Annotated in this window: 38 protein-coding genes (1 of these 38 running past the window's edge); 22 read left to right on the top strand and 16 right to left on the bottom strand. The window is 59.9% G+C overall.

What is annotated here, in order from left to right; all coding sequences use genetic code 11:
• Positions 1-1,340, bottom strand: the 5' portion of a protein-coding gene (locus GSQ82_RS05835) for a TonB-dependent receptor (protein WP_158791099.1). It extends 1,909 nt beyond the left edge of the window; only the first 1,340 of its 3,249 coding nucleotides appear in the window; it begins with the start codon at positions 1,338-1,340; its stop codon lies beyond the left edge, outside the window.
• Between the two features lie 449 nt (positions 1,341-1,789).
• On the opposite strand from GSQ82_RS05835, the gene GSQ82_RS05840 reads away from it, so the two are divergent.
• From GSQ82_RS05840 to GSQ82_RS05875, 8 genes are all read left to right on the top strand, one after another.
• Positions 1,790-3,139, top strand: a complete 1,350-nt coding sequence (locus GSQ82_RS05840) for a Gfo/Idh/MocA family protein (protein ID WP_158791101.1) — start codon at positions 1,790-1,792, stop codon at positions 3,137-3,139.
• Between the two features lie 80 nt (positions 3,140-3,219).
• The gene (locus GSQ82_RS05845) at positions 3,220-3,393 is read left to right on the top strand and encodes a hypothetical protein (RefSeq protein ID WP_158791103.1); all 174 of its coding nucleotides are present in this window, start codon (positions 3,220-3,222) and stop codon (positions 3,391-3,393) included.
• 202 nt (positions 3,394-3,595) lie between these two features.
• Positions 3,596-4,285, top strand: a complete 690-nt coding sequence (locus tag GSQ82_RS05850; RefSeq protein ID WP_158791105.1) for a hypothetical protein — start codon at positions 3,596-3,598, stop codon at positions 4,283-4,285.
• 123 nt (positions 4,286-4,408) lie between these two features.
• Positions 4,409-5,119 (top strand): SOS response-associated peptidase, encoded by a 711-nt coding sequence (locus tag GSQ82_RS05855; protein WP_158791107.1) that lies wholly within the window; start codon positions 4,409-4,411, stop codon positions 5,117-5,119.
• A gap of 104 nt (positions 5,120-5,223) precedes the next feature.
• Entirely contained in the window at positions 5,224-5,520 is a 297-nt protein-coding gene (locus GSQ82_RS05860; protein ID WP_158791109.1) for a YXWGXW repeat-containing protein, read from the top strand.
• A 64-nt stretch (positions 5,521-5,584) separates the two neighbouring features.
• Positions 5,585-6,166, top strand: a complete 582-nt coding sequence (locus GSQ82_RS05865; RefSeq protein ID WP_158791111.1) for an HAD family hydrolase — start codon at positions 5,585-5,587, stop codon at positions 6,164-6,166.
• Between the two features lie 50 nt (positions 6,167-6,216).
• Positions 6,217-10,629 carry a DEAD/DEAH box helicase gene (locus tag GSQ82_RS05870; RefSeq protein ID WP_158791113.1) on the top strand — a complete coding sequence of 1,471 codons (4,413 nt, stop codon included), beginning with the start codon at positions 6,217-6,219 and terminating at the stop codon, positions 10,627-10,629.
• A 2-nt stretch (positions 10,630-10,631) separates the two neighbouring features.
• Positions 10,632-10,802 carry a DUF5522 domain-containing protein gene (locus GSQ82_RS05875; protein WP_158791114.1) on the top strand — a complete coding sequence of 57 codons (171 nt, stop codon included), beginning with the start codon at positions 10,632-10,634 and terminating at the stop codon, positions 10,800-10,802.
• Between the two features lie 5 nt (positions 10,803-10,807).
• On the opposite strand, the gene GSQ82_RS05880 is transcribed toward GSQ82_RS05875, so the two are convergent.
• From GSQ82_RS05880 to GSQ82_RS05895, 4 genes are all read right to left on the bottom strand, one after another.
• Complete coding sequence (locus GSQ82_RS05880; RefSeq protein WP_158791116.1) at positions 10,808-11,734, bottom strand: tetratricopeptide repeat protein; 927 nt, start codon at positions 11,732-11,734, stop codon at positions 10,808-10,810.
• A gap of 90 nt (positions 11,735-11,824) precedes the next feature.
• Positions 11,825-13,966 (bottom strand): VWA domain-containing protein, encoded by a 2,142-nt coding sequence (locus tag GSQ82_RS05885; RefSeq protein ID WP_158791118.1) that lies wholly within the window; start codon positions 13,964-13,966, stop codon positions 11,825-11,827.
• Positions 13,967-14,012: 46 nt separating this feature from the next.
• Positions 14,013-17,504 carry a carboxypeptidase-like regulatory domain-containing protein gene (locus GSQ82_RS05890; protein WP_254061445.1) on the bottom strand — a complete coding sequence of 1,164 codons (3,492 nt, stop codon included), beginning with the start codon at positions 17,502-17,504 and terminating at the stop codon, positions 14,013-14,015.
• Positions 17,505-17,595: 91 nt separating this feature from the next.
• Entirely contained in the window at positions 17,596-18,447 is an 852-nt protein-coding gene (locus GSQ82_RS05895; RefSeq protein WP_158791120.1) for a hypothetical protein, read from the bottom strand.
• A 110-nt stretch (positions 18,448-18,557) separates the two neighbouring features.
• Here GSQ82_RS05895 and GSQ82_RS05900 point away from each other — a divergent pair, with 110 nt between their 5' ends.
• On the top strand, positions 18,558-19,283 hold the full coding sequence (locus GSQ82_RS05900) for a VIT1/CCC1 transporter family protein (RefSeq protein ID WP_158791122.1): 726 nt from the start codon (positions 18,558-18,560) through the stop codon (positions 19,281-19,283).
• A 174-nt stretch (positions 19,284-19,457) separates the two neighbouring features.
• Positions 19,458-20,840 carry an ergothioneine biosynthesis protein EgtB gene (gene egtB / locus GSQ82_RS05905; RefSeq protein ID WP_158791124.1) on the top strand — a complete coding sequence of 461 codons (1,383 nt, stop codon included), beginning with the start codon at positions 19,458-19,460 and terminating at the stop codon, positions 20,838-20,840.
• Positions 20,841-20,855: 15 nt separating this feature from the next.
• Here the strand turns inward: egtB and GSQ82_RS05910 are convergent, their stop codons facing one another.
• Both GSQ82_RS05910 and GSQ82_RS05915 read right to left on the bottom strand, forming a co-directional pair.
• Entirely contained in the window at positions 20,856-21,743 is an 888-nt protein-coding gene (locus tag GSQ82_RS05910; protein WP_254061446.1) for a Nif3-like dinuclear metal center hexameric protein, read from the bottom strand.
• Between the two features lie 135 nt (positions 21,744-21,878).
• Entirely contained in the window at positions 21,879-22,460 is a 582-nt protein-coding gene (locus GSQ82_RS05915) for a DUF4136 domain-containing protein (protein WP_158791126.1), read from the bottom strand.
• A gap of 421 nt (positions 22,461-22,881) precedes the next feature.
• Here GSQ82_RS05915 and egtD point away from each other — a divergent pair, with 421 nt between their 5' ends.
• The 3 genes from egtD (at position 22,882) to GSQ82_RS05930 (ending at position 24,946) form a co-directional block, all read left to right on the top strand.
• Positions 22,882-23,904 carry an L-histidine N(alpha)-methyltransferase gene (gene egtD, locus GSQ82_RS05920; RefSeq protein ID WP_158791128.1) on the top strand — a complete coding sequence of 341 codons (1,023 nt, stop codon included), beginning with the start codon at positions 22,882-22,884 and terminating at the stop codon, positions 23,902-23,904.
• A 204-nt stretch (positions 23,905-24,108) separates the two neighbouring features.
• The gene (locus tag GSQ82_RS05925; RefSeq protein ID WP_256370050.1) at positions 24,109-24,456 is read left to right on the top strand and encodes a helix-turn-helix transcriptional regulator; all 348 of its coding nucleotides are present in this window, start codon (positions 24,109-24,111) and stop codon (positions 24,454-24,456) included.
• On the top strand, positions 24,437-24,946 hold the full coding sequence (locus GSQ82_RS05930) for an SRPBCC domain-containing protein (RefSeq protein WP_158791130.1): 510 nt from the start codon (positions 24,437-24,439) through the stop codon (positions 24,944-24,946). Before GSQ82_RS05925 ends, GSQ82_RS05930 begins: the two co-directional genes overlap by 20 nt.
• Before the next feature lie 554 nt (positions 24,947-25,500).
• Here the strand turns inward: GSQ82_RS05930 and GSQ82_RS05935 are convergent.
• Entirely contained in the window at positions 25,501-26,565 is a 1,065-nt protein-coding gene (locus GSQ82_RS05935; RefSeq protein WP_158791132.1) for a rod shape-determining protein, read from the bottom strand.
• A gap of 189 nt (positions 26,566-26,754) precedes the next feature.
• Here GSQ82_RS05935 and ald point away from each other — a divergent pair, with 189 nt between their 5' ends.
• The 3 genes from ald to GSQ82_RS05950 all read left to right on the top strand — a co-directional run bounded on the left by ald (position 26,755) and on the right by GSQ82_RS05950 (position 31,913).
• Positions 26,755-27,867, top strand: coding sequence for an alanine dehydrogenase (ald, locus tag GSQ82_RS05940; RefSeq protein ID WP_158791134.1), 1,113 nt, complete (start codon positions 26,755-26,757; stop codon positions 27,865-27,867).
• A gap of 75 nt (positions 27,868-27,942) precedes the next feature.
• Entirely contained in the window at positions 27,943-30,537 is a 2,595-nt protein-coding gene (locus tag GSQ82_RS05945; RefSeq protein ID WP_158791136.1) for an ATP-binding protein, read from the top strand.
• On the top strand, positions 30,534-31,913 hold the full coding sequence (locus GSQ82_RS05950; RefSeq protein ID WP_158791138.1) for a sigma-54 dependent transcriptional regulator: 1,380 nt from the start codon (positions 30,534-30,536) through the stop codon (positions 31,911-31,913). The genes GSQ82_RS05945 and GSQ82_RS05950 overlap by 4 nt, the downstream gene beginning before the upstream one ends.
• On the opposite strand, the gene GSQ82_RS05955 is transcribed toward GSQ82_RS05950, so the two are convergent.
• The 3 genes from GSQ82_RS05955 to GSQ82_RS05965 form a co-directional block, all read right to left on the bottom strand.
• Positions 31,897-33,204, bottom strand: a complete 1,308-nt coding sequence (locus tag GSQ82_RS05955) for a hypothetical protein (RefSeq protein WP_158791140.1) — start codon at positions 33,202-33,204, stop codon at positions 31,897-31,899. The two genes, GSQ82_RS05950 and GSQ82_RS05955, sit on opposite strands and share 17 nt — an antisense overlap.
• Positions 33,205-33,263: 59 nt before the next feature.
• Positions 33,264-34,307 (bottom strand): GTPase Era, encoded by a 1,044-nt coding sequence (era, locus tag GSQ82_RS05960; RefSeq protein WP_158791142.1) that lies wholly within the window; start codon positions 34,305-34,307, stop codon positions 33,264-33,266.
• Between the two features lie 77 nt (positions 34,308-34,384).
• Positions 34,385-35,041 (bottom strand): cytochrome P460 family protein, encoded by a 657-nt coding sequence (locus GSQ82_RS05965; RefSeq protein WP_158791144.1) that lies wholly within the window; start codon positions 35,039-35,041, stop codon positions 34,385-34,387.
• A gap of 163 nt (positions 35,042-35,204) precedes the next feature.
• On the opposite strand from GSQ82_RS05965, the gene mreC reads away from it, so the two are divergent.
• The 6 genes from mreC (at position 35,205) to GSQ82_RS05995 (ending at position 46,129) form a co-directional block, all read left to right on the top strand.
• Positions 35,205-36,518 carry a rod shape-determining protein MreC gene (mreC, locus tag GSQ82_RS05970; protein WP_158791146.1) on the top strand — a complete coding sequence of 438 codons (1,314 nt, stop codon included), beginning with the start codon at positions 35,205-35,207 and terminating at the stop codon, positions 36,516-36,518.
• A 26-nt stretch (positions 36,519-36,544) separates the two neighbouring features.
• Positions 36,545-37,069, top strand: a complete 525-nt coding sequence (mreD, locus tag GSQ82_RS05975; RefSeq protein ID WP_158791148.1) for a rod shape-determining protein MreD — start codon at positions 36,545-36,547, stop codon at positions 37,067-37,069.
• A 98-nt stretch (positions 37,070-37,167) separates the two neighbouring features.
• Complete coding sequence (gene mrdA / locus GSQ82_RS05980; protein WP_158791150.1) at positions 37,168-39,135, top strand: penicillin-binding protein 2; 1,968 nt, start codon at positions 37,168-37,170, stop codon at positions 39,133-39,135.
• 97 nt (positions 39,136-39,232) lie between these two features.
• Positions 39,233-40,333: a rod shape-determining protein RodA gene (gene rodA, locus GSQ82_RS05985; RefSeq protein WP_158791152.1), complete on the top strand. Its 1,101-nt coding sequence runs from the start codon at positions 39,233-39,235 to the stop codon at positions 40,331-40,333.
• Positions 40,334-41,082: 749 nt separating this feature from the next.
• Complete coding sequence (locus tag GSQ82_RS05990; RefSeq protein WP_158791154.1) at positions 41,083-44,826, top strand: Rne/Rng family ribonuclease; 3,744 nt, start codon at positions 41,083-41,085, stop codon at positions 44,824-44,826.
• A 307-nt stretch (positions 44,827-45,133) separates the two neighbouring features.
• Entirely contained in the window at positions 45,134-46,129 is a 996-nt protein-coding gene (locus tag GSQ82_RS05995; RefSeq protein WP_158791156.1) for an outer membrane beta-barrel protein, read from the top strand.
• A gap of 373 nt (positions 46,130-46,502) precedes the next feature.
• On the opposite strand, the gene GSQ82_RS06000 is transcribed toward GSQ82_RS05995, so the two are convergent.
• The 5 genes from GSQ82_RS06000 to GSQ82_RS06020 form a co-directional block, all read right to left on the bottom strand.
• Complete coding sequence (locus tag GSQ82_RS06000) at positions 46,503-46,892, bottom strand: hypothetical protein (RefSeq protein ID WP_158791158.1); 390 nt, start codon at positions 46,890-46,892, stop codon at positions 46,503-46,505.
• A gap of 71 nt (positions 46,893-46,963) precedes the next feature.
• Positions 46,964-48,586, bottom strand: a complete 1,623-nt coding sequence (locus GSQ82_RS06005; RefSeq protein WP_254061448.1) for a glycosyltransferase family 2 protein — start codon at positions 48,584-48,586, stop codon at positions 46,964-46,966.
• A gap of 215 nt (positions 48,587-48,801) precedes the next feature.
• The gene (locus GSQ82_RS06010) at positions 48,802-49,740 is read right to left on the bottom strand and encodes a radical SAM protein (RefSeq protein WP_254061449.1); all 939 of its coding nucleotides are present in this window, start codon (positions 49,738-49,740) and stop codon (positions 48,802-48,804) included.
• Positions 49,737-49,901: a hypothetical protein gene (locus GSQ82_RS06015; RefSeq protein ID WP_158791162.1), complete on the bottom strand. Its 165-nt coding sequence runs from the start codon at positions 49,899-49,901 to the stop codon at positions 49,737-49,739. Before GSQ82_RS06015 ends, GSQ82_RS06010 begins: the two co-directional genes overlap by 4 nt.
• A gap of 300 nt (positions 49,902-50,201) precedes the next feature.
• Positions 50,202-51,077, bottom strand: a complete 876-nt coding sequence (locus GSQ82_RS06020) for a reverse transcriptase domain-containing protein (protein ID WP_216847022.1) — start codon at positions 51,075-51,077, stop codon at positions 50,202-50,204.
• Positions 51,078-51,152 lie beyond the last annotated feature (75 nt).

Here is a 51,152-nt window from a genome sequence, read left to right on the forward strand (position 1 = left end):
AAGGTCTGGAGAAAGTAGTTCGTGCCCAGCGTCACCACGTTCAACAGATGGCTGGTGAAGATGGAGGTCTGCACGACGGAGAAGTTGTGAATGTGCATCGGCGCGGTCTGGAAGAACGGAGCGTAGTCGGAGTTCGTGATCGCGGTTTGTCTGCCGGTGGTGCCGAGATAGCGAATCGACAGCGTCTCCTTATCCGTAAAGCGATGGTCGAGCTTGATGACGCCGTTGTAGCTGTTGTAGTTCGAGGGCGCGTCAGCGAAGTAGTTTCCTGTAGTGGCGCCTGCGCCGTTGGCTACCGCGGGGTACACGTTCTTGTAGAGGGCCACGGTGACTGGGTTTGGCGCGAGGTTGTACTTCTGCAGGAAGGTGGTTCCTGCTGAGATCCACGCATCATTCAGCACGGTGTCGGAGATGGCGTTGTTCGCCTTCGCAAGCTGGATCTCACCGGCGAGGAAGAGGAAGGTGTGGTCTTTCCAGATGGGGCCGCCGAGGGTGAAGCCGAACTGGTTGTTGCGGATGACCGGCTTGCGGCTATCGACAGGCGCGACGGGCGAGATGGAGGCGAAGAATTCGTTGCGGTTGAAGTAGAAGAGGTCTCCGTGAATCTGGTTGGTCCCGGACTTCAACACCATGTTCTGTGTGGCTCCTGCGTTGCGCCCCTGGTCTGCTTCGCCGGCGGCCTGCATCGAGAACTGGTCGATAGCCTCGATGGGAATCAGACCTCCGGGGATGCCTTCGATACCGCCTTGGTTGGAGGCAACGATGCCAAGATAGGCGTCCACGTTGTCGGCGCCGTCGACCTGGAAGTTGATGCTGGCCGTGCGCGAGCCGTTGACGGAGTTGTTGAGATTGACGCCGGGAGCGAACTTCACCATCTGCGTGAAGTCGCGGCCGTTCATGGGCATATCCTGCACGGACTTCGAGTCGATGACGGTAACGAGCGCGCTGGAGGTGGTGTCGGTCTGCACGCCGCTCGCGCTCACATCCACGATGGTGTTGTCCGCGCCTACGCTGAGCTCGACCTTAAGGTTCGCCACCTTGGAGACCTCGACGTGGATGTCGTCGATCTTCTTGGTCTGGAAGCCGCCGAAGATGGCGGTGAGCTGATAAGTGCCAACGGGAAGCTCTGGAAAGTTGAACTCGCCGGCCTTATTCGACTTGTCAGAGAGAACCTGTCCTGTCGCCGGATTGGTGAGTTGAAGGGCAGCGTCTGCGATGACCGCTCCCTGCGTGTCCGTCACGATGCCCGAGACTGTTCCGTGAATCGATTGGGCGAAAGAGGAGATGCCGGCGAAGAGGAAGATGACGAGAGGAAGGCACTTTTTCCAGTGGCAGGTCATGAACACGGACTCCTATGAGTACTGATGAAACTGTTTTCAGGACGTAGAGATCCTGGAACCCGCAGAGCGCGGATTTTTGTTGGAAGACTAGCTGGGGAGAAAGGCTAGACAGTGTTCCAAAACAGAAAATGAGTAATGATTTTTAGAAAGTACTGTGAACGCCCGGTTACGTCAACAAAAAAATATCACCCTTTAGATATCACCGGATTGCACCAATGCATGGGAGAAATTACCGGCGAAAGTCGCGTATCGCGTATAGAAATGCTTCGAGATCGCGGTGAACGAAATGCTCTGTACGGAGGCACGCGCTTTGTTCACTTGTGCGGAGCGATCGTGCATCGAAGCATGGATCTATGGAGACGTAATATTCTCTCGATAGGGAACACTCAACTGTCGTCATCATGGGCCAAGTAGAACAAGGCGGATCGTCTCCGCAGATAGAGAGCAGAATGAACTCACTGAATCGAAGGAATTTTCTCAAGGCCGCGAGCGCGACTGCGGCAGGCTCGTTTGTCGGATCCGCTTTGCCGATGTTTGCCGCTGCACAGGAGCCCGCGCGCGCCATCGCCAAAAACGACCATCTGCAGATTGGGTTGATTGGTGCGGGAATTCAGGGACAGGGAGATACGAAGGTTGCGCTGCAGGTTCCGGGCGTCAAGCTGCTCGCCGTTGCGGACTGCTATCAGGGCAGGCTCGATCACAGCAAGGAGCTGTGGGGCAACGATCTTTTTACGACGCGCAACTACAGCGAGATTTTGGCGCGCAAGGATATCGATGCGGTGATCATCGCGACGCCCGATCACTGGCACAGGCAGGCCGCCGTGGACGCGATGCACGCAGGCAAGGACGTCTACTGCGAGAAGCCGATGATCCATCTCTACTCCGATGGGCCGGAGATTATTGAGACAGCTCGGACGACGAATCGCGTCATTCAGGTCGGCAGCCAGCGCGTCAGTTCGGTGGTGTATGCGAAGGCAAAGGAGCTGCTCGCGTCGGGCGCGATCGGTCAGCTCAACACTGTAACGGCGCGCTGGGATCGCAACTCGTCGATGGGCGCGTGGAACTACACGGTGCCCCTGGATGCGAACACGGAGACCTGCGACTGGCCGCGCTTTCTGGGCACCGCACCGAAGATTCCGTTCAACGCGGAGCAGTTCTTCCAGTGGCGCAAGTGGAAGGCCTACGGCAGCGGCGTGGCGGGCGATCTGTTCGTTCACCTCTTCAGCGGAACGCACTTCATCACCGGATCGAAGGGACCGACACGCGCCATGGCGACCGGCGGACTGCGCTTCTGGAAGGATGGCCGCGACGTACCTGACGTGCTGCTCGCGCTCTTCGATTATCCCGAGGGCTTCAACCTTAGTCTGCGTGTGAACTTCGTCGACGGCGGCGATGAGAGCGAAGGCTTCATCTTTACCGGCTCCGAAGGAACGATGGAGATCGCTGGCAACACCGTCAGCGTCAGCCGCACGCCGCGCCCAAGCGCTCCCGGATACGCGATCGGCACCTACACCGATGCCATGCAGAAGCGCCTTCTGGACGCGTATCACGACAAATATCCCAACAGCCACCAGCCTGCGGAGACTTCGATGAACTTCGAGAAGTTCATTGCGCCATCCGGCTATAGCGACAGCTACGACCACTTCAACAACTTCTTCCAGTCGGTCCGGAGCCGCAAGCCGGTGGAAGAAGACGCGGTGTTTGGCTTCCGTGCCGCGGGGGCCGCGCTGCTCAGCAATCTCAGCTACGAGCGCGGCGCAGTCGTCGGATGGGACCCCGTCAACATGAAGCTGACTTAGCGCCGCAGCAGGCGAAACAACTTCCTCTACGCGTTCGACCTCCAGGGTGGTAGGATTCTGCCACACCTGGAGGTGCTGCCATGAAATTCATCTGTCTCGAAGGAAAGTGCATCAACCCGAGCGCCATTGAGATTGCACGTCCCGGCAAAACCCCGACCGGCGGCGACATCAGCATCATCTCCTTCAAAAATGGAGACACGCTGGAGGTCGGCATGTCTACGTCGGCGCTGGCGTGCATGTTGAATAAGTACTGAGCAGGCTTCGCTACAGCGAAGGAGTTCTCCGTCATCCTGTCTGTGCAGGACGGCAGGGCCTGCCCGTGTCCCCAAAAGACTATGCATTCCAGTCTCCGCGATGAGGTATTTCGTCAGAAGCTGGTTACAACTATCGGGCCATTAAGTAGCTTTCTAGTAACTGCTACTGTCTCCTCACTGCGCTATTCGAGCAGGAGGCCACATGACACTTATTCAAAGTATCTCGCTGGCGTGTACCCTCGCCTCTGCAACATTTTCTGCCGCCTCTGACGTCTCAAAGACGATTCTTCCTGATAACGTAATGCTCTGCCAGCCGAGTGCTGGCTGTACGAATCAGACTCTCTTCGGCCGAACTTACAAGGTCATCGCCACGCCTCGCTATGTTGTGATGGTCTCGGTCTCCACAGAGGGCGAATACACCCGGGCCGACGTGAGCATCGCTAATAACACCGGCCTGCCGCTGAGCCTTACTCCTGATGACTTTCGCGTCGAGGTGGTCTCGCCGAAGCCGAGGGTTCTGCTCTACATCCCTCCCGCGCAGTTGAAAGACATTCCTCCGCCGCCGTCCGTTCCGGCAGCCGCACAGACGGAAGAGGCTCCGAAGCCTGAGGGCACGGCTTCCACGGCTGAAGCATCCTCCGCACCGGTAGCGCCCAACTCCGCAACCCCTGATATCGATGCGCTCTACGCCGCTGCGAAGAAGAAAGCAGCTCTCCGCGAAGCCGCCGACAAAGCTGCCGCACAACAGAACCTAGCTGCGGTCGAGATTCAGCCTAACGCGGTGACTCGCGGCCGCGTCTACTTCGAGCGCGACAAGCATGCGCATCAGATCAACGTCGTCCTGCCTATCGCAGGTGTCGTCTTTGAGTTTCCCTACGCCGCGAAGCCTTGACGTCGGGGCAGGGAGACGGCCTCCTCCTCCGGCTCCCTGCGCATTGCTCCCACTGCCGGAAGTTGTCGTTCAGGAGTCGCAGAATCAATGCATTAGCTCGCGTACGCTAGTACAATCGGAGCTATGAGTGGACGTTACCTCCGCCGATCCGACAAGCAGCGTTTGGCCGAAACATTCGGCATCAAGGGGGATCTCAGCCACCTCACCATCGCACCCACCGACTACAACATCGCTCCTAACAGCACGCAGCCCGTGATTCGTTGCAACCGTAAGACCGGCGAACGCGAGATGGTTCTGATGCGGTGGGGACTGGTCCCGCAGTTTGCTAAGTCGCTCAGCGACTTTGAAGGCGCAACAACCATCAACGCACGTGCCGAAACTCTCACCGGCAAAGCCATGTGGCGCATCCCCTTCGAGAGCCGACGCTGCATCATTCCTGCAGATGGTTTTTACGAGTGGAAGAAACTCGAAGACATGACAGGCACACAGAGCCGTCGCATCTCCAAGCCATACGCCTTCACGATGAAGGACCCGCAAAACTCTCCCTTCGCCTTCGCCGGCATATGGTCCGCGTGGAAAGATCCGAGCGGTTCGTGGCTTCAGAGCTTCGCCATCGTGACGACGACGGCCAACGAACTCGTCGAACCCATTCACAACCGCATGCCTGTCATCCTTCAGCCGCAAGACTACGATCGCTGGTTCACCCGTAGCCGCACTCAGTTGAACGAGAGCAGCGTCCCCACAAGTGAACTGCCTCTCGACCTGCTTCGTCCCTACCCGGCTGATGCCATGCAGTCCGTTCCGCACAACCCACTGGATCCCAATCCTTTGTAGCCAGCGAACAGGCCACAACTCCGACGAAGATTCGTCTTCTCCACAACAACTTACTGTCTGAAAATAACGTCCTAACGGTGAGTAGTTATAAGGAGATTTGTACGATGAAGAAAGTCCTCTTCTCTGGCGTATGTGTTCTGCTTTTGACCGCAGGCATCGCGCAAGCGCAGGTTGTCGTCCGTGTTGGACCACCCGCGCGGCCTTATGAACGGATTCCGCCGCCACCGCCCGAGCATCGCGACTGGGCATGGCACGGCGGATATCATCGCTGGGATGGAGCCCGGTATGTCTGGGTTCCCGGAAGCTATGTCGCGCCTCCGCGTCCGCATGCCCATTGGGTCGATGGCCACTGGGACCACAGGGGTGGCGGCTACGTCTGGACCGAAGGCCGCTGGCGCTAACCTTACCTTCGAACCCCAACCTTGGCGGATCATCTCAAATGGTCCGCCAAGGTATCATCGTTCCATGAACGCTGAAGCCCGCGCCAAAAAAATCAAAGTCCTCATCTTCGACGTAGACGGCGTCCTCACCGACGGCCAGATCTTCGTCATCCCCAACGCAGAGGGTCACGGCATCGAAGCCAAAGGCTTCGCCGCACACGATGGACTCGGCATCTCGCTTGGCCGTCTCGGTGGACTGCGCATCGGCATCATCACCAAGCGCAACTCCCAGACCGTGGCCATCCGCGCCAACGACCTCAAGCTTGAGTTCATCTATCAAGGCCAGGCGCACAAGATGCACGCGATCAATGAGATCCTCGCGAAGACCGGTCACAGCATCGATGAACTCGCCTACGTCGGCGATGACATCATCGATCTTCCAGTGATGCGTCAGTGCGGTCTAGCCATTGCGACTGCGAACGCACGCCAGCAGGTAAAGGCTGTCGCGCACTATGTCACGCCTAATGCGGGCGGCTTCGGCGGCGGCCGCGATGCCATCGACTTCATCCTCACCGCGCAGGGTTCGCTCGAAAAGGTGATCGAGCAGTACCTCGACGAATCCAGCGAAGCAGCGGCCTCCTCCGACGTGGGCCAAGGCAACATGTAGAAAAGAAACAGCGAAGAAACATCGAACAAAACTCGCGCTACAATCAGCAAATGCCGCTGGAGATTCCACCCTCACTCGCCTGGGCGCATCCTGTCACGGCCGAGTGGTTTCTCACCAAATTCGGCAGTCCCACCGAGCCGCAGACCCACGGCTGGCCCTGCATCCTCGCGGGCGAAGCAACACTCATCTCCGCCCCCACCGGCAGCGGCAAAACCCTCGCTGCCTTTCTCGTCTGCATCGACCAGCTACTCCGCGAGTCGCTCTCCGGCCAACTTGCACCCTGCACGCAGGTCGTCTACGTCAGCCCCCTCAAGGCCCTCTCCAATGACGTTCAGAAAAATCTCGACGGCCCGCTCGCCGAGATCCAGCAGCTTGCCATGCAGCGCGGCTATCTCTGCCCTCAGATCCGCACCGGCGTCCGCACGGGCGACACCTTGCCAAAAGAACGCGCCGCCATGCTCCGTCATCCGCCCCACATCCTCGTCACTACGCCGGAGTCGCTCTACATCCTCCTCACCGCGGGCAAGAGCAGGGAACACCTTCGCCGCGTTCGCACCGTCATCGTCGACGAGATTCACGCCGTCGCCGACGACAAGCGCGGTGCCCACCTCGCTCTCTCGCTCGAACGCCTGGACGCGCTCGTAACCGGCGCAAACCGGCTCAGCCCCGGAGCCTTCCTCACCGGCCTTGCCACTCCTCCGCAACGCATCGGCCTCTCTGCCACGCAAAACCCCATCGAACTCGTCGCCGACTTCCTCACCGGCATCCACGAAGATCGCCCGCCCGCTACCATCGTGCAAGTAGGCCAACGCCGAGAGCTCGACATCGCCATCGAAGTTCCCAGCGATGAACTTAGCTCTGTCACCACCAACGGCATGTGGTCGGAGATATTCGATAAGCTCGCGGTCCACGCGGAGAATCACCGCTCCACGCTGGTCTTCGTCAACACGCGCCGCCTCGTCGAAAAGATCTCCTTCGAACTAGCCTCGCGCCTCGGCACGGAGCATGTCGCCGCCCATCACGGCTCGCTCTCCCGCACCCTCCGCCTCGACGCGGAGCAGCGACTGAAGAACGGCGAGATCAAGATCCTCATCGCGACCGCATCACTCGAACTGGGAATCGACATCGGCGACATCGACCTCGTATGCCAGATCAGCACCACGCGCGCCGTCGCCGTGGCCATGCAGCGCGTAGGCCGCGCGGGCCACTGGCGCGGAGCCATCCCCAAAGGTCGTCTCTTCGCCACCACCCGCGACGACCTGATAGAGCAGGCAGCGCTCATACGCAAAATGCGCGCCGGCGAACTCGATCAGTTACAAATTCCTCCGCAGCCTGCCGACGTCCTCATGCAACAGATCGTGGCCTGCTGTGGTGCGGAGCCGTGGGAGGAAGAAGCTCTCTTCAACACGCTCCGCCGCGCCTATCCGTATCGAAACCTCACCCGCGAAGCCTTCAACGACCTCCTCACGCTTCTCAGCGAGGGCATCGAATCCACGCGCGGACGCTACGGCGCTTACCTTCTCCGCGACGGTGTCCAGCATCATCTCCATCCTCGCCGTGGCGCTCGCATGATCGCCATCTCGAACGGTGGCGCCATCCCCGACGTCGCCCTTTATAACGTCATCCTCCAGCCGGAGGGCGTTCAGATCGCTACACTTGACGAGCACTTCGCAGTCGATTCGAGCCCCGGCGACGTCATCCTCCTCGGCAACTCCAGCTGGCGCATCCAGCGTGTCGAGGCCGTCGGCAGAGTCCTCGTCGAAGACGCCCACGGCGCACCGCCCAGCCTGCCCTTCTGGGAGGGCGAAGCTCCACAACGCACCGCAGTTCTTTGCGACGGAGTAAGCGAGCTCCGCGAACAGATCTCCACCCTCACCCCGAACGTCACGCCCGGCTACATCTCCCCGGCGCAGCCAGAGGTCGCCTCTGCCGCCGCGTGGCTCATGGAGCAGTGCGGAGTCTGCGCAAGCGGAGCGCAGCAACTGATCGCCTACATCGTCACCGGCCGCGGCGTTCTTGGAGCCGTGCCATCCAAGACCACCATCATCGCCGAGCGCTTCTTCGACGACGGTGGCGGCATGCAGCTTATCCTTCACGCTCCCTTCGGAGGCCGCGTCAACAAAGCCTTCGGTCTCGCGTTGCGCAAACGCTTCTGCCGTGGCTTCAACTTTGAACTCCAGGCCGCCGCCACCGACAACGGCATCAACATCTCCCTCGCCGAACAGCACAGCTTCCCGCTCGCCGACGTCTTTCAGTTCCTCACCGAACACACCGCAAAGGAGTTGCTCGAACAAGCCGCGATCGCTTCACCCATCTTCAAGAATCGCTGGCGCTGGGCCGCGGGCCGCAGTCTTCAACTCCTTCGCTTCTCCAAGGGAAAGCGCATCGCACCGCAGATCCAGCGCACCCGTTCCGAAGATCTCATGGCGTCCGTCTTCCCTCAGGCCGCAGCCTGCTTCGAGACCATCGTCGGCGACATTCAGATCCCCGATCACCCGCTCGTCAACGAGGTCATGCAGGATGTTCTGCAGGAGGCGATGGACCTCGAAGGCCTCATCGAACTTCTGCGTGGAATAAAAGACGGCACCATCCGCTGCCTCGCCGTCGACACGCCTACACCCTCAGTCTTCGCCCACGAACTCCTCAACGCAAATCCCTACGCCTTCCTCGACGAGGCTGGTCTCGAGGAGCGCCGCGCCCGCGCAACCTCGCTGGGCCGCAATCTTCCCGAAGCCCCCGGAAGACTCGATCAAGCCGCCATTGATGCCATCCGTCGCGAGATCTGGCCCAACCTCCGCGACGAGCACGAACTCCACGACCTTCTCCACTCCTTGATTGCGCTTCCTTTACACACTTTAGATGAAAGCGAAACCCGCCACTGGCCTGCCTTTTACGAACGCCTCGTCCAAACTGGACGTGCCCAAACCATTGACTGTGGCGGATCTCCCAGTTGGGTGGCAACCGAACGCCTTCCCCATGTCGTCGCACTCTGGTCCGGTTTTACTAATGAAACAAATACAGTTACAAAAGAAGAAGCCGTACAGAAGTATGTTCAGGGATGGTTACAAATCATCGGGCCCACAACGGCCAAAGCCCTTGCGAGCAACCTGAACCTCGACGCCGCCTCAGTCTTTCAGGCATTCCTCGCCATGGAGATGCAGGGCCTGCTCATGCGCGGCACCTTCGAATACCCCGCGCTAGAGACATCAACGAATACAGACTCCGAACACGAAATAGAGTGGTGCGAACGCCGCATCCTGCAACGCATCCACCGCCGCACCGTGGCCACGCTCCGCAAGCAGATCGAACCCGTCACGCCTGCCGTCTACATGCGCTGGCTCCTCGGCTGGCAGCACCTCGCGCCCCAGACACAGCTCTCCGGCGAAGAAGGGGTCTTCGAGGCACTTCGCCAACTCGAAGGCTTCGAAGCTCCAGCTGTCGAGTGGGAGCGAACCATCCTGCCTGCCCGCGTGGCCAACTACGACTCACGCTGGCTCGACGCCCTCTGCCTCTCCGGCGCCGTCGGCTGGGGCCGCATCTCGCCTCATCCGGCATGGTCCGCCGGCGATGGAGCCGCACCGCGCCGCGTCATCCCCACCAACGCCGCGCCCATCACCTTCTACATCCGCGAGACCGCCGACTGGCTCCCTCACGCCCTCGCGCAGCAGTGCGTCGAAGAAGAGAAGTTGGCCGCCGCTCTCAGTCCCGAGGCGCTTCAGCTTCGCCATCTTCTCCAGCAGCGCGGAGCATGTTTCGCCAACGACATTCAGCGCATCGCCAGCCTCACCCGTCAGCAGACGCAGCAAGCGCTTTGGGAGCTAGCCACCGCAGGCCTCGCCGCCGCCGATGGATTCGACCAGCTCCGCGCCTGTATGGATCCTCGCCGCCGATCCACCACCACAGAAAATCCAGGCAAGCGTGTCCTTCGCAACTCCGCCGGGCGCTGGTCTCTGCTCTGCGAAGAGGTTCACGCTGCCTCAACCGCAATCGAACAAGCCCGTCGCACCGACGCTGCCATCGAATCCTTCGCCCGCCAGTTACTCGCTCGTTACGGAGTCCTCTTCCGCGATCTTCTCGCCCGCGAGTCCAACGCCCCCAGGTGGCGCGATCTTCTCGGCATCCTTCGTCGACTCGAAGCCCGTGGCGAAGTCCGCGGCGGGCGCTTCCTCTCCGGCTTCGGCGGCGAGCAGTACGCACTCCCCGAAGCCGTCGAATCTCTCCGCGCTGCCCGCACCCGCGAGTGCTCCGCCATCATCTCCGTCGCTGCAGCCGACGCCATCAACCTCGCTGGTATCGTCGTCCCGGGCGACCGCGTCCCCGCAGTTCCGGGCAAGCAGGTTCTCTATCGCAACGGCAAACTCTATACAGATGAAGCTGACGCCACCACAGACGTGCTCGACGCAGACCTCGCCTCCGCAGTGATCCCCACCGTCTCAAGCGCCCAAGGTCTAAGATTGTTCTAGCCATGCAGGACGCCGCCAAACCCGCAGCCGCACCGCTGTCCGACGAGACGGTGCCGGAGTTGCAGCCTGAAGACTTCTACTATGAAGGACCGTATATGGTCTTCACAGCGGCCTACCACCTCAAGCGTGGATACTGCTGCAACTCCGATTGTCGTCACTGCCCCTACAAGTAGCCGCTTTAGTTCAGCTGTGCAGGTCCACTCGGTGTCATTGGCGGCAGGGAAGGCGCTTCTCCAACTGACGCCCTTACACTCCGCAACGCATGAGCGTTCTGTATCAGGGTAAGCACACGTGGATCTTTGCGATACTTCGCTAACACTTCATCCGTTCCCATCTCGTGTTGAATATCAAATCCGCCTTCGCTTGCCAGCGTCAGAAAGTGCAGCATATTGATCTCGTCGCCGCGATGAGCGTAGAGCCGTGCCATCTCGAAGCAGTAGTGGGCATGGTCCTCCGGCGAGAGCATCCGTGCGGCGATCCCCGTCAGCTCGTGATGCTCCGACATATCCGGGTCCAGCGTCAGCGCAACGTCGAACTCATGCCGCGCCCGGTCAAACTGTTTCTCTTCAAAGAGAGCAGTCCCCATATTGGCATGGAAGGTCGCAGACTTCTTCTGCAGTTTAATGGCGTGATTATAGTCGGAGATCGCCGTTCCAAACTGGTGGTCGAGATACTCCACAGCGCCCAGATTATTCCACGCCTCTGCATCCTTCTTCTTCAGACGAATAGCCTTCTGGAAGTAGACGCGCGCTACCTCTGTTCGACCTAACTCCAGGTTGGTGACGCCCAGCTTATTCAGCAGCGCCGGCGCTGACCCTCCACGCTGTAGCGCGTAGATGTAGTAGTTCAGGGCATCTTCAGGAAATCGCCTGGCGCGCAACACATCGCCGACCAGCTCTAGCCTCTCCGGCGTAGCTGTCGCAGGATCGGGAAGATGCGGTTGAATGGCAAGCCAGTCAATGCTCTGATGATTCATGTCCTTGACGTACTGAGCAGACGGCACATTCTTAGCCGTGCCCGCTGACGATTGAGCCATCAACATAGGCGCAGCCAGGAGCAGACTGGAGAGAAGATACGAGCGGAAGGAGCGGATAGGCGTACTCATGGGCGTACCTCACGAGATTCGGCACTATCATCTTCCCCGCTTCTGGCGCTGTCAATAGCCACTACGCGACAGAAACATAAGGCCAGTCCGTTACGGCGTTGGCATCGCCGGAGTGCCGGGCGGAGCCACCACCGGAGCTGCCCCCGGACGCACCACCATCGCCATCCGCGGAAAGCTGAAGCTCCCCCCCGCGTCATCGATCACGTTCACCTGGCAGATGTAAGTGCCCGGCTTCAGCTGCGTTAGCGGCACGTCAAACTGAAAAGCCACCGCCCCGCGCTCAGGAATATTGATCGCCCCAGCCTCTACCAGCGGCGTCTCGTACACCTTCACGCCTCCGCTCAGAAACTCAATGCTGGTCAACACGCGCACCGGGCCGCCCTCGCGCCGCGTCAGTCCAGGCGAACTCGCAGGCTCCGGCGCATCCTTCTGCTTCGCCGGATCGTACACCTCGTACAGAAAAAACAGGTGCTGATCCTGCCGAAATACATGCGGCACATTCGGAATCCACTCCACGCCATCCCTCACCAGTGGGTTCGACACCTTCTTCGCCGTGGTCGGCACACGCTGACTCGACAGCACGATCGAACTCAGCTTCAGCGCCGTCTTCTTCATATCCGGCACCTGCAGGTCCGTCTCGAAGCTGCCCATCGCGCCCGTCTGGTTCTCGCGCACCACAAACTTCAGATGGTACTTGCCCGGCGCCAGCGTAAATCCCGTTGAGTATTGAATATTCTTTCGTTGCACCTGCTGCGACGCATCCAGCGCCAGCTTCACCGTGTCGCGAACGTTGCCAACGACAATCCCCTCGGCGTTCTTCACCTGCCCCATCACGTCGATGTTGGCCTTGTCCCGATCGCCATTCTTCACGCTATGAATCTGCGAACCCGGCACGATCAGCGACACTGGAACGAAGAACTTATTGTCCGCCAACCGGAAGTAGAGCGCCTGCAGATACACCGCAACATCGGTGGCCGGAAGATCGCTCCGCATCTGGTCCGTCAAAGCCTCCTCGCGATCTTCCGTCTTCTGGTGTTGAAAATCCGCCGGTGCGTAGTATCCCGATCGGTAGTCGATCTTCGCATCCGGCCGGTTCAGCTTCACCGTCAGATGCCGGAAGCTTCCATCCCGTCGCGTGTCGGTCGAACGAAACCCGAGAATGTAATAAGCCTCGGTGTCGTGCTGCACCTGCTGAAACGCCGGCGCAAAATCGTTCGAGTCAAAGAACGCCTTGCCCCCCGTATCGGACGAGAGCGTACCCAGCACCTCCTGCGAGGCGAAATTCGCGTCCAGCTGGCTCTGCATCGCGCCTCCGCTATACGCCGAGGTCCCGCGCAAACTCCCCTGCGAAGCAGTTCCCACCGCAGGCAGCGCCTCCAGCCCACGCGAGTCCACGCTGTAGATCGCCATATTCGCCTTTACCGCTTCGTTAGTCGCCGCGCGCATACTCGCCTGGTTTTCGATACCCTGCCGCGTAAGCCCACCCGAGAAGTACAGCAGACTCTTCCGCTGATCCACGTGCTCCAGGCTCTTCGCAATCGTGCGGATCGCATACAGCTCGCGGTCCGTATTCAATGCGTTGTACTCACTGTCGTCGGCAGTAAAACTCGATCCATCATCGGACGTTCCGCTGGAGACTCCGCCCTCATTTCCGTTGGCAAAACCCGTGCCTTCCGTCCCGTTGAACTTGTCCAGCCCCCTCAACAAAGCAGCCTTGTCGGAGGTAAAGTCCTGGTCCATGCTCAAACTGGTATCCATACTCACCAGCGCCACCAGATCAGCCGGCTGCATCTTTTTGTTCACGAAGTCCTGCGCTGCCTCGACGGCACGGTCTATATCCTCCGGCTGCATACTGCTCAGGTCGAAGAAGATCACAATCAATCGGTGATCCCGCAACGCCTTGGGATCTTCCGCAAAGTTGCCGTTTACGAGATCTGCAATTGTAGCCTTCCCTGTTACAGTTGACCTCTCCCGCAGCACCGCCGCCTCATCCACATTCTGGTAGTCGAAGCTGGCGATCTTCTGCGGCTTGCCGTTCTCTAAGATCGTAAAGTCGCTGGCCTTCAGTCCCTTCACGACCTCGCCCGTCTTCTTGTCCCGCACCACGACGTTCGTCAGCACAATGTCGGTCTGCACCTTCATCGTGAAGGTGCCATCATTCGCCTGCTGCTGGGCAAAGCCCGGCGATCCCGCCATCCACGCCACCAGAGCCGCCGTAATCAATCGCCGCATAGTCCCTCGTACTTCCAAGCCCCATAACATAAATCTCAAAAGTTCTCTAGAATCTGTATCGCGCAAACACGGTAAGCGCCCGCATCGTCGACGCCCCCGTTACTTGCCCGAACGTAGGTGAGTTCAGCGTCGTGTTGATGCCGGTGAACGACACGATATTCAGCGCATTCGCCGCAGTCACCCTCGCCTCAAACGATCGCGTATCCCCCAACTGCACCGTGCGCGAGAGCGACGCATCTACCACCTTCGTCCCCGGCCCTTCGATTGAGTTACGCGATGCCGTCCCAAACTGTCCCGCAGCAGGCGTAGTGAACGCCGCCGGATTGAACCACTGGCCAAGCGTCTTCGCTCCTCCGATCGGCACGCCGAAGTTGCGATTCGGCCGCAGCGTATTGCCCGTGCCCGTCGCGGCCTCCTGCGTCGTCAACTGATACTGCGGAGTAAAGTAGTTTCCCGTCCGAAACGTAAAGTCACCGGATAACGAAAATCCGTCCAGCGCCTTCGACCAGAATCCTCCACGCGAAAGAAACATCCGGTTCGGCCCGAACGGCAGCTCAAACACCCAGTTTCCCGTCACCTTCTGCCGAATGTCGAACGAGCTGTTCGACTCCTCGGCGTTCAGGTTTAAATCGTTCTGCGCCACTGTCTGCCCGCTTCCACCTACCGACGAAGCATTGTCGATCGAGTGCCCGTACTGATACGTCGCTGCCAACGAGATGCCTTTCGTCATACGCTTCCGTGCATTCACGCGCAGTGCTTCAAACCGTGAATACCCAATCGAGTCTTCATACGCGAACGCCTGCGCATCCGAGTTCAAAAGCCCAGTCGCCGTGCGGTTTGGCGCGCGCACCATATCCAGGTTGCCGCCCTTTGAGCCGTTGTAGCCGATGTTCAGCACAATCTGCCACGGCACCGTCTTCTGAATATCCACATCCCAGATCTGCACATGGCCAAGACGGTAGTTGAGGTTCGCCGCATAGTTGTTCTGCACCGTTGCGTTCGAGCAGTTGAACGCCCCACTCAGCGTAAACGCCCCCGCCGTACCGCAACCCTGCTGTCCGGCGATGTTCGTCTGCGTCACCGCAAACGGCTGCTGATTCGCCAGATAATTCGCAATCGTCGCGTACTGCCCCGTGTTGTAGTTGATCCCGTAGCTCCCGCGCACCACCGTGTCCTTCGCGAACTTCAGCTTCGGGCGATACGCAAATCCCATCCGCGGCGCATACATCGCTCGATCCGGGTTCACCAGCGATCGCGGAAATCCTCCGTTGAACTCTCCCTGCTGTCCCGGCTGTACTGGCTGCACCGCGCTGAAGTCCGCGTTGTGATCGAGGTTCACCAGATGATTATCCTTCTCCACGTAAGGCGAAAAATACTCATAACGCAGCCCGTAGTTCAATGTCAGGTTCGCCGTCGCTCTCCAGTCATCCTGCGCATACCAGTCGAAGATATTCGCTCGCAGATACGTCTTGCTCAACCCAGCCTGCACCGCTGCCTGTTGCGGCATGCCCAGCAGGAAGTCCGCAAACGCCGACCCGCTCGCCGGACAGGTCGAGGCGGACGTTGAAACACAACTCGCTGTCGCCGGATTCTGCGTCGCATATCCCGTAAAGCTGAACGCCCCCAGCGGCGTAATCGAAGCCGAGCCCAGCAGCGAAGGCAGGTTCACGCCCAGCGTGTCCGCATGCACCCTGCGAATGTCCACTCCATACCGCATGTTGTGCTTCTTAAAACTCCAGCTTACAAAGTCGCTGAACGAGATCGTCTGATTGACCGCATCGCTCGGCGAAGTATTCGACAGCCCCGTAAACGCAGTCGATCCGCCGAACGTCACCGACGGCACGCCAAAGTAGAAGGGATTGCTCTGGATCGTGCTATCGCCCACCAGCACACCGGCCTGCGACGCTGGATTCGTCAGCCCATTCGTAAAGTAGTTCTCCGTCACGGAGTGTAATCGGTTCCAGTTGATCGACGCATTGTTGGTCACACGCCCGTAGCCGATCGTGTACCCCGCCGTGACGCCGTATCCATCCGTCTCCATAGTCCCGCCCAGCGGCAGAAAGATATTGCGCTGATCCTTCGCGGTATGCGAGTAGCTGCCGTTGAAGTTGATGTTCTGGCGCAGCGTCTTCGGTGCATTCGCCTGCTGCCGCCGCGAGCCTCTGCCAAATGTATTCGCCTGCCCAAAGTTCCGTACAAATCGCAGCGCAGCCGTGGTCGAGTTCTGGCCGCCGTTCGTCACCGTCTGGTAGTTATTCTGCAGCCCTGCTCCAGGAACATTCGGCGCAGGATAAAAGTTCAGCAGCGCCTGTGCCTGCGGTGAGATCGGCACCGTCGCATTCTTCAAATTATTTCCCGGAATCGGCAGCCCTGTATTCGGGTCATACAGCGTCTGCCCCAGCGAAGAAAAATCGCCGCCCCGCTCCGCCAGCGTAGGCACCGTGCCGTTGTAGATGTACGGCGTGATATTCCGCACGCCCGTAAGATTGAAGAAGATGAACTGCTTCGGATTCGGCTTCGTAAGCCCTGGAATATACGGCGACCCCGTAAAGCTCACTCCGAACTTGTTCGACATCGACGACGGCTTCACCACCGCCGCGCCCGGCTCACCCAACGCCGCCGCAATCGAGTACGGCGCAGCGTTCAACGCCCCATTCCCGCCCTCATAGAAGATCGCTCCATGCGGCTGCGTAGGATTGAACCCGCGAAACCCGCCGCCGCCTCCACCGCCACCGCGGCCACCACCGCCTCCGCCTCGTCCACCACCGCCGCCCGGTCCGCCAAAGCCGCCTCCACCCATCATGCCGCCAAGCATCCCCGCAACGTTGCTCGCCATATCACCCACGGCCCCGCCCTGCCTCTGCGCCTGTGCGACGGCATCCTGAATCCGCTGCCGGATATCGTCCTCGCTATAACCCGCCAGCCCATTCGTCTGTCCCGCCGCGCCGGACACCGTCACCGAATCCGCCCCAGCCGCATCACTATTCGCGATCCCCGCAAGCGAAGGCAGCTGCGCACCCGCATTGCCTCCACCTGCACTCGCATCCGCCGCCTCCAACCCGCCCTCGCCGGTCACACTCAAAGCCTGTATCCCACGCGTAATCCCCGCACTCGTCGCCGCCGTCTGCCGCGCCTCCTGCTGCTGCACCCTCGAAGCCAGTTGCAGTCCAAATTCCGCCACCTGCACAGGCTTGCCGCCGTTCGCCCCCGCTGCGTTGATCAGAACCTCCTTCGTCTCCGTCCCAAACGCAGCAAGCTCCGCCCTCACCACGTAACGCCCATTACGCGGAATCGCCATCGCAAACGCGCCGTTCACATCTGTCGTCGTCGCGTACTTCTTTCCCGTCAACGTATTGCTCGCGGTCACCGCAACTCCCGGCAGAGGCACTACTCCTGCCTTCACGGTCCCCGTAATCGTTCCGCCGCTGGCCTCGCTCGCAGCCGCAGCCTGCACTGCAGGAGCATCCGGCGCAGCCTGTCCCCACGCACTCCCGGCCATCATCAAGCCGAACATCGTTCCTGTAAACAATCGCCGCACGCACCCTCACTCAAGTTAGAAGACAGTCAACTCTGTTCGACAAAAATCAAGCAGTTCGACAAGCAGACAAATCAAATTTGCAAATCGAAGTTTACGGCTGCGGAGCAGTAGAAGACGGTGCAGCACTTCCACCTGCATCCGCGCCCGCTCGCCTTCGTCCCCGCCGCATCGACGCATCCATCACACTCAACTCCGTAGGCACAAACGTCCCACTCTTCAACCCACCGCGGCCCGCCACCGAATCCCCAACCTTAACATCCGCAAGCGTGATGCTCTCTCCGCCCGTCGCGCCGCCGCCACTCGCAGGCACATCGCCTGAACCATTCACAAGCGCCGCCATGCCGCGCCCTTCGCGTTTGAACGACGTCTGCTCGTCCACGCCAATCACCTGGCTCACCCCATCAGGCCGCATCACCGTCAGCTTCAGCGCATCCATATCGATCGCGGTAATCTTTCCCGCGATGTACACCTTCCCCAGATCTTCCTTCGCCTTCTTCACCTGCTCGGCGTCGATCACACCCACAAACACCGCATGAATTGTCTTCGTCGGCGGATCCATCACGCCCATCGCTCCAATGCCGTCTCCCACTTTGATCTCCGCCGCCTTCACCGGCTGCCTGTTTCTGGTCACCCGAGTATTCGCAGACAACGCAACCTGGTACACCACGCCCGCCTCGGTCTTCAGCGTCAGCTTGTCGGCAGAGGTTGCAGTCACAACGCCCCGCACCATCTGCCCACCTGCGAACGAGCCACCCGCAGATTCATCCTCCTGCTGCTGCGCCTGGATCACCGTCGGAGCCGCCGCAATGGCCGCGATCAAAACCAGCGTAGCCACTCGTCGAGGTCTTACGCCTAGCCTCAGAAATAGCCCCGTCCATCGCTCCAGCCGCCACCACATCCTAGCCATCCATCTCACGCTATCTCTCGCAAAACCTGTGCTCATACAGACGTAACCCATCCTCGAAAGACTCTCCCTGCCTGCAAAAACTTCCATCGTCTCCTTCGCCTTCACTTAATCGATGCATCTCTCTCTCGCTCGACTACACTACCGCAATGCACGACGTAGCTCACGCGCCCCACACCCCTCACATAGAAGGACACTTCGAGTCCAGCGAAGCCGTACGCGACATCGTCATCGGCCTCTCCGATGGCCTCACCGTCCCCTTCGCCCTCGCCGCCGGCCTCTCCGGTGCCGTCGCCTCATCGCACATCGTCCTCCTCGCCGGTCTCGCCGAGATCGCCGCCGGCTCCATCGCCATGGGCCTCGGCGGCTATCTCGCTGCCCGTGGCGACGCCGAACACTACGTCTCCGAACGCCTCCGCGAAGAGCGCGAGATCGTCGAACGCACCCACGACGAAGAAGAAGAGATCTACGAGATCTTCGAGCAATACGCCGTCGACCGCGCCAGCGCCGCCCCCGTCCTCGCCGCGCTCAAAAAAAATCCCGCCGCCTGGGTCGACTTCATGATGCGCTTCGAGCTCGGCCTTGAAGAGCCCGCCCGCAACCGCGCCCACCGCTCCGCCCTCACCATCGCCGCATCGTACGTCGCCGGCGGCTTCATCCCGCTGCTCCCCTACATGCTCGTGGACTCCAACCTCATGGCGCTTAAACTCTCTGTCATCATCACGCTCCTCGCCCTGGCCGTCTTCGGCGCCATCAAAGGCGAACTCATCGGCACCGGCTGGCTGCGCAGCGCCCTCCAGACCGTCACCATCGGAGGCGCAGCCGCCGCAGTTGCCTACACGCTCGCCCGTATCCTCAACGCCCACCCCCTCTAACCTCTGACCATGCAATACCCCCACGTGAGCACGGAGTAGCATAAGCGATGCCACCACAACGGATGTATCATTTCGACAACTTCAGACTCTAATCAAGCATCAGAGGTTGATTACAGTTCCTCAACCTGCGAGTTACCAAGCGAGTCCCACGCGAGTCCAAGAAGCGAGATCACAATGCCTACAACCAGCGCATCCACCACCACCGCCGCGCCTCCTCTGCTCCACCGCTACAAGGCCGTCCGCCAGGCCACCCGCGAGCTTTGCGCCCCACTCTCGCCCGAAGATCTCATGGTGCAGTCCAGCCCCGAGGCAAGCCCCGTCAAATGGCACCTCGCCCACACCAGCTGGTTCTTCGAGACCTTCGTCCTGCGTGAGTTCGCCGCCGGCTACCAGCCCTTCCACCCCGACTTCCACTGGCTCTTCAACAGCTACTACAACTCCCTCGGCGACATGCCGGAGAAACACCTCCGCGCCTCCTTCTCCCGCCCTCCGCTCGACGCCATCCTCAGCTATCGCGCCCACGTCGACGCCGCCATGCACGCTCTCATGCAGCATCCCCTCGAAGACGAGGCCGCCCGCCGTATCGCTCTCGGCCTCGAGCACGAGCAGCAGCATCAGGAACTCATCGCCACCGACATCAAGCACGCTCTCTTCACCAACCCGCTCCACCCCGCCTACATCGAGCCCACCCAGCAACGCAGCGAAACCATCGCCCCGCCCCTCGACTGGGTCGCCTTCAACCCCGGCCTCACCCAGATCGGTCTCACCCTCGACCCCAAATCCGTCGACACCTTCGCTTTCGACAACGAGACCCCGCGCCACGACGTCTACATCGCGCCCTTCCGCCTCGCCACTCGCCTCGTCACCTGCGCCGAGTACCTCGCCTTCATCGAACAGAACGGGTACAACCGTCCCGAACTGTGGCTCTCCGAAGGCTGGACCACCATGCGCGCCGAGAGCTGGCAGGCCCCCCTCTACTGGCAGCGCGATGAGAACACCAACTCCGGCTGGCGCATCTACACCATGCACGGCTTCCGTTCGCTCGACGACTTAAGCGAAACCCCCGTCTGTCATCTCAGCTTCTTCGAGGCCGCCGCCTACGCACGCTGGGCCGGACACCGTCTCCCCACCGAGTTCGAGTGGGAGCACGCCGCCGCAAGTCTCAAGCAGATCCGCAAAGAGGTCGCCTCGCGCCCGCAGCTTCACCTCACCTCCGCGTCCGATCAGGCCGCCCCCGCCGCCCTCGCCAATCTCCTCGAAACCGGCAACCTCCACCCAACTCCCGCCTCTGCCATCGGTGGCCTCCAGCAGATCTTCGGCGACGTATGGGAGTGGACCCGCTCCGGCTACACCGGCTACCCAGGCTACAAATCCCTGCCTGGCGCCCTCGGCGAGTACAACGGCAAGTTCATGTCCTCGCAGGTCATCCTCCGTGGAGGCTCCTGCGTCACGCCCGCCACCCACATCCGCGCCACCTATCGCAACTTCTTCTCACCCGCCACACGCTGGCAGTTCTCCGGCTTCCGCCTCGCGCAGGACGCTCAAGACGCCGAATAAGTCTTCGGCAACTTCTTACCTCTTCACAGCCGCAGGCGGATGATCCGGATTCCAAAGCGGCTGTCCCGCCACAATATGATCCACCCGCACCCCCGGAAACAGCTCTCGTAGCTCCTTCGCGCAGCGCTCCATCCCCGGCTCCTCCGACACCTCGTGCCCCAGCAGAATCAGCGCCGTCGGCCGTCCCTGCGCCACCGCATCCCGAACGTACTCCACCGTCTCCCACTCGCTCGCCTCGCCTGCAATCAGCAGCTCCACACCCGGTTTCCGTAGCGCCAGCACCTGCTTCTCCAGCCCCGAAGCCCCCGGCCTCATCGCCACATGCGTAATCATCAGTCCCGGATCGCCCTCCACCCGCAGCGTCTTCATCTGCAGCTTCTCCTGCAGCATCCGCGCAATCTGCTCCAGCGTCATCGGCGGAATCGTCACAAAGTACTGCCCGCCCACGCCCTCAGGATGCGGATACTTCTCCCACCCCAGCGCCTCATACAGCCCCGTCAAAATGTGGTCCGTCACATCCGCATGAATCTCATCGTGCAGCCGAAACACCACCAGATGATGCTGCTCGATAAACGCAAGCTTCTCCTTATATACCGGGTCGTCGAGGAACAGCTTACGGTCGTCCTGATGGTTATAGAACGTAGGCTCATGCGTAATGATCAGGTTGTCCCCGCGCCGCACCGCCTCCCGCAGAACATCCATCGTATCCAGAAACGTCGTCACAATCCCCGTCACCACCGTATCCGGATCGCCCGCCTTAATCGTATCCACCGTATTCGGCGGAGGCGCCGCAGCATAGCGGTGCTGAATCTTCTCAATCGCATCGCCCGCCCGCAGACCCTGCGCCTGCAAGCCCACACCACCCAACATCACCATCGCCACAAAAACACGCAAAGTCATCATCCCGAGCCCGTCCTTACCTGAAGTGAAACAACCCGGAGTGAAACATCCGTACCTAAAGTGAAACACAGATACTCCCGCCACTCACGCCTTCAAGGCCGCGAGTGGCAGGGGGGCAGGGAAGTAAGCGCTCAGATCCTATTTGCCCGGCTTAGGCGGAAAGCCCTTGAACATCTTCGCGATATCGCCGTCGAGCGACTTCGTATTCTTACCCGCGTTCGAAGAAAGATCCTCCGTCGCCAGTCCTCTCCACAGCAGATTCTTCGATCCGCTCTCAAACAGATCGATCACAAGGTTCGACGTCTGCTGCGTGGTGGTCGTCGTCGTGGCCTCGCCCAATCCGCCCAGTCCACCCGGACCCCAGCCTCCACCCCATCCCCATCCGCCCCATCCCCATCCTCCGCCCCAGCCGCCGCCCAGACCGTCGTACATGGTCTGTGTCTCCTGCTGGTTATGCAGGCTGTCACTGGCGAACACAGTCACCGAACCGCCTGTAGGCACCAGCTTCCATCCCTTCGCCTGCAACTGCCGATTGACCGCCTGCTGAACGCGGCCTACATAGAAAGGATCGCTGGTCTTGACGTTGCCCCAGGAGTAGCTGTGGTACTGGGTGAAGTCCGCCTGATGGTTGTAGTCCGTCCTGACGTTGTCGCCAAGCGCGGCGACCGAAGCCCCAAGCAGAAGAGCGCCTGCGAGTACAAGATTCAATCCATATCGCATAGAAGTTCCTTTCCTTTGGTTGAATTAATGGCCAAACCTAACTGGAGTTTGTTCACAACGGGCCGAACATCACAGGAGGAGATCCCACGGAGATCCCAGACAGACCACGCCATCCGACAGAGCAGCCCGCGACAAATCACGGTTCATCCAGGCCTGCTAGGCCGCCACGGAGTGCATCGGTCGAACGCAGCATCGACTATATGCCTGACCATCGCAAAAAATCGTCAGTCGGCGAAGAAAAAGATCTTCATCCGGCCAAAAAGCGCCCATCCGTCTTCCAATAACCTCAACCCATCCCCCAAATCCACCTCTCTCTACGTTTTTAACGACACGAAACACCCTCCCCCCGCATCTCATCCAAAGCGGTGGAGATCCGAACGCAGAGGCAAGACTTCCGCAATCAAGTATCCTAGGGGTCACCGTGTCTACATTCGTCACCGCACAGGAAGCAGCCTCACCCAGTCTCGCCGACGCCATCGCCAACGAAGCCCGCGTCGGTCTCACCAGCACCCCCAAGACCCTCACCCCCTGGCTCTTCTACGACGAAGCCGGCTCCCACCTCTTCGAACAGATCACCGAGCTGCCCGAGTACTACCTCACCCGCACCGAACGCAGCATCTTCTCCGCCCACGCTGAGGAGATCCTCCAAGAAGCCGCGCGAGGGCAAGGTCCCTCCGGCAAACTCACCCTCATCGAGCTTGGCGCAGGCACCGCCACCAAGACCGGCATCCTCCTCGCCGCAGCAGTGCGCCAGCAGTCCAGCATCGTCTATCAGCCCGTCGACGTCTCCGAGACCGCGCTCGCCGAAGCCAGCGAAAACATCCTCGCCAACATCCCCGGCGTCACCGTCCGCCCCCAGGTCGCCGACTACACCCGCCAGGCCCTCCCGCTCAACCGCCTCCCCAACACCCGCACCCTGGCCCTCTACATCGGCTCCAGCATAGGCAACTTCACCCCCATCGACGCCGGCGACGTCCTCCGCAACCTCCGCGCCCAGCTCCTCCCCGGCGACACCCTCCTCCTCGGAACCGATCTCGCCCCCGGCGAAAACAAGTCCGTCGCCGCCCTCCTCGCCGCCTACAACGACGCCTCCGGTACCACCGCCGCCTTCAACCGCAACGTCCTCACCCGCCTCAACCGCGACCTCGGCGCCGACTTCGACATCGAAAAATTCCGCCACAAGGCCTGTTGGAACCCAACCGAGTCCCGCATCGAGATGCACCTCGAATCCCTCGCCCCTCAGACCGTCCACATCCCCGCAAACTCCATTGGCTCCGCCTACACCGTGGACTTCGCCCTCGGCGAAACCATCCACACCGAGAACAGCTACAAGTTCACCTACGCCGCCGTAGACGCACTGCTCTCCTCCGCCGGCTTCAAAACCACCCGCTCCTGGCAGGACCCCCAACATCTCTTCGCCGTAACCCTGGCCAGCGCCATCTAGCCACATCCCGCCCCGAAAAAAGGTTAGGTCTAATCGTCAGCTTAATAAGCTGATTGATCGAGGCAGCCCTTTTTAAAAAATGGGAGAAGCTAAATGAGCGCAGGCGTTATGGTTCAGAGATCAGGATTCAGAGATCAGGGAACAGCAATCAGAAATCGCAAAATTTCTGCTTGACACTGGCCAAAAATACACTACCATTCGGTTGTGGATAATTTGAGTACAACATTTGCGGCTCTGTCCGATCCCACCCGTAGGGCGATGATCGAACGACTCTCACGTGGGCCTGCCTCTGTGCATGGCCTGACGGAACCGTTTGCACTCTCGCAGCAGATGATTTCAAAACATATTGCCTACCTGGTGCGGGCACGGATTGTAATCAAGACAAAGCGTGGACGGGAGAGCGTCTGCACGCTTAGGCCCGAGGCAATCAAGACTGTAAGCGAGTGGGCGATGAGCTATCGCCGATTCTGGGAAGAGAGTCTCGACAAGTTGGATGTAGTTGTAAATCAAATGAAGAAAGAGGAGGTCAGAGATGACAGAAAACACGGTTAGCGAAGTTCAACGGATGGTCGTTACAAGAGTTTTTGATGCCCCACGCGAGTTGGTTTGGAAGGCGTGGACAGACCCCAAGTACGTGATGCAGTGGTGGGGGCCGAAGGGTTTTACCTCGCCTGTCTGCGAGATGGATTTTCGCGTTGGAGGAAAACTTCTCTGCTGCATGAAGGCGCCAGATGGGCAGGAGTTCTGGAATGCGGTTGAATACCACGAGATCGTTCTGCACGAGAAGATCGTTTCCTTGATGTACTTTTCCGACTCGAAGGGAAACAAGGTTGACCCTGCGCAATTAGGAATAGAACACGAAGCCATAGACGGTGCATACGACGTGACCCTCTTTGAGGATCTCGGAGACGGCCAGACGAAACTCACTTTCATCGGAAATGAACCCATGGAGAGCGCGAAAGATAGCGGTCAACTGGAAGGCTGGAACCAGATACTCGATAAAATGGCTGAGGTTATTGCGGGGCTTGTGCAGACGAAATAGGAAGTTGACGTTTTGACGATCGTCATGCGCGAGATACAGCTAAGGCTGGCGGGGAGGCCCGGTTAGAACGGGCCTCTCGCCGCTTGGCCCACTCGTCGCTCGCCTGGGTAAGTGACCCTCGGCTTAAGCTGTTGTCAGTCTCAAGCCGTCATTCCTGAACGCCGTGAAGGACCCCTGTATATCTCTATCTGCTCTTACCTCTCTGCCGAGCCAAAAAATCCCTGTCAACCCCCAAATCATCGAAAACCCGCTCCAGACAAGGAGATTCGCGTGGCGTAGGAGTTACCCTCTAACCGCTATACTGAATACAGAGAACAAAAAAAGCCCCGGCACTCCGGAGCTTTTTGCATTTAACCTCTCTAACTCGTTTAGAAAGAAATATTTGCCCATAAACCATCTGGAATGAGAATTTTGCAAGAAGCTAAAATAGCAACTCCATGAAAAGGAATGACTTGCCTACACCCACCCCCCAGGGGGTGGGGTACCCCAAGGAGCAAAAGCAAAGGCCCCGGTATCCCCGGAGCCTTCGCGTCAACCAGAGTAGAACCACGACATCAATCGATAGAGATCTTACGCAGCAGCTTGAAGTCCGAGAGCATCTTGCCCGTACCTAGCACCACCGACGCCAGCGGATCGTCCGCGATCGAGACCGGCAGGCCCGTCTCCTCGCGAATCCGCTTGTCGAGATTCTTGATCAGCGCCCCGCCGCCAGTCAGCACAATGCCGCGGTCGGAGATATCGGCCGAAAGCTCAGGCGGAGTCCGCTCCAGAGCCACACGGATCGCGTTGATGATCGTCGCAATGCACTCCGAAAGCGCCTCGCGGATCTCCGAGTCGTCGATCGTAATCGTCTTCGGCACGCCCTCGATCAGGTTGCGGCCCTTGACCTCCATCTGCATCGGCTTGTCCAGCGGATACGCCGAGCCAAGCTGAATCTTGATCTGCTCGCCCGTCCGCTCGCCGATCAGCAGGTTGTACTTCCGCTTCAGGTACGTCATCACGGCCTCGTCCATCTGGTTCCCGGCCATGCGTACCGACCGCGAATAGACGATTCCAGCCAGCGAGATGACCGCAATATCGGTCGTTCCGCCGCCGATATCGACGACCATGTTGCCGCCCGGCTCCGTAATCGGAAGCCCCGCACCGATGGCCGCCACCATGGCCTGCTCCACCAGGTGAACCTCACTGGCCTTGGCCCGGTACGCCGAGTCCATCACCGCGCGTTTTTCCACCTGCGTGATCTCGGACGGAACGCCGATCACGATTCGCGGATGCACCATCATCTTCCGGTTATGCGCCTTCTGGATGAAGTAGTTCAACATCTTTTCGGTGTGCCGGAAGTCGGCGATCACGCCGTCCTTCATCGGTTTGATCGCCACGATATTGCCTGGCGTCCGGCCAAGCATCTCCTTGGCCTCCTTGCCTACGGCCTCCACCTCGTTGGTGATCTTATTCACCGCGATGATCGAAGGTTCGTTGACGACGATTCCTTTGCCATGGGCGAACACCAGCGTATTCGCCGTACCCAGATCGATGGCCAGGTCGCTTGAAAAGAGGCTGAATAGGGATCGCATGTTGTGAATGCGGGAGTAACGCATCTGAAAGTTGTTCGAAGACATGGATTGAATGGTTTCCTGAATAGAGACTCCCACTAGTGTATCCCTTTCGCAATGGCTAATTCTGGGCATCATCTAACCAGTAAGCACAGCCAGCGAGAAGAAGTCCCGATTCGGTTCACAGCGGGCCTCAGGCGACATCGCTCCCGGAACAATAGATACAATCGAAGCAGCTTTGCTGTGGAGATAGAGATGATCATTGGTGTGCCGAAGGAAGTGAAGGACCACGAGAGTCGCGTAGGCGTAACGCCCGCAGGCGTAAAGGCCCTCGTAGAAGCAGGACACAAAGTGCTCGTAGAGCATAACGCTGGCGCACTCTCCGCCATGCCCGACGACGAATACCAGTCAGCCGGCGCAGAGATCGTCGGCTCCGCCCATGACGTCTGGCGTCTCGCCGAGATGGTCGTCAAGGTAAAGGAGCCCGTCGAGAAGGAGTACACACACTTCCGCGAGGGTCTCGTCCTCTTCACCTATCTCCACCTCGCCCCGCTCACTGCGCTCACCGACGCCCTCCTGAACTCCAAGGTCACCGGCATCGCCTACGAGACCGTCCGCGACCGCACCGGCGCTCTTCCGCTGCTCACTCCCATGAGCGAAGTCGCCGGCCGCATGAGCGTCCAGGTCGGCGCAGCCTATCTCGAGAAGGAGCACGGCGGCCGCGGCGTCCTCCTCGGAGGCGTTCCCGGCGTCGCCCCGGCAAACGTATGCATCATCGGCGGAGGAATCGTCGGCACCAACGCCGCCAAGATCGCCCTCGGCATGGGAGCCAAGGTCACGCTGATCGACCTGAACCTCAACCGCCTGCGCGAACTCGACGACATCTTCGGCGGACGCCTCTACACCGTGGCCTCCAACAGCTACAACATCGAGCACGCCGTCCGCGAGGCCGACCTCGTCATCGGCGGAGTCCTCATCCCCGGTGCCGCCGCTCCCAAGATCGTCACCAAAGCGATGGTGGAAAAGATGAAGAAGGGCGCAGTGATCGTCGACGTCGCCATCGACCAGGGCGGCTGCATCGAGACGGCTCACCCAACCACTCACTCCAATCCGTCCTACGAGGTCAACGGCGTCGTTCACTACTGCGTCACCAATATGCCCGCCGCGGTGCCGAACACCTCCACGCTCGCCCTGACCAACGCGACCTTCCCCTACGTCCTGAAGCTGGCTCGGCTGGGCGCAAACGCAGCCATCAGCGAAGACAAAGGAATAGCCGAGGGCGTCAATACCTTCAACGGCATTCTGACCTACGGCGCAGTCGCAGCGGCGCAAAAGCGTGATTGGCAGGCCGTAGCAAAGCTCGTGTAAGCGTTCAGAGCAGACGCGCAAGCGAAGCGAGCAAGGAAAGCCTCACTGGTAAGAGGCGACGAAGGAGGGCCTGGCATGGCCACGACGGCGAATCGGCGAAAGATTTGGATCATCGCCCTCGGCGTGTGCCTGCTCGTCCTCTTCGTCGCTCTCGCCATGCTCAATGCGTTTAATACGCAGCTTCCCAAGCCGGCGACTACCCAGCAGATCGTCGTCTTCACCGGCCTGTCGATCGTCGCCTTTCTGCTCTTCGTCGCCGTGCTCATCCTGCTCGTGCGAAACATCCTGAAGCTCTACGCCGACCAGCGTAGTCGCGTCATGGGAACAAGGCTGCGCACCCGCATGTTATGGGGCGCAGTGCTGGTCAGTCTGGTTCCCATCGCCTCCATGTTCGCCTTCAGCTACCAGCTGATGAACCGCTCCGTCGACCGCTGGTTCTCGCAGCCCGTCACCGAGATGCGCGACGACAGTAACAACATGGCGCTCGAACTCGCTCGTTACACCACCTCCAACGCTCGAGCGGAGGCAGAATCAATCGCTGCCAGCCTGCCGGAGACTTCGCTCGCAGACTCTGCACCAAAGGCGGAGACTCCTGTCCCAACGGCTCCTGCGCATCGCCAGCCGCACCAGTCGATCCACGGCTCAGTCCATGGTTCCAGTCGCTCCACTGCACCCTCCGCCGCGAAGATCCACCGCGAGGCCGTCTATCAGGTCCTTCGTCAGCACGATATAACGCTGCAGAACGGCTTCGCCATCGTCTATCGCGACGGTCACGTCATCGCATCGTTCCATATGCCTCAGCGCACCGGCGCAACCGCCGAGGTCAAGACCTGGCTTCCCGACCAGGCCGAGGATACCGACGAAGCCAGCTCACAGGCAGCCACCGATCCAAATGACGCCGCGATCCTGGCCGCTGCGCAGCGTAACGACGAGCCCGTCTTCTCCCTCGGTGACATCGACTACGCCCTCGGAGCCACCACCCTGAAGCAGGGCAACACCGTCGTCGTCGGACTCCCGATGCCCTTCGGCATGGCCGCTACGATGACTCGCCTGCGCAAGCGTGCCGAGGCCTATTGGGTTCTCTACAGCGAGCGTCGTCAGATCAGGGATCTATACATGCTCCTTCTCCTGATGATGACCAGCCTCGCTCTCTTCGCCTCCTGCTGGCTTGCGCTGCATCTCTCGAAGCAGGTCACCAAGCCGGTTGAAGCGCTCGCCGATGCGATGGAGGCCATCGCCTCCGGAGACTACGCCCATCGTGTGCAGGAGAGTGCCACGGAGGAGCTTGGCGAACTCGTGCGCAGCTTCAACCACATGGCTGCCGATCTCGAGGACAGCCGCCGCGCCGTTGAACACTCTACCGTCCAGCTTAGCGCCGCCAACACCGCCCTCGAGGCCCGCCGCGGTGAGCTCGAGACGATGCTCGAAACTATCCCCAACGGTGTCGCCACCCTCGATGCCGAGCGCCGCATCGTCCTTGCCAACCGCGCCCTCAGCGAGATGATGGATCCAGGCGGCCAGCGGCCCTTCTATGGACGTGTCATCGAAGAGGTCTTTCCCGCTGAGGTTGTGGAGGTGCTCGACCGGCTCATCAAACGTAGCCACCGCATGGGTTCGGCCTCAAGCGAGATCGAGATAGCGAACGTCACCAGTGATCGATTTGGTGGAACGATGAACCTGCTTGCTACCGTTGCCCTGCTCGAACTGCCTGCAATCACCGAACGCATGCGCCGCGAGCACCAGGGTTACGTCCTCGTCCTCGAAAACGCAACAGAGCTCCTTCGTGCGCAGAAGCAATCCGCCTGGAAAGAAGTCGCCCGCCGCGTAGCCCACGAGATCAAGAACCCCCTCACGCCCATCAGCCTTAGCGCCGAGCAGATCCGCCGTCATATCGACCGCCTCGCCAACGCCATCGCCGATCCGGCCCCACGCTCGTCATCAGAGCCTCCCTCCGTCGCCATCATTCGCCGCTGCAGTGAGGTCATCACCTCTTCGGTGGAGAGTATGCGTTCGCTGGTCGATCAGTTCGGTGCCCTAGCGGAGTTCCCCACAGCGCGTCCCCGGCCCGCCGATCTCAACACCATCATCGATAACTCCCTCGCCCTCTTCGCCGGCCGCATGCAAAACACACGCATCGTCCGCAAGATGGCCGCAGATCTTCCTCTCGTCATGGCCGACCCCGAGGCCCTTAAGCGTGCCTTCGGCAATCTCATCGACAACGCTGCGGAAGCCATGCAGCAGAGCCTGTTCCGCGAGCTTCGCATCGATACCAGTCTGCTTGAAAACGGTATGGTCGAACTCACCATCGCCGACACCGGCTCCGGCCTCACGGACGAGATGCGCGAACGACTCTTCTTGCCCTACTTCTCTACCAAGCAACGCGGCACCGGTCTCGGTCTCGCCATCGCCGCAAAGATCATCCAGGAGCATCAGGGAACCATCCGCGCGGAAAAGAACGAGCCTGCCGGTGCAAAGTTCATCGTTGAGCTTCGCCCTGCTACAACCCTGGACAGCGACCCTGAGATCACGCCTGTCCTAGGTCCGTTCGCTGCTTCTCAAAATGGCCACCATGCCGATCCGCCCTTCGCCAAAGCGGAGAGCCCTGCTGCCAGCGCCGCATCGGAGACCGAAGATGATCTCGCTTCCACTATCATCCGAGGTCCACAATGAACCACGTTCTCATCGTCGACGACGAAGCTGAGATCCGCGAATCGCTCGACAGCATCCTGCGCGAAGAGGGGTATATCGTCACCACCGCTGCCACCGCGGCAGAGGCCCTCGAACTCATTCGCGACGCCGCTTACGATGTCGTCCTCCTCGACATCTGGCTGCCGGACCGTGACGGCCTCGACGCCCTCACAGAGATTCGCCAGATGGAGTCGGCCAACGTTCCAGAGGTCATTATTATCAGCGGACACGGCACCATCGAAGCCGCAGTGCGCGCCACTAAGCTCGGCGCCTATGACTTTCTCGAAAAGCCTCTCTCTCTCGACCGCACCCTCATCGTGCTCAAAAACGCGATGCGTGCCCGCCAGATGCGCGAGGACAATCAGGAATTCTCGCGCCAGCTTGCCAAGGGTACGGTGACAGGAAACTCCGTTCCGATGAAGGCGCTGCGCCAGCAAATTAAGCTGATGGCTCCGACCAACGGACGCGTCCTCATCTACGGTGAGTCCGGCGCTGGCAAGGAACTTGTAGGCCGTGCCATGCACGCCGAGAGTCTGCGCAAAGATCGCCCGTTCGTCGAGCTCAACTGCGCTGCCATCCCTGAGGATTACATCGAGTCCGAACTCTTCGGCTACCGCCACGGAGCCGTTCCCGGAGGGCCGACCGAAAAACGCGGCACCTTCGAGCGCGCAGATGGCGGCACACTCTTCCTCGATGAGGTCGGCGACATGAGCCTCAAGACGCAGGCTAAAGTGCTCCGCGCCCTCGACGAGCAGCGATTTTTACCCGTAGGGGCATCGCATCCCGTCCACGTTGATGTCCGCGTCATCGCCGCCACCAACAAGGATTTAGAAGAGGAGATCGCTCGCGGCAACTTCCGCGAAGACCTCTTCTATCGCCTCAACGTCATTCCTTTTTTCGTTCCGCCACTGCGCGACCGCAAGGAAGATATTCCTCTGCTCGTCAAAGAGTTCCTCCAGCAGTTCGGCGCGGAGTACGGTCGTCCGCATGTCGAGATGACCGAGGATGCCCTCGCCGCGCTCAAGCAGTATCATTGGCCCGGCAACGTCCGCGAGCTACGCAATCTGGTCGAGCGCGTTCTGATCCTTAACCCAAAGACTCTGCGCATCGAGCGCAAGAATCTTCCCATGCTCGTCTATCGCGGCCCGGGCAAAGCCACCGACTCCGGCCGCGTGAGTCAGCGTGGCGAAGAGTTCTCCAGTCTCCTGCAGGCCCGCGAGGCCTACGAGCGCGACTATATTCTGAAGAAGCTGGACGAGTTCCACGGCAACGTCAGCCGCGCTGCTGAAGGTCTCGGCCTCGAACGCAGCCACCTCTATCGCAAGATGAAAGCACTGGGCGTCAGCATAAAAGAGTAGAGGAGCTCTTCTCTCCTCGAACTCGGGAGAAAGCACGAAACAATAACCATGCGCCAGCGATGTCGCACCCCACCACTGCGGCAAACGCGGTGCCGAGACTGAAGTGAAACAAAAACATCCGGGCGTACTCCGTCCACGCTGCGATGAGATGCAAGCTCAACAACGCGGCAATCATCCAGCCTGAACAACCTCGCCAGACCCGCGACAACAACACCGGCAGATAGACCAGAAACAACGGCCACCCATAGTCGAAGAGCCTCACTAAGGAGGCACCCATCACAGGCGCGAGCAAAAATGTAACACCGCCATAGATCGCAGCGACACAAAGATATGGTTCTTCCTGCGACAGCAACTCGCGAAGCGGCTTCCTCCAAACCAGGCAGACCAACACGCAAATGCCGAGCCCAAACGACGCCAGAAGCTGGACCGCGTTGAGCAGCAAAACCGTTCCGCCAAACGCACTGTATCCAATCTGATGAACGCTGCCCAGATGTATCCACTGTGGCACACTCCAAATCTTTACCGACTGCACACCTGGCAGGGTATTCGTCCCCAGCGTAATGCCGAATACATTCTTCGACAGGTTCCACGGAATTTTGCCGATCATATATAGCGTGTCGTTGATCCCATGCAGATTCGCATACGCATGCCGAGCCGCAAACTTCGATGCTACTTCTCCCAGTACTGCCCCACCTGCTTGTATCAGCCCCGCTCGCCTTCCGGCCAGCCGCCAGACTATCGGCACCGCGATCACTGCCAGCAGCAAAGTGGACTCTCGCGCCAAAAACATCACAGGCAGCATGGCCATGGCCCATCCCCACCATCGCCTCCGCAATAGCGCCAGATACACCATGCAAAGCGCTGCATGCAGCGGATCTGGCAGGAAATAGTCATGGAGATTTCGCAGCCAGAAGGGAATCAGCGTGAGCGCGGCAACAAGCCAAGGCTGTTCGATGACAGGGCGAAGCACGCCATACAGCAGCACCCAAAGACTCACCAGTCCGACGACCAGAAATCCATCTTGTGTCGATCTTCCGGTCGTATCGGCGAACAGTCGCGCAGCTGCCGGCGTCAGAACGCGTAAGGCAAACGGCTTCATCTCTGTCTTTCCGTCCGCCATTGCCTGATAGTGGGCTGCGTCCGAATAGCCATGCCCCTTGCCGCCGTCGATCTTCCAGGACGCCAGCACCACCAATGTCGCCAGCGCGGCGGTAATCCATCGAAGCAACCACGGGCTTCGCCCCTGCGTCGTGGCGGTCGTCTTCGATCGGTGCGCTTCATCAGTCTGCATAGCCGCGACTACAGTCTATGGTCGCGGCCAGCATTCCGCGAAAGAAAAGACACCGCTATCTACTCTTCCGAAGACTGTTTCTCGGCAATCAGTTCGAGCTGTCGCCGCCAGTCAAGGTCTTCAACAAACCCGCGGCTCGATCTCCACTCCTCCTGCACCTTCACGAAGAGCTCCAGAAACACACGCGTTCCGAGCAGCGATTCGATATCCTTCCGCGCCGCCGTCCCAATCCGCTTCAGCATCTCACCCTGCTTGCCGATCAGGATCGCCTTCTGCCCCGTCCGCTCGCAGAAGATCGCCGCAGAGATCTTCGTCACCGGCAGCTTGCCATCCTTCATCTTCTTCATCGAAGCCGGTTCTTCATACTTCTCAATAACGACCGCAGTAGCATAAGGGACCTCCTCGCCGGTCAGCATCAGGATCTTTTCGCGAATCATCTCCGCAACCAGGAACCGCTCTGGCTGATCAGTTAGCTGATGCTTCGGAAAGTATCTCTGCCCCTCTTTCAACTGGCCGACTATCTTATCCATCAGCAGTTCGAGGCCTTCCTTCTTCCTTGCCGAGATCGGAATCACATCCGCAAACGCGTGCAGCGTAGACCAATGCGCGATCAGAGGCAGCAGATCCTTCTTCGCAATCGCGTCCATCTTGTTCAGCACCAGAATCACCGGACACTCCAGCTTCCTGATCAGCGAAAGCGCAAAGTCATCTTCCGAAGCGCTCATGGCCATCCTGCCCGTACTCTTCGCTTCCTTCGCGTCCTCCAGCCGGGGCAGACGATGTGTCGCGTCGACGATAAACAGCACCGCATCCCGCGACTCCAGCGCGTCATACACCTCCTGCATCATGCGCCGATCCAGTTGTGTATCCGGCTTGTGCACGCCCGGCGTATCCACCAGCACCACCTGCGCGGCCGGATGTCCCGGTTCACCCTTGGCCTTCTTCTTCAGCGGAACTTCGAGCACGCCATGAATTCGCGTCCGCGTCGTCTGGGGCTTATGTGTAACGATAGCGAGCTTCTGTCCCAGCAGGGCATTAAGCAGCGTGGACTTGCCCGCGTTCGGGCGACCAATGATAGAGACGAAACCGGAGCGAAAGGCCATTCTCTTTATTATGCGCTGTCAACCCCGGGTCACCTCGGCCGTGGCGCGTTTTCCGCACAGATAAATCGTCCGATCTTCTACTTCGTCGTACCCGCACTGCCGATCTCTTTCAAATAAGCCGGACTCAACGCGCCCTTCGCCTTCGCCAGTCCAAGCAACGTCGGATAAAACTGAACAAAGGTCGTATCCACTGCGGCATGGTTCTCATGACACTGGTAGCAGCTCGAGGGACGCTTGACCACCTTGGCCGGCGCGTCTCCGTCGAACTCAAAGAACCCCCAGCCACCGTCAAGCTTCGCGTCCTTCACATGGACCTCGACGCCCGTTAGCTCCTGGGACTCCGTCTTCCCCTGCTTGTTGATCGAACTCGCACCCTCCGCACCGCGGAACTCCAGCACCAGGATCGTCTTATCCGGCCACGTTCCCGTCTTCTCAAAAGCCTTGTAAGCTGACGGATTCACGAACACATTGCCGAAGCTGGAGTGCCCCACCATAGCCGCAGCGTGGTCGTAGCTCATGTCCAATCCAGAAGTCAGAAAGATCCACTCCCTATACCGCTCAGGCATCTTCATCTGTCCATCTGCCGTGTAGTTCGGGCCATCACTTTGTACTGTGCCGTTGTAATCGGGTCCGCTGCGGGAGACGACGCCTTCGTTACCCGTGCCATAAGAGCGCACTCGTTCCTGCTGTGGCATCGTCACAAATAAAATCAAAAGAAACGCCAAACGCAGCATCGTCGACCTCCGAAGAGTTTTTACAGGATCTGACGCAACTTACGGCGTACATCCAGGAAGAGTTCCGCAGTACCAATGAAAATCTTCAGGGAACGAGTTTACGCTCCGCATCCAACCCGGCACCTGCGCCCACGCGCTAATTCGCAGATAATCATCTCAGAGCATGGAATCTTTCTTTACACGTTTCAAGAACGTCCTGGTCCTGGTGGCGATCCTGCTCGCCCAGACCATCGGCCTCGCCGTCCAGGTCCGTCGCCCCGTCGAATCCGGTGCGCCCGACAGCAGTAAAGTCACCCTCCTCCGCTACTGGGCCGTCTCTACCGTTACCCCCATCGAGCGCTTCGTCCATGCCATCGGCTACAACCTCCGCCATGGCTGGTCCAACTACATCGATCTCCGCCACACTCGCCAGGAAAATCGCGACCTCCAGGAGCAGATCGCCCGCCTTCGCCTCGAACAGGCCGAGTTCGCCGAAGACGCCATGCAGGGCCATCGCCTCCAGGCCCTCCTGAACTTTCAGCAGCACTATGTCTCGTCCACCGTCGCCGCACAGGTTATCGGTACCAGCGGCAACGACCTCTCTCGCGTTATCTATATTGATAAGGGCGCGAAAGATGGCCTCAAGCCAGACGACGCCGTCATCACGCCCGACGGCATCGTCGGCAAACTCCGCGACGTCTTCCCCCACACCTCTCAGGTTCTCCTTATCAACGATCAGACCTCCGGCGCAGGAGTTCTCCTGGCCTCCACCCGCGTCCGCGCCATCCTCCGCGGCAGCACCACCGGACGCATCATCATCAACAACCTCACCCCAGACTCCCGCATCAAGCCCGGCGAGGAGGTCCTCACCTCAGGCGGCGATCAGGTCTACCCGCGAGGCCTCCCTGTCGGCACCATCGAGTCCGTCGATCCAGACCTCGACCACCAGCCATACACCCTCATCAAACTTCGTTCCGCCGCCAACCTTAACCAGCTCGAAGAAGTTCTGGTCATCACCAGCACGCAACCGACGCTACCGGCTCCGGCTCAGAAAGACCTCGCCGTGGCATCTCTCACCGCTGACGCCCAGGCCGCGGCAAAACAGCTTGCCGCTCAACAGGCCGCCGAAGCCGCCGAGGCCGCAGCCAGATCTGCCGCCCAGATCGTCGCCGACCGACTGCCCAGCCTCCACGATCCCGACCATCCCGACGCCCCTGCCACACCCGGTGCAACTTCGGCGATACCAGGCGGCGTTGTACCCAAACCTCTGCCGACTAACCACCCGGACCGATACTCTCCCGGTTCAACTCTCCCTGCCGCCGATCTGAAACCCGGCGCAGCCAACCCCGTTCCTGCAACTACAAGCTCACCATCGTCCAGCCCGTCGGTCCCAGCCGATCCACAAACAACCACACCCGAAAAGCCTCGCAAACCAAAGCCTCCAACCAGCGAAACCCCGTCGCCAACTTCGACTCCCCAGCAGCCACAAGCCTTTTAGCCCCACCTCATACGCAACACCTAAAAATGGCCACCCGAAGCTATACGTCACGCCGAGAACTCGAGCAGCACAGCTTTCCCCCCGCCGTCGCGATCCTCGTGCCGCTCGCAGCTATCGTCCTGCAGGCCTTGCTGCCCCGGCCTTTTCCCCGTCTCGCTATCCTCGATCTCCCTCTCATTGTCACCGTCTTCTTTGCCGTCTCGCGTCGCAACCCCGTCGCTGGAACCCTCACCGGCGCAGCCATCGGCCTCCTCCAGGACGCTCTCACCAACCAGCCGATCGGCGTCAACGGCATGGCAAAGTCCGTCATCGGCTACATCGCTGCCAGCATCGGCATTCAGGTGGACGTCGAAAATCTCACCACACGCGTCCTCATCAACTTCGGCTTCTTCCTGATCAACAGCTTTCTCCTCTATCTCATCAACCGTCACCTCCTCGGACTCACGAACTTCCATATTCAGTGGCTGCACGAACTCATCCGCGCTGCGATCAACACGGTCGTTGCTCTCCCCATCTTCTTCCTGCTCGACAACACCAAGCAGCGCGAATAATCTCAACAAAAACTCAAAATTCCGTCGTCTAACTTACAGATCCACCAATCGCAACGCCGTCCTGATCCACACACCGCCAGTCGTAGACTGAGAACAGCATGGAAGCAGCTCATCATCCCGAACTGCACGACCTCGGCCCCACCGGCAAGGTGGAAAAGGTCACCGCCGGCAAGCTTCACGCTGTCCAGTATCTCGTCGCGCTCATTCTCGCCGTTCTCATCACCGGCCTATGGAGGCTCGAGGTCGTCGGCGCCGACAACTTCCGCGCCCTCGCCGAAGCCAACCGCATCCGCAAGGTTCCCATCCTCGCCCCGCGCGGACGTCTCTTCGACCGCGAAGGCCGTCTCCTGGTAGACAACTACCCCTCCGTCACTTGCTACCTCCTCCGCGAACAGGTCAAGGATCTCGAAGCCGATCTCCCCCTCATCTCCAAGGGGCTCGACATCCCAATCGAGCAGATTCACGCCACCATCCGCCGCTACCAGCTCGCCCCCAAGTACGAACCCATCCCTCTCAAGCAGGACATCACCCCCGACGAGCAGGCCTTCATCGCCGCCCATCGCGACGAGCTTCCAGAGCTCGAGACCCTCGACGAGCAGCGCCGCCTCTACCCCCGCGACGGCTTCGCAGCTCACCTTATCGGCTACGTCGGCGAGGTCTCCGAGCAGATGCTCGACGATCCCCGCTACGCCTTCTACTCACCCGGCGACGTCGTCGGCCGCTCCGGCGTCGAGCAGACCTACGACGCGCTCCTCCGCGGCACCGACGGCAGCCGCGACATCATCGTCAACAGTCACGGCAAAGAACTCGGCCACCTCGGCCAGACCCTCGCCATCCCCGGTAAGGACCTCAAGCTCACCATCGATCTCGACGTCCAGATGGCCGCAGAAAAAGCGCTCGAAGGCAAGATCGGCGCCATCGTCGCCATGGATCCCCACACCGGAGAGATCCTTGCCATGGCCTCGCGCCCCACCTTCGATCCCAACCAGTTCGCCGTCCGCCTCACCAAGAGCTACTGGAACGAGATCCTCAACAACCCCGACCATCCCCTCCTCAACAAGACCATCCAGGCCCAGCTCGCTCCCGGTAGCACCTTCAAGATCATCATGTCCGTCGCCGGCCTTCAAGAGAACGTAGCCCAGACCATGCACGTCCAGTGCAACGGCGGCGCCACCTTCTACGGCCACTTCTACGCCTGCGACAAACACCACGGCGCAGTCGACATCAACAACGCCATCCCCTACTCCTGCGACACCTTCTACTACACACTCGCAAATCGCCTCGGCATCGACACCATCGCCAAATACGCTACCTCTCTAGGCTTCTCGCAGAAGACCGGCATCGATCTTCCCGACGAGGCCTCTGGAACCATGCCCTCCACCGTATGGAAGCTCAAGACGCAGCACGCACCGTGGTACGCAGGCGAGACCATCTCCGTCGGCATCGGCCAGGGAGCCGTCACCGCGACCCCCATCCAGCTAGCCCGCGCACTCAGCGGCGTCGCCTCCGGTGGCGTTCTCCGTCGCCCACACGTCGTCTTCCCCGACGAAGTTCCTCCCGAGCAGCTTCAGGCCATTCACGAGACCTTCCCCGGCTCCGGCGAAGCAACCATCCCGCTCACCTCTGAAAACTGGGAGACCATCACCGACGCCATGGCCGCCGTCACTACCACCGGCACCGCCGCCCCCGCGCACCTCGAAGGCATCGACTTCGCCGGCAAGACCGGCACCGCCCAGGTCATGAGCCACGATGCCCTCGCCCGCGCCGGCGGCGGTCACAAGACCGATCCCAACGCCTGGTTCGTCGGCATGGCGCCCCGCCGCAACCCCGACATCGTCGTCGCCGTCCTTTGGGAGCATGGAAACTGGGGGAACAACTCCGCCAAGCTCGCCGCCCAGGTCATCGACGCCTACGTCAACAAGCAGCGCAAGCGCGACAACAACCTCCGCATCGCCATCACGCCCGAGCCCGCAGAGCCCCAGACCGCACCATCGACTCAATCCATCCCATCAACGCCGTCCGCCACCAAACCCCAACCCTCCACCCCAACCCCGTCCGCCGAATAGCATCCGCCTCATCAGTACCTGAGCGGGTGCATCTCCATATCCAATAGCGCACAACGTCTGCGTTTGCGCAGCAAGTAGATACACTACAACCAGCGACATGCCCCGCCTCTCCTCCTATCGCGACTTCGACTGGGTCCTTCTGGGCTTCGTCCTTCTGCTCTCCGTCATCTCCGTCCTTGAGATTAAATCCGCGACCCTCCACACCAAGTTCCACGGCTTCGATCACAAGCAGATCGGCTTCCTTGCCGTCGGCATCTTCCTCATGTTTCTCATCTCGCTGATCGACTACCACCGCCTCATCGACATTGCCCACTACGCCTACGGCATCAGCATCCTCTCGCTGATCGCCGTCCTCGCCGTCGGCACCAAGGTCCTCGGTGGCCGACGCTGGATCAAGTTTCCCGGCGGCATCCACTTCCAGCCATCGGAGTGGGTCAAGCTCGTCCTGATCGTCGCCATCGCCCGCTACTTCTGGGGCCTCGCAGGCAAAGATCTCACCTGGGCCGATATCGGTAAGGCTTTCGCCATGATCGTTCTCCCCATGGCGCTCGTCCTCAAGCAGCCCGATCTCGGCACCGCCCTCACCTATCTCCCCATCCTCATCTGCGGCCTCTTCCTCGGCGGCCTGCGCTTCCGTCAGGCTGGAATCATCCTCCTCGCAATCGCGATTCTTGGTCTCGGGGTCTATAAATCCGGCAAGCATCTCAAGCCCTACCAGCAGGCCCGCATCGACGCCTTCATCAACCCCGACTCGGACCCCCGCGGCTCCGGCTATCAGATCCGTCAGTCGCTCATCGCCGTCGGCTCCGGCGGCATCTGGGGCAAGGGTGCCAACATGGGCACCCAGACCCAGGGCGACTTCCTCCCCATTCCCTATACCGACTTCATCTTCGCCGCCTTCTGCGAAGAGCACGGCTTCGTCGGCGCCATCGGCGTTCTACTGCTCTACTTCCTCATCCTCATGCGCCTCATCCAGAACGCCCAGACCGCCTCGGACCTCCCCGGCTCCTTCATCATCATGGGGGTGGTCGCCGTCATCGTCTTCCAGATCGCAGTCAATGTCGGCATGGTCGTCGGCATCATGCCAGTCACCGGAATCCCGCTGCCCCTGCTCAGCTACGGAGGCTCGTCGGTCCTCTTCACCTTCCTCTCGCTCGGCATCGTCATGAATATCCGCATGCGCCGCTTCGTCAACTAGGCAGTATCGATATATTCCATATTCCAGCCCTTCTTTGTTTTGTCTTTTGCTTGTCATCCCGCAGGGATCTGCTTCTGCCTTTGCCAGTTTTCAGCAAGCCGGATAGCCCAACCTTTGCTCTGAGATCTCTTAGGTTGTTCCGTCTGCACAACGCGTCAACCTGGCCAGCCAACAACTGCCGAGCAAGCTCCGGCCTGTTTATTTCATGGGATCGACATCAATAACGGGTAAATTTCCCGTTGCAGCGGCTTTAGTGCAATACTGTAGCTAACACCTGTCCGGCTGTAGATGCCGTTCAGCGTACCCGCTCCTCCAGGCGCACGGTCGCCGGATAGCGGCAACAATGACTTTTAGAAGAAAAGGCCGGCCAGCCAGAGACATCGATCCGTTGGCCGGACAGGTTTTAGGGAATGAATACATCCGGATGGCGAACGGCCCCGCCTCAAGTCGTTGACTTTGAGGTTGTTCTGGTCACAAACTCCGCATGTCTGCTGTCGCTCGAAGCACTCCACCGTGTCCCCGATCTACCCGGTACTGCCCCATCCGCGCTCCAATCGAGTGCGCTCACGGCTGAGCTGTTCCAACATCTCGCACCGGCTATCGAGTTTCGTTCACGCGCTTCTGCATCCCGCATCCTGTCCGTTCCACGGTGAGCCATATCTGGCTTTGATGCCAGGTCAACTCCCGATTGTTCTCTGTCTCGGTCTGCCGCTCGAACCCTAACCGGTCGGGCAGAAAGAGTACAGCGAATGTCGAAAGAAATTTACATTTCCAGCACACCCCACGAGACCCGTCTCGCCATCGTCGAAGACGACAACCTCACCGAAATCTACTACGAACGCGAGAACGAATACACCCTCGCGGGCTCCATCTACAACGGCAAAGTCACCCGCGTCCTGCCCGGCATGCAGTCCTCCTTTGTGGACATCGGCCTCGAGCGCGACGCCTTCCTCTACATCACCGACTTCATGGAAGAGGCGGGCGACTCCGCCGACTTCGATACCAGCGGCGACTCCAACCGCCGCTCCTCAGAGAGCCGTCCCTCAGAAGGCCGCTCCGAAGGCCGCCGCGACAATCGCGACCGCGGAGACCGCAACGCCGCCCCACCAATCATCGAAGGCTCAACCGAGAACCTCCCCGACCGTCTCGACCAGTCCAACGACTCCGGCACTCGTCCGGAACGCAGCGACCGAGGCGATCGCAACCGCGGCCGTGGCGGCCGAGGCCGTCGTGATCGCAGTGGCAACCGAGACCGCCAGCCGGTCTCCGAGACCGCCGCACCCGTGGAGGAAGCTCCCGACTTCAACCGCGCCGACCTGACTCCAGCCAATCCTCCCGCCGATCGCAACGAGGGCACCGACTTAGGCGAAGGCGCACCCGGAGCCGACGGCAGCCGCCGCTGGCGTGGTCGTCGTGGCCGTCGTCGTGGCCGTGGCCAGCGCGACGAGACCCCGCAGATCGCAGGCGCACCAACCGCTCCTTCCACCTACGAGACCTCCAACGATTCCGAAGACTCCTTCGACATCGACGCCACCTCCGCTCCATCATTTACGACCAGCACTACTGCCCCCATCGAGTCCGCCTATTCCACCACCGAGGCCACCAGCTTCTCAGCAGAGAACTCCAGGGAAAACTCCCCCGAGAACGCCAGCCGTCGCGACCGTGGCAACCGCAACGACCGTGGTGGCCGAGGCGACCGTGGAGGACGTGATCGCGGCCCCCGTGCCCCGCGCGGCTTCGCACCTCGCACCGCCCTCTACGGCGTAGACAGCACCGACACTCCGGAGAACGACGGCCCTGCTCCCGAGCCCATCATCCTCCCCGGAGAGTCTCTCTCGAAGTACCGCTCCGGCGGCGAAGAGCCAGCAGCCTCCTCCACGCCCAAAGCAGCGGATGCAAACGTCATCATCCCCGCAGCCCCCGGCTTCACCATCCCGCAAGGTTGGGATGGCGGCGCAACCCTCCCCGGCGAATCTCTCTCACGCCATCGCCGTGGAGAAAACCGCAGCGAGCCCCGAAGCGAGGCCCGCACCGAGCATCGCGAGTCCACCCGCGCCGACCTCCGCAACGCGCAGCCGGAGCTTCCCCGCGCGCAAATCATCCGCGACCCCGAGGGCGTCAGCGTAGCCGAGACCATCGAGGAGCAGCCTGAAGTTCTTCTCGCCGCGCACCCCGACATCATCTCTCCCGAACCCTCAGAGCAGCTCCACCGTGAGCCTGCCACCCCAGCCGAGCCCGTAGAGTACGAGCCCACCGATGCCTCCGCCTCCTACCGGATCGATCCCATAGCCCCAAGCGAGTTCCGCCAGAGCGCACCTGTACTGGAGACCCCGGAGGTTAAAGAAATCCCCGAGGTCGCGCCGCAGATCGCGTATGAGACCCCGGTCGAATCACAACACGAGGCCCACACCCACGAAGCCAGTTCCGTCCACAGCATCACCCCCAGCCCCGATGAGCACATGGCCTCCCTCCACGCCGTTGCGGAGCCCATCGTCTCCACGCACGAGAAGTTCGACTGGCAGACCCCGGCCGAAGCCGCGCCCGCCCCACACGAACTGACCACCCTCCACGCCACCGGCGAGATGCACTCCGAAGCCCCCGTCGCCACCTTCGTTCCCGAGCACGCGACCGAATCCGTCTCCCCCATCGAGCACGAGACCGTCGTCGCCAATCCCGCTGAAAACGCCGTCGAAGCGGCAGCCACATCGCACCACTTCGGCGCCGGCGTCATCGAGGAAGAGACCTTCGACGACGAGGACTTCAACACCACCCTCCACGCCTCCTCCATCGAAGAGATGGACGACTTCGAAGAAGAGGAAACTCTCGAAGGCGCCGCCGACCTCGGCACCATGATCCGCGAGATGTCCATCGATCAGATCACCCGCTCCGGCAACGTGGACCAAGACGAAGAGGACGACCTCGAAGAAGAGGACGCGATCTACGATCCCACCGTCGGCGATCTCGATGACGAAAGCGACGAAGACGAAGATCTCGACGAGTCCGACACCGAAGAGGACGTCCTCCACGAAGAGTTTGCCGAGGGCAGTGAACTCGACACCAACAACTCCGGACAACCCAGCATCGGAGCCGCAGCTCCCGCCACCGACCGCAATCGTGAAGGCAACGACCGCGGCCGTGGCCGACGCGACGGTCGTCGTGACGGACGTCGCGGAGACCGTTTCGGTCGCAGCGAGCGTCCTCGCAGCACCGGCGGCGCAGGCGACCGTGAACGCAGTGGTGGCGGAGGCCGCGATCGTCGCGGAGGCCGCAGCTCCATGCAGTCCACCAACCTTCCCGCCATCAGCGAACTGCTCAAGCCCGGCCAGGAGATCCTGGTCCAGATCGCCAAGGAGCCCATCGCCAAGAAGGGCGCACGCATCACCTCGCACATCGCCCTCCCTGGCCGCTTCCTCGTCTTCATGCCCACGGTCAACCACACCGGCGTCTCCCGCAAGATCGACTCCGACGGCGAACGTCGCCGCCTGAAGGAGATCCTGCTCAGCGAAAAGGGCGAAGCCTCCGGCGGATTCATCGTTCGCACCGCAGCCTCCGGCGCCAGCGAAGAAGAGCTCCGCTCCGACCTCCGCTTCCTCCTCAACCTCTGGGCCGACATCAAGCAGCGCTCCGAATCCTCGAAGTCGCCCGCCCTCATCTATCACGACCTCAACCTCGTCGAACGCATCCTCCGCGACCAGGTCACCGACAACTTCTCCGCCATCTGGGTCGACAGTGAATCCGAGTACGAGCGCGTCCTGCGCTTCCTCCAGCGCTTCCAGCCCTCGCTCATCCGCCGCGTCAAGCTCTACACCAAAGAGACCCCGCTCTTCGAACAGTTCGGCATCACCGAAGAGATCAACAAGGCTCTCCGTTCGAAGGTCTGGCTCAAGTCCGGCGGCTCCATCGTCATTAACCAGACCGAAGCTCTCGTCGCGATCGACATCAACACCGGCAAGTTCGTCGGCAAGACGGCCCGCCTCGAAGACACCATCGTCAAGACCAACCTCGATGCCATCCCAGAGATCGTCCGTCAGATTCGCCTGCGCGACCTCGGCGGCATCATCATCATCGACTTCATCGACATGGATGAGCGCAAGAACCGCAACAAGGTCATGGCCGCCCTCGAAGAGGAGTTAAAGAGCGACCGCGCCCCATCCAAGGTTCTTCAGTTCAACGACTTTGGTCTCGTCGCCATCACCCGCAAACGCGTCAAGCAGTCGCTCGAGCGCACCCTGTCGACTACATGCAACGTCTGCGTCGGCACCGGCATGGTCAAATCGCCCGTCACCGTATGCAACGACATCTACATCGAGATGCGCAAGATGCAGAAGCATCTCGACCGTGGCGACGTCATGCTCCGCGTCAACCCCGAGGTCGTCAAACAGCTCAAGGCGCCGGGCACCAAATGGCTGCAGGAGATGGAAGAAATGGTTGGCAAGACCATCCTCGTCAAATCCGACCCAAGCCTGCACCCGGAGCAGTTCGACATCCACTAGAACCACCTGCGGAGGGCGGGCGTTCGCGCTTGCCCTCCCGTTGATCGGCAACGAAGAATGATCCCGACCAACGGGAGGGCCACCCGAGGGGGTATACAAGTCACGAAGTGACCTCGCGCCGAGTAGGCGGCCCGTCTGGCAGGACCCCTGTATCTATCTCTTCATCCAAATCTTCTACTCGTCATCAAACGAATTAGTCTGATTAACGTCATCCCAAGTGGCATTTTCTGCGTCTCACACAACAAGCACGTTGCAACCGGGTTCAACCTCAAAAGAACCTCGTAGCACTTAAGGGAGCCTAGAACAGATGCAAACGCCGATCAGCAGATCTCGCCTTTCCAACCTCATTGGCCGCACCGCGGCAGTCACCTTTCTCGCCGCAGCCGGGACGCTCGGTCTCCACGCTCAGCAGTCAGCTGGCACCGCGTCATCCCTGCCGACCATCGATCTCAAGGCGAGCCTCGCCGCTCCGCTCGATCTCTCCACCCCGACCGATCTCAACTACAGCAGTAGCGTCGGGACCGAAGAGACCGCAAACGCCGAAACGTTTCTGACCAACAGCGACGACGCCTCTCAGCCGCCGCCCCGCCGTCGTTACAGCCGCCCCAACTACAACGACAGCCGCACCAACCCGGACGGCTCCTCCAAGTACACCTTCGTGGCAGGCGGTGGATTCACCCTCCCCACCGGCGGTTCGCATAACTATCTCTCCCCCGGATGGAAGTTTCAGGTCGGCGGAGGTCGCAACTTCAATAAGACCCTTGGCGTCCTCGTCCAGTTCGACTACGACCACTTCGGCTTTCAGACCAACACCCTCAATAATCTGCTGGCGATCTACAACAGCCTCGGCGCAACAGATCAGAACGGCAACCCACTCACGCAGCTAGGTGGCAGCAGCCACGTCTGGTCCTTCACGGTCGATCCCGTCATCAACTACTACACCTCGGACACCTGGGGCGCCTACGTCACCGCTGGCCTCGGTTTTTATCACAAGACCGCTAACTTCACGATTCCCGGCATCGGCGAGTCCTGCGATCCCTTCTACGGCTGCTTCCAGTACCAAGCAAATCAGACCATCGACAAGTACACCAGCAACTCCTTCGGCTTGGACGGCGGCATAGGCTTCACCTACAAGTTCTCTCGCTTCGCCGGAGAGCGCTTCTTTGCTGAGGCTCGCTATGTATGGACGGACAACCAGCCCCGCCCATTCGATATCAGCGGAGCCACCTCGTACTTCAACGCCTTCCCGCAGAACAGCGCACGCACAACCTACATCCCAGTAACCTTCGGCGTTCGTTTCTAAGCTGAACAATAGACCCATCTGTACGAAACAGGTCGCAATAGAGAAAGAGAGGGGAAGATCCCTCTCTTTGCTCTTTGTAGTCAACACTCAGTCCATCCATCTGCCTGTCAAGCCCGGAATCTGAACTTCCCCTTTGAAGTCTGCAACATACACCTTGCGTAGTAGTTTGGATCAAGCCGCTATACTGGATATAGAACAAACAAGAAGACCTGGTAAACACCGGGCTCTTCTTGTTTGTTGAGCAAAGCCTTTGGAATCAGTATTTTACTCGTAAAGCATCTGGAATGAATATTTTGCAGGGTGCGATGCGGTCTAAGTGTGTGAATGCAAATGCTTTAGAAGAAAGGATCGGGGGGGAGTCCATAGCCGTCGACTAAGAGGGAGGGAGTGGATGCATCATCAATCCTAGAACGACTCCAGCCACTGTCAGTACGCTCATCGCTACCTGATGCGGAACCCCGCGCTGCCGCATCTCCCATGCGTTGACCCACAGAACGATCACCAGAATCGTCGCCAGACCTGCTCCGGCGATCCAAGGATGGAAGATGATATTTGCTATCAGGGCTGTCACATATCCCCCGGCAACGGAACACACCAGCCATATCCCGTCCTGGAGGAACTTGAATCTTCGCCTGATTCGGTAGTCCTTCACGATGAAGTCATGCGAAGCCGATGCGATGCCAAAGGTAGCGGCCATTGATAACCCCACGGTCACCGCATATCCAAAAAACAAGGCAAGCGCGATAAAAATACTAGTAAGCATGGCCCATTCCTACTGCTGAGCGATTTGAGAGACATCTCTCACTTTACCAGTCTATCTGCAGTAGATTCGCACTAAACGCCGACCGGATACGGCTTCTCGTGGATCTCCTGCCCCGGCCCGCTCCGCTCGAACCGTCCCTGCAATAGGCTGAGCAACCCGGTGTACCAGTAACCAAAGACGAAGAGCAACAGGAACGGCACCGTAAAAAAGTTCTCCGTAGATATGGCGTAGTAAACCGTCCAGGCAAAGTAACAGCCGATCGCAAGCTCGATCCAAGGCACAATGCCAAGCCGTTTGCGGTAGACCTTCGCCTGGCTCTTCTCACCCTTCTTCTTCACGCTGTACTTCGGTGTCCGGGCAAACGCGCTCTTCACCCCAAACAGGGCCTCGATCACAGCCTTGGTATTGGTGATCGTCAGCCCGACTCCGCCGAGAGCCATCACAAACGGCACGTAGATGATCGACTTGTACCAGGTCTTCGGGTAAAGCTCCTTCTGGCTCACCATGTAGAAGGTCGAGACAGACATGGTGCTCGCGATGAACAGCGGGAAGTCGATCAGGAGCATCTGGATGTAGCCCTGCCAACTGCGGATGATCATCGCCGGCATCAGGAGAACGCTCAACACGATCATGAGCGGATAGCTGATGTTCGCCGTGAGGTGATACCAGGCCTCAAGCTTGGTGTGCCACGGCGCATCACTCTTGAGCACGCGCGGCAGGATCTTCTTGCCCGTCTGGATCAGGCCTTTCGCCCATCGCGCCTGCTGCGTCTTGAACGCAGTCATCTCAATCGGCAGCTCTGCCGGACACTCGACGTCCTGCAGGTACTTGAACTTCCATCCCACAAGCTGCGCCCGGTAGCTAAGGTCGGTGTCTTCGGTCAGGGTGTCGTGCTGCCATCCCCCAGCCGTCGCGATCGTCTCGCGCCTCCACATCCCCGCCGTCCCGTTGAAGTTGAAGAACACGCCCGCGCGGCTTCGTCCTCCGTGTTCGAGCACAAAGTGCCCATCCAGCAGAATGGCCTCCACCTGCGTCAGGAAGCTGTAGTTTCGATTCAGGTGAGTCCATCGCGTCTGCACCATGCCAATCTCGGGTTCAGCGAAGTGATCGATCACCTGCATCACCCACTGCGGCGGAGGGACGAAGTCCGCATCGAAGATGGCAACAAATTCGCCGCGCGCTACATCTAGTCCTTTATCGAGTGCTCCTGCTTTGTAGCCGTGGCGATTGCTCCGATGAAGGTAGAGTATCGGCTGCGGCTCCATACCTGCAAAGCCGCGCGCATATCGCTCGACAATAGCGCTGGCTACTCCGGTCGTTTCGTCGGTTGAATCATCCAGCACCTGAATCTCGAAACGATCTCGAGGATAGTCCAGCCTGCAAACAGCTTCGATCAGTCTCTCGATAACGAATTGTTCGTTGAAGATTGGAAGTTGAATCGTTACGAACGGTAGATGATTCCTGTCGAATCGCATCGGCGGCTCGTTCCACTTCGCCGCGCTCTTCTTGTTCTTGAAGTAGAGCCACACGAGTTGATAGCGATGGACTCCGTAGAACGCGAGGATAAGCATGACGATGAAGTAGGGAATCAACATCACCGTATCGAACGTATTCCAGCGGTATAAATGCTCGAATGTCTTATCCGCGTAGTGCGTCTTCCAATAGTGGCCGAAGCCCTTGGGAGCGAGCAGCAACCCGAGTTGAATCGTTAGTCTTTGAAGAGAAAAGTGCAGGGTCGTTGCTCCAGCGGAAGGTTCGCGTACCGAACCGATTCTACGCGATGGGATGGCGAACTAGTCGCAAAGGATGTGGATTCATGCGGTATCTCGTCTCTTTTCATTCTGATGCTCGAGACGGAAGACGCGTGTAAGTCATGGTTCTTGTGGCTCCTGATACCGGATCAGAGGCGTTAGTGGAGGAACATCGTTTGATACAAAGTGTCGCGCTGTACCGGCTTGAATCCTGCGTCGCGAATGACCTGCCGGAGTTGCTCTTCGGTGGCGGCGTTGAGTTGACCGGGAGGAATGACGCTGCCTGCGTCGTTGCTGCCAAAACGCAGTGCAACTTGCAGGACCTTCAGGCCTTGTGTCTCCAGGTTGGTTTGGAAGTTTTTGATGTTCTCCAGATACATGCGCGAGATCGCCAATGTTTTCAGGTATTCCACGGCAGTGGCTTCTTCGAAGCCGCGTAGCGCGGTGCTGTGCGGGGTGAAGCTCCACGGGGTGAATGAGGTGAATCCGCCGGTCTCCTGTTGGAGGTGACGGATGGCTTCGAGGTGGTTCAGGCGGTGTTCGAAGGTCTCGCCTGCGCCGAAGATCATGGTAGCTGTGGTGCGCATGCCGAGGCGATGGGCGGCGCGGTGGATTGCGATCCAATCGTCGGTTTTGCAGTGCTGGCGGGCGCCTTGTTGCTGGACGGCGTCGTCGAGAATACCCGCGTCGTTACCGGGGATTGACGTTAGTCCGGAGTCGCGGAGGCGGGCTATTGTGTCATGGGTTGTGAGGCCCGAGTGTTGGGCTATGGCGAGGATCTCGCTGGCGGAGAGGCAGTGCAGATCGAGGGAGGGGAAGCGCTGGCGGATGGTGCGAAAGAGGGCTTCGAACCAGGGGAGGTCGAGGCCGGGGGAGACTTCGCCCTGGAGGGTGATGCCGGTGGCGCCCATGGCTATGAAAGGGGCGATTTTATTGAGGATTTGCTCAGGCGTTGCGTGGTTGTAGCGGATGGGGCCGTCGAGGGCGTAGCTGACTACGCCTTCGGGGTGGAGGCGTTTGCGCAGGGCGTCGGCCTCCATGCCGATCCCAATCAGGTCATCGCTCGCGAAGAGTTCCAGAGCGTCGGTTCGGCTCATTTCCATACTTCGATTTTACGTTTTTTGCGCAGAAAAAGTTGGTGTGGTGGAATGTGGTTTTTATTGGGGGTTTTTGCGATTTTTGGTGTTTTCACCATGGTAGATTGCTGGTGAGTTGTGGTGAACTGCATGGCGGGTGATGGTGTTTCGCTGTCATCCATTAGAGGGTGCTGGAGTACGACAGGTTTTTGAAGTTTATTTTCGCGGTGCCGGTGGGTGTTGGATCTGTGGGTCGGTTACAGCTTTGAGCCATTGACGGCAATCCACTCATCATGTTTTGAGTCCGCAGATGCGCGCAAAGCGAACAGGCTCTGCCCCATCTTAGAAAGGCTAGTACCTTTCTAACCGTAAAGGAGGACTATGCCTGGCTTGCGGGCATTCGATGAGGTCGCGGTAGGGACGATCATTACTGATCGCCCCCCGCACAGATCCGCACGAGCGCTCATTAGCGCATGCGGCTCCTATCTCGGATGGGTGGCGGCGAAGCGGTCAAGAGGCCAAGGATGCATCACGCGAGGTGTAGGAAGCCATTGTGCGGCCAGCTTGAGGCGACGGACCCAGGCGTACCGGTGTCTCTGACTACGGCGCTTCAACGCCTGCCCCCAGTAGCGAAGCACGCGTTCCCGGAACAGCCCGAGGCTATCGAGATTTCCGGGCACAGAGTAGTAGTTGAAGTACCCCTGTACAACTGACCTGAGCCACGCGCCGGTCTGAGGCACGGGATCATGCATGCGCATCTTTAGTTGCTGCTTGATCTCCTGCAGCTTCTTTCGCATGCGCTTGCGGATCGTCATGCGCCGCACGACATAAGACCCGTTCCCGTTCTTCCCGCTGATATGCGTGAAGCCAAGGAAGTCGAAGGTCTCCGGCTTGCCTTCTCCTCTTGGTTTCCGGTTCTGTTCGGCATACCGCCCGAACTCGATCCGGCGCGTCTTTTCCGGGTGCAACTCCAGTCCGAACTTCCCCAGCCGTTCTTCCAAGCTCTTGCGAAAACGGTCTGCGTCCGTATCCCACTGGAAGCCGAGGACGATGTCATCCGCATAGCGGAGAACGATCACCTCGCCTCGCGCACACTTCTTGCGCCAGACGTCCACCCAGAGATCGAACACATAGTGTAGATAGATGTTGGCAAGGAGCGGTGAGATCACCGACCCCTGCGGAGTACCTGTCTCCGTGTCCGACCATTTCCCGTCCTCCATCACCCCCGCCTTGAGCCATTTCTGGATCAGGCGCAGGATGCGTCGGTCGGCGACGCGATGCTCGACGAACTTGATCATCCACGCTTTGTCGAGGTTATCGAAGAAGCCTTGGATGTCGGCATCGAGTACGTAATTCACCTTCTTTTTTCACGAGCGCGTAAGACAACGCATCCAGCGCCTTATGCTGACTGCGCCCCGGACGAAAACCATATG

Source organism: Granulicella sp. L60, assembly GCF_009765825.1.
GTDB lineage: Bacteria > Acidobacteriota > Terriglobia > Terriglobales > Acidobacteriaceae > Edaphobacter.

What these genes read in the sequence shown, in the direction of transcription:
- GSQ82_RS05865 (WP_158791111.1), top strand. Translation starts at nt 5,585, where the DNA reads ATGAACGCTGAAGCCCGCGCCAAAAAAATCAAAGTCCTCATCTTCGAC.
- GSQ82_RS05855 (WP_158791107.1), top strand. Translation starts at nt 4,409, where the DNA reads ATGAGTGGACGTTACCTCCGCCGATCCGACAAGCAGCGTTTGGCCGAA.
- GSQ82_RS05935 (WP_158791132.1), bottom strand. Translation starts at nt 26,565, where the DNA reads ATGTCTTCGAACAACTTTCAGATGCGTTACTCCCGCATTCACAACATG.
- GSQ82_RS06000 (WP_158791158.1), bottom strand. Translation starts at nt 46,892, where the DNA reads ATGCTTACTAGTATTTTTATCGCGCTTGCCTTGTTTTTTGGATATGCG.
- GSQ82_RS05845 (WP_158791103.1), top strand. Translation starts at nt 3,220, where the DNA reads ATGAAATTCATCTGTCTCGAAGGAAAGTGCATCAACCCGAGCGCCATT.
- mreD (WP_158791148.1), top strand. Translation starts at nt 36,545, where the DNA reads ATGGCCACCCGAAGCTATACGTCACGCCGAGAACTCGAGCAGCACAGC.
- GSQ82_RS05885 (WP_158791118.1), bottom strand. Translation starts at nt 13,966, where the DNA reads ATGCGGCGATTGATTACGGCGGCTCTGGTGGCGTGGATGGCGGGATCG.
- GSQ82_RS06015 (WP_158791162.1), bottom strand. Translation starts at nt 49,901, where the DNA reads ATGGATGACAGCGAAACACCATCACCCGCCATGCAGTTCACCACAACT.
- GSQ82_RS05910 (WP_254061446.1), bottom strand. Translation starts at nt 21,743, where the DNA reads ATGATGACTTTGCGTGTTTTTGTGGCGATGGTGATGTTGGGTGGTGTG.
- GSQ82_RS05860 (WP_158791109.1), top strand. Translation starts at nt 5,224, where the DNA reads ATGAAGAAAGTCCTCTTCTCTGGCGTATGTGTTCTGCTTTTGACCGCA.
- GSQ82_RS05945 (WP_158791136.1), top strand. Translation starts at nt 27,943, where the DNA reads ATGGCCACGACGGCGAATCGGCGAAAGATTTGGATCATCGCCCTCGGC.
- GSQ82_RS05880 (WP_158791116.1), bottom strand. Translation starts at nt 11,734, where the DNA reads ATGAGTACGCCTATCCGCTCCTTCCGCTCGTATCTTCTCTCCAGTCTG.
- GSQ82_RS05950 (WP_158791138.1), top strand. Translation starts at nt 30,534, where the DNA reads ATGAACCACGTTCTCATCGTCGACGACGAAGCTGAGATCCGCGAATCG.
- rodA (WP_158791152.1), top strand. Translation starts at nt 39,233, where the DNA reads ATGCCCCGCCTCTCCTCCTATCGCGACTTCGACTGGGTCCTTCTGGGC.
- ald (WP_158791134.1), top strand. Translation starts at nt 26,755, where the DNA reads ATGATCATTGGTGTGCCGAAGGAAGTGAAGGACCACGAGAGTCGCGTA.
- GSQ82_RS05915 (WP_158791126.1), bottom strand. Translation starts at nt 22,460, where the DNA reads ATGCGATATGGATTGAATCTTGTACTCGCAGGCGCTCTTCTGCTTGGG.
- GSQ82_RS05870 (WP_158791113.1), top strand. Translation starts at nt 6,217, where the DNA reads ATGCCGCTGGAGATTCCACCCTCACTCGCCTGGGCGCATCCTGTCACG.
- GSQ82_RS05995 (WP_158791156.1), top strand. Translation starts at nt 45,134, where the DNA reads ATGCAAACGCCGATCAGCAGATCTCGCCTTTCCAACCTCATTGGCCGC.
- GSQ82_RS05875 (WP_158791114.1), top strand. Translation starts at nt 10,632, where the DNA reads ATGCAGGACGCCGCCAAACCCGCAGCCGCACCGCTGTCCGACGAGACG.
- GSQ82_RS05895 (WP_158791120.1), bottom strand. Translation starts at nt 18,447, where the DNA reads ATGAGCACAGGTTTTGCGAGAGATAGCGTGAGATGGATGGCTAGGATG.
- GSQ82_RS05990 (WP_158791154.1), top strand. Translation starts at nt 41,083, where the DNA reads ATGTCGAAAGAAATTTACATTTCCAGCACACCCCACGAGACCCGTCTC.
- era (WP_158791142.1), bottom strand. Translation starts at nt 34,307, where the DNA reads ATGGCCTTTCGCTCCGGTTTCGTCTCTATCATTGGTCGCCCGAACGCG.
- GSQ82_RS05900 (WP_158791122.1), top strand. Translation starts at nt 18,558, where the DNA reads ATGCACGACGTAGCTCACGCGCCCCACACCCCTCACATAGAAGGACAC.
- mrdA (WP_158791150.1), top strand. Translation starts at nt 37,168, where the DNA reads ATGGAAGCAGCTCATCATCCCGAACTGCACGACCTCGGCCCCACCGGC.
- GSQ82_RS05965 (WP_158791144.1), bottom strand. Translation starts at nt 35,041, where the DNA reads ATGCTGCGTTTGGCGTTTCTTTTGATTTTATTTGTGACGATGCCACAG.
- GSQ82_RS05955 (WP_158791140.1), bottom strand. Translation starts at nt 33,204, where the DNA reads ATGCAGACTGATGAAGCGCACCGATCGAAGACGACCGCCACGACGCAG.
- mreC (WP_158791146.1), top strand. Translation starts at nt 35,205, where the DNA reads ATGGAATCTTTCTTTACACGTTTCAAGAACGTCCTGGTCCTGGTGGCG.
- GSQ82_RS05930 (WP_158791130.1), top strand. Translation starts at nt 24,437, where the DNA reads ATGACAGAAAACACGGTTAGCGAAGTTCAACGGATGGTCGTTACAAGA.
- GSQ82_RS05850 (WP_158791105.1), top strand. Translation starts at nt 3,596, where the DNA reads ATGACACTTATTCAAAGTATCTCGCTGGCGTGTACCCTCGCCTCTGCA.
- egtB (WP_158791124.1), top strand. Translation starts at nt 19,458, where the DNA reads ATGCCTACAACCAGCGCATCCACCACCACCGCCGCGCCTCCTCTGCTC.
- GSQ82_RS05840 (WP_158791101.1), top strand. Translation starts at nt 1,790, where the DNA reads ATGAACTCACTGAATCGAAGGAATTTTCTCAAGGCCGCGAGCGCGACT.
- GSQ82_RS06010 (WP_254061449.1), bottom strand. Translation starts at nt 49,740, where the DNA reads ATGAGCCGAACCGACGCTCTGGAACTCTTCGCGAGCGATGACCTGATT.